The organism is Neisseria leonii, assembly GCF_028776105.2.
In the GTDB taxonomy this organism is placed as follows: Bacteria; Pseudomonadota; Gammaproteobacteria; order Burkholderiales; family Neisseriaceae; genus Neisseria; species Neisseria leonii.
Map to the genome: position 1 here is coordinate 1,602,920 of NZ_CP145606.1, position 56,469 is coordinate 1,659,388.

A 56,469-nucleotide genomic window follows, 5' to 3' on the forward strand; every position below is an offset into this window, starting at 1 on the left:
CGTCAGGTCGGGCCTGCTGCCGCGCTGTTCTGCCTGTTGAGCCTGGGCACCGGTTATTTCGTGCCGAAACTGTTCGGTGTGGGCAAAGCGCAGGCGCGGGCGTGCGCTTTTGAAATCGGTATCCACAACAGCACGCTGGCGATGACGATTGCCATCACGCTGCTGAACAGCCCGCAGATGGCGATTCCGGCAGCCATTTATTCGATTGTGATGTATGTGTTCGGCGTGGCGTTCGGCACGCTGTTAAACCGGTTTGACCCGATTGAACGGCGTGCCTGACGCATCAGGCCTTTTTCAGACGGCCTCCGCCTGCGGCGGCCGTCTTAATTTTTGAACGCACGGTGGCAGGTTTTGCAGCTTTGCCCCACTTGGCCGAACGCGGTCTGCACAGCCGTCCGGCTGCCGCTTTGCGCCGCCCGGTCCAAAGCCGCTGCGGCGGCGTTAAATTCCGCCACGGCAGCCTGAAACGCCTGCGGCCTCTCCCACACGGCCGCAGCCGCATCGGAACCGCGCCCGCTGCCTGCCGGAAAATGCCGCCACGGCGCATCGGCCGTTTGGTTCAGCCGTGCAGCCAAACCCGCAAATTCGGCGGCGGAGAACGCGGCATCGCTGCGTTTGAGCAAGTCGCCCATCTGCCTGCTCAGGCTGCGCCAGTCCTGCATATACTGCCGGCGCACCCGTATATCGTCCGCCGTATCGGCCGCACCGTACGGCGCGGCGGCCAAAATGAATACCCACATCAGTTTTTTCATACTGTCCTCCTCCGCTTCGCCCATGGCATGTTCAGACGGCCTTATATATTACAGGCTCGAAGGAACTTAACAAAACTTCACAGTATCTTTGAGCCACAGTCATCATTACTTGCGTAAGCCTGGTTCGAGTTCCTTTATTTACAATCCGTTAAATTCGAAGAAACCCAACTATGTCTGCTCCCATAGTCCTCTCCTTTACTCCCGCCAAAGGCTGTACCGGTAAAACGACATTAACCGCAAACTTGACCGATCTGCTTTCGGCCAAACCGCTAATGCGCTTCCTCCCAATTGGCACCCACGCCCACTTCTGCCACCAAAGGCACCGACAGCACGCCTCCGCCGACAGCGGCCATGATTTGCGGCAGGATCCGCCGGACGACCGCCAATTCGGCCTGCGGTACTTCCAACACCAATTCGTCATGCACCTGCATCAGCAGTTTGGCCGACAGGCCGTCTGAAACCAGCCGGCCGGATACGGCAATCATGGCCTGCTTGATGAGGTCGGAAGCCGTTCCCTGCATGGGCGCGTTAATGGCGGCACGCTCGGCGGCGGCGCGGCGGGTAGCGTTTTTGTCCCGAATATCGGGCAGGTAGAGACGGCGGCCGAACAGGGTTTCCACATAGCCCTGCGCGGCGGCCTGCTCTTTGGTACGCTGCATATAGTCGGCCACGCCGGGATAACGGGCGAAATAGCGGTCGATAAAATTTTTCGCCGACAGATTGTCGATGCCCAGCGATTTGGCCAGCCCGTATTGCCCCATGCCGTAAATCAGGCCGAAATTGATGGTTTTGGCATAACGCCGCTGCTCGCTGCCCACATTTTCGGGCGGCACGCCGAATACTTCTGCGGCGGTGCGCCGGTGAATGTCTTCGCCGTTTTGAAATGCGTCGAGCAGGGTTTGGTCGCCGGACAGATGCGCCATGATACGCAATTCGATTTGCGAATAGTCGGCCGACACCATCACGCTGCCTTCCGGCGCGATAAAGGCGCGGCGCACGCGGCGGCCTTCTTCCGTACGGATCGGAATGTTCTGCAAATTGGGATTGCTGCTGGCCAAACGGCCGGTTACCGCGACGGCCTGCGCGTAGGTGGTGTGCACGCGGCCGGTTTGCGGATCAATCATTTCGGGCAGTTTGTCGGTGTAGGTCGATTTCAATTTGGCCAAACTGCGGTTTTGCAGAATGATTTTGGGCAGGGGGTAATCGGGTGCGAGGGCTTCGAGTACCGCCTCGTTGGTGGACACGCCGCCGGAAGCGGTTTTTTTCAGCCCTTTGGTGGGAATGCCCATTTTGCCGAACAGGATTTCCTGCAATTGTTTGGGCGAATTCAGATTAAACGGCTGTCCTGCGGTTTCGTAGGCCGCCTGCTCCAACTGCAGCAGACTGCCGCCCAACTCATGACTCTGGCGCGCCAGTTCGGCTTTGTCGATCAACACGCCGTTGCGCTCCATTTCAAACAAGACTTGGGCAACGGGCAGTTCCATATTCCGGTACATGGCCAGCTGCCTGCCGTCCATCTGCCCGCGCAGATGCGCTTCGATGCGCAAAGCGAAATCGGCATCTTGGGCGGCGTATTCGGCTGCCTGTGCCAGTGCCACATCGGCAAAGCCGATTTGTTTCGCGCCTTTGCCGCACAGCGATTCGTAAGTAATCGTGGGCAGACCCAGCCAGCGCTCGGCCAATTCGTCCAGACCGTGCCCCAAATGGCTTTCGACAATATACGAGGCCAGCATGGCATCACCCGCAATGCCTTTGAGGGCGATACCGTAGTTGGCGAAAATATGCTGGTCGTATTTGAGGTTCTGGCCGACTTTGTTCAGCGCGCCGTTTTCCAGATGCGGTTTCAGACGGCCCAACACATCATGCAAATCCAGCTGCTCGGGCGCGGCAGTGGGCGTATGGCCGAGCGGAATGTACACGGCATCGCCTGCGGCAAAGGCGAAGCTGATGCCTACCAGCCGTGCTTCCATCGCATTGAGGGCAGTAGTTTCCGTGTCGATGCCGACCGTATCCGCCTGCACCAGCCTGGCCAGCACGGCAGCAAATGCCGCTTCGTCGGTAATCGCTTGATAGGACAGGGTTTCGGGCTTGGGTGCTTGGGGGCGTATGCCGTCCGCAGGGGCGTTTTCAGACGGCATTTCTGCCGCCAAGGCCGCCTGTTCGCCGATATGCGCCGCACCGGACAAATCCTGGCTGCCCCCGTGCATCTGCTCCTGCGCTTCTTTGAGCCATGTACGGAAATTCAGCCGTTTGAATTCGGCCGCCAGTTGCGCCCACTGCGGCGTGCGGCGGCGCAGGCTGTCCGTTCCCTCCGGCAGTTCGGCGTGCAGATCCACATCGGTTTTAATCGTTACCAGCTGATAAGAAAGCGGCAGTTGCGCCAGCGCGGCGTGCAGGTTTTCGCCCACTTTGCCTTTGACCGATCCGACATTGGCCATCACGTTTTCCAGCGTACCGTATTGTTCCAGCCATTTGACGGCGGTTTTGGGGCCGCATTTTTCCACACCCGGCACATTGTCCACCTTGTCGCCCATCAGCGCGAGATAGTCGCGGATTTGCGCAGGCAACACGCCGAATTTGGCCTTCACGCCCGCTTCGTCCAAGGTTTCGCCGCTCATCGTATTCACCAGCGTCACGCGTTCGGAAACCAGCTGCGCCATATCTTTATCGCCGGTGGACACCACCACATTCCAGCCTGCCGCTTCGCCCTGTTTGGCCAGCGTGCCGATGACATCGTCGGCCTCCACATCAGGTACCACCAGAACCGGCCAGCCCATCAGGCGCACCAAATCCGGCAGCATCTCGGCCTGCGGACGCAATTCGTCGGGCATGGGCGGGCGGGTGGCTTTGTAGTCGGGGTACATTTGATGGCGGAAATTTTTGCCCTTGGCATCAAATACCACCGCGCAATAGTCGTGTTCATAATCGGCACGCAGGCGGCGCAGCATATTGAGTACGCCGTAGAGCGCGCCGGTGGGCGTACCGTCGGGCGCGGTCAGCGGCGCCATCGCGTGAAAAGCACGGTAGAGATAGGAAGAACCGTCGACAAGTAAAAGTGTGGAAGACATGATATAGGCCGTCTGAAAATCGAGTGCCCATTATAAAGGCTGGCGGGCGATACGCCTATTTTCAGACGGCCTGCGCCCCACGGCTGCCGCCCGGAATCCAAACCGGTGCAGTGCGCCGTCCGAAAACTGCCGGTCAATCGGCCGTACCGCCCGCAAAGCCGTCTGAAAATGCTAACATACCCGAGTTTTAAGGTCGGGTATCCCGGCCGCCACTTCACACAAGAAAGGCCGCATCATGAAACCGAACACCGCCGCACTGCTCGATGCCGTCGCCCTGCCGGGCAGCAGCCGCACATTGGGCAGCGAAAAAGCCGTCCGCCGACTGAACGAAACCGCCGACCACATCGAAATCGCCCTGCAATTCGATTTTCCCGCCAACCATCTGTCTGCCGACATCGAGCGCAATATCCGCGCCGCTCTAGCTGCGGCGGGCGAGCAGCGGCCGCTTGTGCTGACGCAGGAGAGCCGTATCGCCGTCCACAAAGTCCGCCCCGGCGTGAAAACGCTTTCCGGCGTGAAAAATATGATTGCCGTGGCTTCGGGCAAAGGCGGTGTCGGCAAATCGACCACAACGGCCAATCTGGCCGCCGCCATGAACGCCCTCGGCGCGCGCGTGGGCGTACTCGATGCCGACCTTTACGGCCCCAGCCAGCCCGCCATGCTCGGCGTGGCCGGTGCCAAACCCGAACAGCGCAACGGCCGGTTTATACCTGTGCGCACCGCCGAAGGCATTCAAGTGATGTCGATGGGGTTTTTGGTAGAACACAATCAGGCCGTGGTATGGCGCGGACCGATGATCAGTCAGGCATTGCAGCAATTGCTGTTTCAAACCGATTGGGACGACATCGACTATCTGTTTATCGACCTGCCGCCCGGCACGGGCGATATTCAGCTCACGCTGGCGCAGAAAATTCCGGTAACCGGCGCGGTGGTAGTAACGACACCGCAGGATATTGCGCTGATTGACGCGCGCAAAGCAGTGGATATGTTTGCCAAAGTGCAGATTCCGATTTTCGGCATACTGGAAAATATGTCGCTGCACATCTGCACCCGCTGCGGGCACCGCGAAGCCGTTTTCGGCAGCGGCGGCGGTACGGAAATGGCTCAACAGCTGGGCGTGCCGCTGCTGGGGCAGCTGCCGCTCTCCCTGCCCGTGCGCGAGGCCATGGATCGGGGCGAAGCGGCAAAACTGCAACAAAACTATCCCGACATTGCCGCCGTTTACCGCGATGCCGCATTCCAAACCGCCTTGGCCGCCGCCGACAAAGGCCGCGATTACAGCAGCGCATTTCCCAACATCGTGGTGGAATAAACGCACCTTCCCGCAACCATAGGTCGGATTCCCGAATCCGACGGCATCAATGCAATCCGACACGGCGCACAGCCGATTCTGTTTTCCGCCTGTCGGATTCCAAAATCCGACCTACCCGATTCGCGCATACCATCAAGCCACATCGCCGCCCTCAAACAGTATGCCCGAATCGGGTAATCAGCATTAAAAGGCCGCCTGAAAAACACGCTTAACGCCGTTTCACCAGCCCGCAAGCCGGTTTCCCGAATCCGACCTGCCGAATTGCCGCAGCATCCACCCAAGTTTTCCCCCTCACCAAACAGCTTCGGAGAACTGGACACAAAAAGACCGAATCACGGATTCGGAATTTCCGCCGGGCAGCAGCCCGACCACCCCGTTTACCGCCTGATGACTGAACAGGCAATACTCGGACAGACCGGACAGTACACCGGCATCGATTATCAGGACACGCAAACCTGAACCGGCCGGCCAACCGGCCAAGTTTGCGGTTAACGTCGTTTTGCCGGTACAGCCTTTGGCGGAAGTCAAGGCGAAAACGATGGGCGTAGACAGAATCGGGTTCCGTTGAATTTAACAGATTGTAAGCAAAGGAACCCGAAACGGGCTGACGCCGGTAATCATAATTGCGGCATCAACGGTGCTGTGAAATTTTGTTAAACTCCCTAGGGCCTGTAATATATAAGGCCGTCTGAAAAACACGCTTAACGCCGTTTTAACAGCCGTAGATCGGATTCTTGAATCCAGCATCAGCCGCAATCCGACACGGCACCCTGTCCGATTCTGTTTCCGCAAGTCGGATTCAAGAATCCGACCTACCGATTAGCATCAATCCGATTTTTTCCATCACCAAACAGCATTTCCCATTCGGCAAACCGGGCACAAAAAGGCCGTCTGAAAACGCGGCAACTCCGGTTTCAGACGGCCTCAAAGGCTGTTTTGATTAAACTTTTTACTCAATCCGCAAACGGCACATCACGCACTTCAATCTGCCGGGTCTGCCGCCATGCGGCTTCGGCTGCCTCGGCCTGCGCCAGCGGCACGCGCACGGTCAGGCGGCAGTCGAGCTGCAAATCCTGTGCCGCCACTTCGGCCTGATGCCGCTGCGCGATACGGATGGCATCGTTCAAATGCGGATAGCCGCAACGCAGATACAGCGTTTTCTCGATATTTTTTTCCACAATCTGCGCCTGCTGCAGGGCGGCGGCGGTGCTGCCTTTATAGGCCTGAATCAGCCCCGGCACGCCCAAAAGTGTGCCGCCGAAGTAGCGCACCACCACCACCAGCGTATCGGTCAGGCCGAACGAATCGATCTGGCCCAGAATCGGCCGCCCCGCACTGCCCGAAGGCTCGCCGTCGTCGTTGGCGCGGAATTGGTTGCCGTCGGTACCCAAGCGGTAGGCATAACACCAATGGCGTGCTTTGTGGTGCGCCTCGCGCTGCGTATCCACATAACGTTTCACTTCTTCCGTACTGCGCACGGGGTAGGCATAGGCGATAAAGCGGCTGCCTTTTTCCTTGATTTCCGCCTCGGCCGCCGCCGCCAAAGTCAGATAGGCAGCCGCGCTCACGGCAATGCCCGCCGAAGAGCCTGCAACAGGGCTTCGACATGGTGCGCACGGGTATCGAAACTGCACACAAAGCGCACCGTGCCGCTTTCGTCCCAATCATAAAAATGGGTATGCGCACGCACTTTGTCTGCCACGCCCGGCGGCAGTTTGGCAAAAACCGCATTGGCCTCGACCGGATAACACAATGCCACGCCGTCCAACTGCGCCAAACCGTCGGCCAAAAGGGCGGCTGCACGGTTGGCCTGCCCGGCCGCACGCTGCCACAGGCCGTCTTCCAGCAACGCAATAAACTGCGCCGAAATAAAGCGCATTTTGGAAGCCAGTTGCAGATTCATTTTTCGCAGATATTTCAGGCCGTCTGAAACCTTTTCGGGTTGGGGCACCACCACGCATTCGCCCAGCAGCAGGCCGTTTTTCGTACCGCCGAACGATAAAATGTCCACCCCCGCATCGGCAGTGATTTCACGCAGGGAAACATTCAAAGCTGCCGCCGCGTTGGCCAGCCGCGCCCCGTCCATATGCAGCACCATACCGCGTTCGCGGCAAAATGTACTGATGGCGCGGATTTCAGACGGCGTATAGACCGTGCCGCATTCCGTGCTCTGCGTGATGCTCACCGCCAATGGCTGCGCGCGGTGTTCAAAACCGAAACCGTGCGCCTCGCGCGCAATCAAGTCGGGCGTGAGCTTGCCGTCCGTCGTCGGCAGCGGCCACAGCTTAAACCCGCCCACGGCCTGCGGCGCAGTACTTTCATCGGCATGAATATGCGCCGTTTGCGCACAAATCACCGCACCCCAGCGCGGCAGACAGGCCTGCAAGGCCAACACATTCGCCCCTGTGCCGTTGAATACGGGAAAGGCTTCGGCCGTTTCACCGAAATGTTCTTTTACCAAATCCTGCAAACGCGCGGTATAGGGATCCTGACCATACGCGCCCGTATGGCCGCCGTTGGCCGCTGCAATGGCAGCCATAATCTCGGGCAGCACACCGGAATAATTGTCGGAAGCGAAAGAATGGGAATCGGGGGAATGCAAAGGAATCATATCGGCCTTTCTCTCAAATAAAAGGCCGTCTGAAAGCGGTATCGCCCGTTTTCAGACGGCCTTTTCAGGCGGATTGTAGCACAAGGCTGATGCCCTGCCGCCCGATAATCCGCCCGCGCCACCGCCGTATTCCAAAGCCCCACCCGCTCCTTATGACGGTTCAACCCTGTATATTCTAGGCTTGGGCTTGCATCTTCGTAGCATTTGAGTGACCAATAAAAATCATCTCAAACCCCAATAAACGGCTCCTTTGTACGGCAATTTAATATTAGGCAACCAAAATGCCGTTCCTTGCCAACCGCGCTTTGCATCACCTGTTACTTGATACAACGTCAGCAACAAATCATCGGAGTATTTTTCGCCTAATTTACGATCGGGTTCTGATAACATGGTACCCGTTCCCTTGCTCAATTCGCGGTTTCGTTTTATCAGAATACGGCTTTAAAACTCAGACGCTGATATTGCAGGCTTGGATATTGGCAATAATTTTGTCCTTATCCCAATCATCTTTTTGATAACTCCCCAAATTTTTTAGAATTTGCAACAGCCTTTCGGTATCAATTTCATGCAGACCATCTGCCATGCCATTAATTAAGCAGTCAATTTCAGTCAAATTATATTCATTGGGATAGCCGGGAAAATAATTCACTCCGCCCACTAAACTGTTCAGACTGTCTGAAACTAATACATTCTGGCGTGTCGGATTGATATTTTTCGGATAAATCATCTGAATATTTTGGCAGTCCGAACTAATCTGCTCAATCACTAAATCATTGGCCTGATTGAGTATAACGAAAAAACGGTATACATCAAACGGTAAAAACAGCCGCAATAAAGATTTATCGCGGTCATAACCAAAAATACGCGAATGTTGCCAAAATGTATCAGCATCGGGTTTTTTAGCGGTACGGCTGTAATAAACCGTTTGCAGTTTGGGAATCGTCAAACCGCGTCCAATCACATTACCGCCCACGATAATATTAAAACCTTTATCCAGTTGAAAATCTGTTTCGGTTTGCGAATTTAGCACCAAAACATTAAATTTTTTCTGCTCCAATAATTCACATAGTTGAGCATAAATATCTTCAAAATGATGAATATCAGGCTTGGTTTTCTGCAAATCCTGGTAGACCGTCTGAAAAATATCTTTCAAATCATCGTCATCACCATGATTCAAAGACTGCACCAAATCATTCAAATGTGCTTTGATTTTATCGACAAATGCCCGGTGATCGGCAATTTTCACACTGGGATGCAGCGCAAAATTACAATTTTTTCTGCCACACAGCATAAACTCTGCACAAGTTAGTAAATATGTTTGTAAAGCCCGCAATACACATTGCGGAAATTTCCGCACTGTCATCTTTCATTTCCGCCAACTCATTGTCTACAAACCACACAACATAGCTGGGTGGGTCGCAGAACACAAATTTACCGCCGATATAATTTTCCCCAGCCTGAAAATAATGCACAAATTCAGGTTGCCAGTTTGATTGTTCGTTTTGTAATAAAAGTGTCTGTGGCGTAGCCGTTAATTGAATAAACAGGCTTTGACAGCAAACACTTTTAATGTCGTCTAAATGGCGATTGACCGCACTGCGTTCTATGGCTTTATCTGCATTGGTATTCAAACTGGCAGCATCGGCTTCATCATCAATGATAATCAGGGTATAATCTTTCAAGTGTGCTTTACTTTGAAACACATCCCGCCAACGATGTAAAATCGCGAATTTTTCTTGATTACCACCATTATCGGCAAATCTTGTTTCAGCATTTCATCAAGCAAATTATCATGAGTCTCATCTAAAACAATAAATTTATCCAAAAATTTATCCAAATTATTTTTAGCGCGGTTAAGCGTTTGCATTTGCAAATGCACTGGCAATACCCAACACTTGTGCAGTTTTGCCACTTTGTACATTGCCCACCAATAAAACATTGTGTGCTTTTTTCATCGTAGGCGTGATTTTATCGAATGTGGTCTTATCTAATTTTGTCAAAAATTCTGTTACCGTATTTTTTACAGATATTGCCAATTCAGAAGGGTTGAGTTGATTCAAATATGTTTGCAGCATTTTTTACAACTCCTTCCCTTTGAATGATAACAACCCAATATTGGGATCATCGGTTGACCGCAGTTCAAACTGATTATTACCGTATTCGCGCAAAACCTCATCGGTAACCATTTGTCCTGTTTTCAGGCAGCCCGAAACTTCCAAACGCCCTTTTATCCACTTTCCCAATGTTTTCAAATCATTCTCGGAACGGAGATTTTTGGCAAAATCCCCCGATGTTTTACAAGAAAATTGCCAACCATCGTCGGTAATCACAGTAAATGTTTGCTCACGCGGATAGCCATCTTGTCTGGTAATCTCGTTAGACACAATCAATTCCACTTCATACCAAGAACGGGGTTTCACAAAACCGCGTTTATCACGCCGGCCTTTGCCAAAAAAGCAATTTAAATTGCTTTTTTCTTCGGTTTTGGCTTGAATGGCAAATTGATATTGTGCTGGCTGTCTGAAAAGTTCAGCGACTTTACTTTCCTCGATTTTTTAACTCCGAGACAGTTTTCCAAATGCACATTGTGCAGTTTAAAAATGGTCGGTTCATTGGCTTGATGAATGGCATGCCTAAATCTTCAATGACAGCTTGAATATTGCTCCGAAAATGTAAAGCACTTTGGCGTTCATCAATATGAAACATGGTTTCATAAGTTCGTTCGGTTTTGTCCCAAAAGCAGGTTAAGTTTGCCGACCCAATCAAACCGTCCAACTTATCCTGATTTTTGAACGAATACATTTTTCCATGAAATTTGACACGGGGAGACACACGAACGGACCCCCGCTTTTCAGTTTGCAAAAATGTATCCAGCTCACACAAACTGCGGTATTGAGGCTGTGAAAATCCTTCCAAATAATGCATACCTACCAATAGCTCGATTTTTTGAATTTGATGATTTAATTCTAAGATTTTATGCAATTCTTTTACGGCATCGTTGGAAACATAGCCCGTTGCCATCAAAACCTCATCTGCTGATTTAAACAAATCAAACCAAACCGTATTGAGCGATTTATCGGTAATTTTCGCAGGATACAAATTAGAAAATACCGTATTCATCGCTTGCCTCCACGAATTTTGCTTAATCTGTCATGAAATAAGATCGCTTTTTCTTGTGCTAATTTTTCGTGCAAATCTACCTTTGTATAATTTCCCGAAAAAATCGGTAATATGGCTTTGGCAAGCTCTACTACGCCCAATGGCGGTACAGCATTACCAATTTGCCGGCGGACTTCGGTGGCAGAACCGACAAATTCAAAATCATCAGGGAAACTTTGCAGGCGGGTGCGTTCACGGTTGGTAAAGGGACGAGGTTCGGGGTAGTGATAGCCCCATGTTCCACCACCACCCGCCGCAATAATGGTTTTAGACGGTTCATCGCGATGCATACGGCGATAAACATGGCTGATCATGCCTTTAGATGGCCTTTGGGAATATCGGTAAAATTACCGCCCTCAGGAATGAGATCAAGCATTTGGCGCGTTTTATCGCTAATATTGAGCAATTCCTGATTTGTTGCGGATTTAGGAATATCCCGCATGGCTTTACCAGCTGTAACATAAGGTTTTAGGCCGTCTGAAATACCATGCGTAGAATGTGGATGTTGAAAATCAAAGCCCGTATCCAAGCGTATGCCCACAATGAGGACACGTTCACGAAACTGGGACACGCCAAATTCAGCAAAGTTATAAAGTTTAGCTTGGACGTAGTAACCGCAACTTTCAAAATCAGTAATAATCTGCTGAATAGCTTTTTTCTTATTGGCAGTTAATAGACCTTTGACATTTTCTGCCACAAACACTTTGGGCTTTTTCGCATTCACAAAACGCAGAAAGCTTTTGTACAAATTTCCGCGCTCGCCATCCAAACCAGGTTGTTTCCAAATCATGGAAAAATCCTGACAAGGAAAGCCGCCTAAAATAATGTCGCAATCAGGGATACTTGGATCATTTGGGTTAATCTGCTCAATATCCCCCTCAATAATCACATTACCGATATTTTTACGGAAACTCTCACACGCCCAGTATGAAAAATCATTTGCCCATACAGTTTTATATCCTGCCAGATGAAAGCCAAGATCCAAACCACCACACCCTGAAAATAAGGAAATAATTTTAGGCTTGTTTGTTGTTGAACTAGAATTAACCTGCATGGACGACCCCCATGCAGCTAAAAAAGAGTCGGCTCAGAAAAGCCTTTTGAATTTGAATACTTTTATGCGTTAGGCAGGCAGGCAGGCAGGCAGGCATTATGCCGTCTCTCATTACTCCTGCAAGTTTATTTATCATTTTTTTCTTTCCTAATATAGAACAGTTTTCAATTCCCTGAAAGATATTAACCATTTTTTGAAACAAAATCTAGAACCGGAATTCAAGAATCCACCCCACATTCATCAGGCCGTCTGAAAAAGGATTTCCCCGTTTTCAGACGGCCTGTTTCACGTGAAACATTTGTTTGTACACTCGCTTATGATTTTTGCAGCGCAGCCGTCAGCTTCGGCACGATTTCAAACAAATCGCCGACGATACCGTAATCCGCCACATTGAAAATCGGCGCATCGGGGTCTTTGTTGATAGCAACAATCACTTTGCTGTCCTGCATACCGGCCAGATGCTGAATCGCACCGGAAATACCGACGGCGATATACAGTTCGGGCGCAACGACTTTTCCGGTTTGTCCCACTTGGTAATCATTCGGCGCATATTCGGCATCGACAGCGGCACGGCTGGCTCCGATGGCGGCATTCAGAGCATCGGCCAAGGGGGTCAGCAGGGCGTTAAACTGTTCGGCGCTGCCCAAAGCGCGCCCGCCGGAAACAACCACGCGGGCTTGGGTCAATTCCGGCCGGTCGGATTGGGTCAGCTCCCGGGAAACGAAACGGCTCAGATTTTGTGCCGGCAACGCCGCCACCGTTTCGATTACGGCATTACCGCCCTCGGCCGCTGCGGCATCAAATGCAGTCGGTCGGAAAGTGAGTACCAATTTTTCTTCATCGCTGCGCACGGTAACAAAAGCATTGCCGGCATAAATCGGGCGCACAAATGTGCTGCCGTCTACAATTTCGGTTAAATCGGATATTTGCGGGCAATCCAGCAGGGCGGCGATACGCGGCATCAGGTTTTTGCCGGCAGCAGTAGCGGCAGCAGTCAAATAACGGTAGCCTGCCGCCAGCGAAGCGGCCAGCGGTGCGGTTTCTTCAGCCAAACTTTCGGCATAATGCGGTGCATCGGCCAGTAAAACTTTGGCCACGCCCTGAACGGATTTGGCCTGTTCGGCAACCGCCTGCGCACTGCTGCCGGCCACTAGGATATGCACTTCGCCCAGCTTGGCCGCTGCCGTTACGGCATGAAAGGTGGCGGGATTTAAGGTTTGGTTGTTATGTTCGGCAATCACTAATACGGTCATCATCGTTCTCCTTAAATCACTTTGGCCGCTTGCAGCTTGGCAACCAGCTCTTCTACACTGTTTACCCGGATACCTGCCTGCCGTGCTTTGGGTTCGGCATACGACAGTGTTTTCAGACGGCCTGCAACATCGACACCCCATTCGGCAGGCGTGGTTTTTTCCAGCGGTTTTTTCTTGGCAGCCATCAAATTGGGCAGTTTGACAAAGCGCGGCTCATTCAGACGCAAATCGGTACTGATGACGGCAGGCAGCTTTAAGGCGACTGTTTCCAAACCGCCGTCGATTTCGCGCGTTACCAGCACTTCGCCGTCCTCCAACACCACTTTTCCGGCAAACGTACCTTGCGGCGCATTCAGCAGCGCGGCCAGCATCTGCGCGGTTTGGTTGGCATCGTCATCAATCGCCTGCTTGCCCAGCAACAGCAATTGCGGCTGCTCTTTTTCCGCCACCGCTTTAATCAGTTTGGCCACCGCCAGCGGCTCAACGGCAGATTCGGTTTCAATATGCACGGCACGGTCGGCACCCATGGCCAGCGCAGTACGCAAGGTGTCTTCACATTTCTTCCCGCCGATGCTGACCGCCACGATTTCGCTCACTTTGCCTGCTTCTTTCAGGCGCACCGCTTCTTCTACGGCAATTTCGTCAAACGGGTTCATCGACATTTTGACATTATCGATGTCCACGTCCGATCCGTCGGATTTAATGCGCACCTTCACATTGAAATCCACCACGCGCTTGACTGCAACCAATGCTTTCATTATGCCTCCTCGATTAAGCCCGCCTGCGGCGGATAGATTGACGGAAACTCTACCTGTACCGGGACAGATAAAGGAATTATAGCCGAGATTAAAACGTCCCCAAGCCCCATATTCGAGCATTTATACCAAGATGCGTCCGTCTTTCAGACGGCCTCGACCACATCGGCAGCGGCCATATGGCGCAACAAGGCCCGATAAACTGCTTCCGGCTCCGGCATCTGTCCGACACCGCCGACATTACCCGCCAAAACCGACTGTTGCACACCGGTTTTCTGCGGATCGGTATCGGTATAAATCCCCACCAAAGGCACATTCAGCGCATTGGCCAAATGCAGCAGGCCGGTATCCACACCCGCCACGCCGCGCGCACTCTGCAACAGCGCCGCCGCCTCCATCAGACTCAGACGCGGACAGAGATGGGCAAACGGCAAGCCGTGCGCAATCGCTTCGGCACGCTGCCGCTCGCCTTCGCTGCCCCAAGGAAGATAAACCGCCGCACCGTCGCGCGCATTCAAACGCACCAGCAGTTCCCGCCAATAGTCTTGCCGCCATAGTTTGCTGTCCCGGCTGCTGGCATGCAGAGCCACATAATAAGGACGATGACGGGCAGGATTCTCCACAACCGGCGGCACTTCCGCACCGAACGCCAAACGCGGCGGCAGGGCATAATCGAACACTTGCGCAAAAAGCAGCCGGTTGCGCAATACGGCATCTTGGCCTTTGCGGACAAAAAAAGTTCTGTTATACGCCGCCGAAACCCAAGATTCACGCGCGCTTTGACGGTCCAACCCCATCAACGGCGCATTGGCAAGTTTGGCAAACAGCGCACTTTTAAACAAACCCTGACTGTCCAACACAAAATCGTAACGCTCCCGCATCAAAGTCTCTTTCAAATGCCACAGCGCACGCCAAGTTTCCATACTGCCTAAATTTTTACGCCACGCCCGCCAGCGCAAAGTATGCACGTTCCTCACAAACGGATGCAGCCGCGCGATATCGGCAAACGACTCCTCACACAGCCAATGAAGCTCAATATCCGGCTCCGCCTGCGCCAAATCCGTTACCGCAGGCAGCGTATGGATTAAATCCCCCATACTGGACAAGCGCACCAGCAATACTTTCATTCGATACCCCGCAACTGCCGCTCTATTTTCAGACGGCCTGTCTGTATGTTTCACGTGAAACATGCTAAACAGGCTCTGCACGGCAAGCGATGCCGTCTGAAAGGCCTAAATAAATCAACTGATTGATTTTAAATAATCTTTAATTGCTTCGGCGTTTTCCAGCACGACCGCACCGGCTTCGATCATTTCCGTCCAAGCAGCTTCAATCGTGTCGGGCGCGATACCGCGACAGGCCGAAGCATTGACAATCACCAGCCATTTTCCCGCACGCAGCAGCTGCAAAACCGTATGTTTCACGCAATAATCGGTTGCCAGACCACCCACCAGTAAAATATCGGCCTCTTTACTGCGCAACCACTCTACCAGTCCCGTACTCAGCCGCTCTTCAATATCGTGAAAACACGCACCGTAAGGGTGGAGCTGCGGATCCACCCCTTTCCACACACAATAATCATAACCGTCCAAATCCGGCAAACCATCCAGCAGTTCATAGCCGACCGAACCGACCATCGCATGCGACACCCATGTCAAATCGGCATTCGGCAGGCCTGTGCTTTTCAACATATCCACAGGATTATCCACAAGCCATGCCGCACTGGTATGGTGCGCGTCTTTCGTCATCACCCGCCAGTCGGCTAACGCCGCCTGGGCATTCAGTTCGGTCGCAATGGTGTCGCCTTCGGGAACGGGCAGTTCCGTCGGACAAAGCGGTGTGAACGTTTTTTGCGCATCTACATCAATCGAAACAATTTTCATAGCCAATGCCGCAGGTGAACAAAAGCACCCATTATAACAAAAGCCGTCCATGCCTATGCTACAATCGGTACTGCTTTTCCGCCAAGTTATCCACAATGGAATACACCATTCAAACCATAGGCAGCGTGCATTCTCCCTACCGGCAAAAATTCGGTGTGGCGCGCCAGCCCGGGCTGGTACCCGCAGCCGCCGTCTGCATTGAGCTGAACCCCGATTTTCATGCCGACAGCGTGCGCGGTTTGGCCGATTTCGACTACATCTGGCTGCATTTTATTTTTCACGGCGTACTTGATGAGGGTTGGGCACCGATGGTGCGGCCGCCGCGCTTGGGCGGCAAACGCAAAATGGGCGTTTTCGCCACCCGCAGCCCCCACCGTCCCAATCATCTGGGTTTATCCCTGCTCAAACTCGAACGCATCGAAAGCAGCAAACCGGTGCGGATTTGGTGCAGCGGAGCCGATTTAATCGACGGCACGCCGGTTATCGACATCAAACCGTATATCCCGTTTATCGAAGCCAAACCGCAGGCAAAAGCGGGATTTGTCAGCGGCGCGCCGCAAACTTTAAACATACGCTGGCAGAATCCGGCCTGCCGCGATGCTTTGCCGTCTGAATTGGTTGCGCTGATTGAACAGAGCATCGCCCAAGACCCGCGCCCGGCTTATCAGGATATTCCCGAACGCCGCTACGGCATGGCTCTGGCCGGTTATCAGATACACTTCCATATCGTCGGCAAAGAAGCCCTGATTGTGTCGGCCTGTGCCGGCGAAACAGATCAGCAGGCCGTCTGAAAACCATTTACCCCCCTTCAGGCGGCCTTTATCCACAAAAGAAAAACCATATCAATCATTTTAAATTCAATCTGATAAATAGATTATCCGAAAAATGTCCACATATTTTTGTGGATAATCTTCCATCACCGGCCGACCATACCACCATACTTTCAAAAGTACTTGAAAACGCGTAAAATACAGCCGATTATTTATTGTTCAGGCAGTTTACGACTGCCTGTTTTTTATCAGGTATTCCGAGATGAACGAACAGCATACTCCGCAAACCGACGATATCCAGTTGGACGAAAACCAAATCATCGCAACCCGCCGCGAAAAACTCGGCGAAATCCGCAAACAGGGCATCGCCTTTCCCAATCAATACCGGCGCAATGCCTTTGCGGGCGATTTGCAGGCACAATACGGCGCAATCGAAAAAACCGAATTGGACCCGCAGGAAATTCCCGTCAAAATCGCCGGCCGCATGATGCTGCAACGCGCAATGGGCAAAGCCAGCTTCGCCACCGTTCAAGATACAAGCGGCCAAATCCAAGTGTATGTGAACAATCAGGGCGTGGGAGAAGAAGCGCACCACGCGTTCAAACACTGGGATTTGGGCGACATCATCGGCGTGGAAGGCACACTGTTTAAAACCAACCACGGCGAATTGACCGTACGCGCGGCCAAACTGCACCTGCTCACCAAATCGCTGCGCCCGCTGCCCGACAAACATAAAGGTCTGACGGATCAGGAAACCAAATACCGCCAACGTTATGTCGATCTGATTGCCAATCCCGACAGCCGCGACATTTTCATCAAACGCAGCCAAATTGTGCAGGCAATCCGCAGCTATATGGTGGCCGAGAACTATCTCGAAGTCGAAACCCCGATGATGCACCCGATTCCCGGCGGTGCTGCGGCCAAGCCTTTCGTTACCCACCACAACGCGCTCGATATGCCGCTCTATCTGCGCATCGCGCCCGAGCTGTATCTGAAACGTCTCGTGGTCGGCGGCTTGGAGCGCGTGTTTGAAATCAACCGCAACTTCCGCAACGAAGGTATGTCGGTACGCCACAACCCCGAATTCACCATGATGGAATTCTACGAGGCGTTTTGCGGTTACGAACGCATGATGGAAATGACCGAAGGCATTATCCGCGCCGCCGCGCAAACCGCCTGCGGCCGTCTGAATATCGAATACAGCGGCAAAGCAGTCGATTTGGCCGCGCCGTTCGAGCGTTTGACCATTTTGCAGGCCATCAAAAAATACAATCCGCACTACACGGACGAACAGCTCAACGATGCCGAATGGCTGAAACAGGAAATCGTCAAGCACGGCGAAAGTCTGCCGCCCGCCCCCGGTATCGGCAGCCTGCAACTGGCATTGTTCGAAGGCTGCGCCGAAAGCCGGTTGTGGAATCCGACTTTCATCATCGATTATCCTGTGGAAGTTTCCCCGCTGGCGCGCGCTTCCGATACCCGCCCCGGCCTGACCGAACGTTTCGAACTGTTCGTCGTCGGCCGCGAACTGGCCAACGGCTATTCGGAATTGAACGACCCCGAAGACCAAGCCGCCCGCTTCAAAGCACAGGTGGCACAAAAAGACGCGGGCGACGACGAAGCCATGCATTATGATGCCGACTATATCCGCGCCATGGAATACGGCCTGCCGCCCACCGGCGGCTGCGGTATCGGTATCGACCGCCTCGTGATGCTGCTGACCGATGCGCAAACCATCCGCGATGTGGTGCTGTTCCCGCAGATGCGCCCCGAATAAAAGCCCGTATCAGAATACAGAAGGCCGTCTGAAAACCAAAATCCGGTTTTCAGACGGCCTTAATCTATTACAGGCTGAAAAGAACTTAAACAGTATCCTTTTATGAAAACATCATGAAAATCAGGCCTTAAAATCAAAACCCAAACAGGCAGAACGGTCAGCAGCCCGACCGTTTTACTGCTTACTGCCCCTTGGCCGCCTGCCAGGCACGGTTCAAACGCTCGCCCGCCTGTTTCAACGCCTCATCATTAGCCGCTTTCTGCTGTTTTGCCGCTTCCAGTTCGGCATTCAGACGGCCGATATCCGCTTCTGCATCGGCCTTGCGTTTTTGCGCCGCCGCCAAATCCGTTTGCAGTTTTACCATCCGTGCATCATCCGTATTCTGCACAGCCAATGCTTGACGGAATGCCGCCTGAGCGCTGATCAAATCACCCTCTGCTGCCGCGCCCGGAGGCAAAACAGCCAACAAAACCGTCCATACTGCTTTTTTCATCTTCCCGCTCCTGATCCGGCACATACCGTCTGCCACTGTTTCTCGTTAATCGACCCCTTCTGCACCGGCATCGGACGCAAATCCACCGCACTGTAACGCTGCTCGGCAACCACCTGTCCGTTAGCGGCCAGCAATGTCAACGCAGTCAGGCGGTAAGTACGGTTGGTACAGTGGATTTCCCACTCACCCAGAGCCGTCTTATAAGACGGCGTATTGACATAACGCATTTCCGCCGGTTTCACCACAACTTTGCGGTCGCGGAATATTACCGACTGGCCGTTGCGCTTGATACTGGCCTTATCCACAGCCACACGGATATTACCGTCGGCCGTCTCGCCGAGCGGCTGCCATTGCCCTTCAACCTGCGGGCCGGCCGCACACGCGGCCAGCATCAGCATACAGACCGCCGATACCGTTCCCAACAACTGTTTCTTCTGCATTTTGCTTCCCGGTTCATGCGCGCACCGCCATGACGCACGCAACGATAAAGTTTACAATACCGCCTCATTATAACGGAAATTGCCGCATGACCCACCCGAACGCGTTGCAGATTTTGAACGATACTTTCGGCTATCCCGAATTCCGGGGCAATCAGGCCGAAGTAGTACAAACTCTGGCTGAAGGCAGCAGCCTTCTGGTGTTGATGCCCACGGGTGGCGGCAAATCGCTGTGCTATCAGATTCCCGCGCTGATGCGCGAAGGCGTGGCCATCATAGTATCGCCGCTGATTGCACTGATGAACGACCAGGTTGCCAACTTACAGGCCGCAGGCGTGCATTGTGCCGCACTGCACAGCGGCACGCCCGCCGACGATATCCGCCAAATTGCCGACGACATCGCCACAGGCCGTCTGAAACTACTCTATGTTGCACCCGAACGCTTGGTCGGCGAACGTTTTCTGCGCTTTCTCGACCACACCCGCATCAGCCTGTTCGCCATCGATGAAGCCCACTGTGTCAGTCAGTGGGGGCACGACTTCCGCCCCGAATACCAACAGTTGGGCCTGCTGGCCGAACGCTATCCCGCCGTGCCGCGCATCGCACTGACTGCCACCGCCGACGCACAGACCCGCGCCGACATCAAACATTATCTGCATCTGGACAACGCCCCCGAATTTGTCGCCAGTTTCGACCGCCCGAATCTCTATTATCAAGTCATCGAAAAAAACAGCGGCAAAAAACAGCTTTTAGCGTTTATCAAAGGCCAAATGGCCGGACAAAGCGGGATTGTGTACTGTTTGAGCCGCAAAAAAGTCGATGACACCGCCGCATTTCTGCGCGAAAACGGCTTGGGAGCGGTGGCTTACCATGCCGGCATGAGTATGCAGGAACGCGAAGCCGCCCAACTGCGCTTTACACGCGAAGACAATATCATTGTTGTGGCCACCGTGGCTTTCGGCATGGGCATCGACAAACCGGACGTGCGTTTTGTCGCCCACCTCGATATGCCGCAGAGCATCGAACATTTTTATCAGGAATCCGGCCGTGCGGGACGCGACGGTCTGCCGGCCGTCAGCTGGCTGTGCTACGGTTTGAACGACTGGACCATCTTGCGCGAGCGCATTTTCGCCGGACAAAGCAGTGAAATGCAGAAAAGCATTGAGTTGCAAAAACTCGACGGTATGCTTTCCGTATGCGAAACCGCAGGCTGCCGCCGCGTGCTGCTACTGCGACATTTCGGCGAAGCTGCCGAAGCCTGCGGCCATTGCGACAACTGCCTGCACCCGCCCGACCGCTTCGACGGTACCGAATTGGTACAGAAACTGCTCAGCTGTGTTTACCGTGTCGGCCAGCGTTTTGCCGCAGGTTATGTGATTAATGTTTTGCGCGGCAAAGACGACGACTGGATCCGCCGCAACGGCCACCATCAATTATCCACATTCGGCATCGGTGGAAAATTGAGCGACAAAGAATGGCGCAGCGTCATCCGCCAAAGTATCGGCTTGGGTTTTTTGGGTGCCGACCCGCTCAATTATCACGCACTTTTCCTGCAAGAGCCCGCCCGCCGGATATTGTCCGGCGAAATGCCGGTTTTACTGCGCCCGTTCAAACGCGAAAAACACAGTATGCAGAAACCGCAGGGCGAACGGCTGCGTACCGAGCGCGAAGAACGCATCTGGCAGGATTTGCGCCAATGGCGTGCCGCACGCGCCAAAAGCGAAAACGTACCGGCCTATGTCATTTTCCATGACCGCACACTGCAAAGCATTGTTGAAACCCTGCCTCAGACACCTGCCGACCTGAACCGCATTTTCGGCTTGGGTCAGGCCAAAATCGATAAATACGGTAACGATATTTTGGCTGTCTGTGTCAAATGGCTGGAAACTTAAAATAAAAATTTGACCACCGGTGTAGGAGATGAAAAATGGACAATGATAATGATCGGGGTGCTGGCTCAAAAACCATTGAACAAGTTATCCGGGAACTAAAAACTTTTGGTAATCAGCATCTGATTGTCATGGTCTCTGATGACGGTGGTGAAACTTTAAAGCCGGTAAAATTGATTGGTAAAGAGTTTCAAGGTGAAGAACCTTACTGCACATTTTTTATTGAAAAATAAAAACCATACGATGAACGGCATATGTCTAATTTTGTAATCGTACCAAATACAGAAAGGCCGTCTGAAAACCGTAAAACCGGTTTTCAGACGGCCTTTTCTCCATAAAATCAAACTTTGATACAGGCAGCAGACTTAAACATCGTAAGTAGTGGAAGCAGTATTGCCGCCCGTTCCCGTCCAATTGGTATGGAAAAATTCGCCGCGGGGCCGGTCTGTGCGCTCATAAGTATGAGCACCGAAATAATCGCGTTGTGCCTGTAACAGATTGGCGGGCAGGCGGGCTGTGGTGTAGCCGTCCAAGAACGTCAGTGCAGACGTCATACAGGGCATGGGCAGGCCGCTTTCCAACGCTTTGGCGGCAATTTTACGCCAAGCGGGCAGGGCAGTTTGCAGGATATTTTTGAAATAAGGGTCATTGCCGAGGAATACCAAATCCGGATCGGCATCATAAGCATCGCGGATATTGCCTAAAAACGCACTGCGGATAATACAGCCTTCGCGCCAAAGTAGAGCGGTTTTACCGTAATCCAACTGCCATTGATGGGTTTCGCCCGCTTCGCGGATCAGCATAAAGCCTTGTGCGTAAGAAATGATTTTTGAGGCCAGCAGAGCCAGACGCAGATTTTCCAACCATTGTGCGCGGTCGCCCCCGACAGGTTCGATTTTTTTATCGAACAGCGCGGCAGCCTGTTCGCGCTGTGCTTTGAATGCCGATACACAACGCGCAAACACCGCTTCGGAAATCAGCGTCAACGGAATGCCCAAATCCAGAGCATTGATGCCCGTCCATTTTCCGGTGCCTTTCTGGCCTGCGGTATCAAGGATTTTTTCAACCAACGGCGTGCCGTCCTCATCTTGATAGGCAAAAATATCGGCAGTAATTTCAATCAAGTAGCTGTTTAACTCGGTTTGATTCCATGCCGAAAATACTTGGTGCATTTCATCGGCATCCATGCCCAGCCCGTCTTTCATAAACTGGTAGGCTTCGCAAATCAGCTGCATATCGCCGTATTCGATACCGTTATGCACCATTTTGACGAAATGCCCGGCACCGTCGCGGCCGACCCAGTCGCAGCAGGGTTCGCCTTCCGGCGTTTTTGCGGCAATGGCCTGAAAAATCGGCTTGATTTCCGGCCATGCGCTTTCATCGCCGCCCGGCATAATCGACGGACCGTTACGCGCACCTTCTTCTCCGCCGGAAACACCCGCACCGATAAAGCGGATACCGTGTGCCGCCAATTCGCGTGTCCGGCGGGTGGAATCGGGAAAATTGGCATTGCCGCCGTCGATAATGATGTCGCCTTGATCGAGCAGTGGCAGCAATTGGGCGATAAAATCGTCCACCACACTGCCTGCCCGCACCATCAACATGATTTTTCTCGGTTTTTCCAGTTTTTCTACCAATTCCTGCAGACTGTAGGCACCGGTGATTTGCGTATTTTTGGCGGCACCGTTGAGAAATTCGTCTACTTTGGATGTAGTGCGGTTATAAGCTACTACTTTGAAACCTTTATCGTTCATGTTCAGAATCAGGTTCTGACCCATCACGGCCAAACCAATGACGCCGATGTCGCCTTTCATGCGGATTCCTTTAATTTAGTGCGGTGATCAAATCGGTATTTTACGGTATATCGTTTTCTGCCGATACATTCCGAAATATTAATTAATGATTTTCATCATTATTTTTTCTGTCTAAACCGTTGTTTGCAAAGAAACGGGGATATCGTCAAAACAATTAATCAAAAATAAATTTTATTTTTTGATGAAAAAGATGAAACAGACAGCTTTATCGGGATAAACCTGATTTTACTTTTTTATTCAAATGGTTGATAAAAGAAAAAGCCTGTGGAAAAAAACAGATAGGCCGTCTGAATTTTACTTGGATAATTTGCGGCATTTGATCCGTTGAAGTGGATAAAATACCGTTGCAAACGTTTTTTCAGACGGCCTGACGGGAAAACAGATTACCGCAGATACGTTTTCAAGCGGCATATTCTTCCATTTCGAAAAATGCACCGGGCAGGTCGGCATTCTCATCGAAAGAAACCCATTCAAATGCGTTTTCATCGGCCAAAACTGCCCGCAGCAGTGCATTATTGACGGCATGGCCCGATTTATAACCTTCAAAAGCACCGATAATCGGATGACCGACGATATAAAGGTCGCCGATGGCATCTAAAATTTTGTGGCGGACGAATTCATCGGGATAACGCAGCCCTTCGGGATTGAGCACATCTGTGTCATCGATCACAATCGCATTGGTCAGGTTACCGCCCAAACCCAGATTGTGCGCCCGCATCATTTCCACTTCCTGCATAAAACCGAACGTACGCGCGCGCGCGATTTCTTCGATATAAGATTGACCGGAAAAATCGATTTCAAATGTGGGACTGCTGCGGTTGAACACAGGATGATCAAATTCGATGGTCAGTGTAACTTTAAATCCGTCATAAGGCGTAAAGCGTACCCATTTGCCCGTTTCTTTTACTTCCACCGGCTTGATGATTTTCAGAAACCGTTTTTTTGCCGTCTGTCTCACAATGCCCGCATCTTGCAGCAGATAAATAAACGGCAGGCTGGAACCGTCCATAATCGGGATTTCCGGTGCATTCAGTTCGATCAGGACATTATCGATACCGTAGGCAGCCAATGCCGACATCATGTGTTCGATGGTGCCAATGCGTGTCCCGTTTTCGGTAACCACTGTCGAAGACAGACGGGTGTCGTTAATCAGATAAGGGGTCAGTTTGACGGTTTTTCCCGCATCGCCGTCCAAATCACTGCGGCGCAGCAGAATACCGCTGTCAGCCGGTGCCGGATAAAGTGTGAGTGCCACACGTTCTCCCGAATGCAGGCCGACACCGGTAACACTCACTTCGCGTGCCAAGGTCCGTTGCAGCATCATCAAGCCTTTACTGTGTTTCCATAAGGTTTTACCGATGATAAGCCAAAATACCGCTTGTGCGAAGCACGGAAATGGTCTGTATCCCGCAACGATAGCGGCGGACTATCGGTAAAACCGCACTATCAGTGTAAAAAAAGCGGATAAGCCGGTTTTATCCACATCACGGTAAAACCGGTTACCGTTTTCCCGTTTTTCTCCGCAAATTCAGACGGCCTTTTTCCACATATTTACCGTGACGTGAAACCCCCTTCATTCGGGCAGATAAACCGTTTATCCACAAATACGCCGCTGCTTTATCTTTTTCATCAAAAATAAAATACAAAAATGAAAGAAACAAAATTCAGATAAGCGCAGCAAAACGTTTGAAAATGTTAAAAATAAAGTAGCTTTTTGTAATAATCCGATTTTATGCTTCAATAAACCCGGTAAATTACCGATTACATGGAGCCGGATATTATGAGTATTAAAGTTGCAATTAACGGTTTCGGCCGCATCGGCCGTTTGGCACTGCGCCAGATGGAACATATCGAAGGTGTGGAAGTGGTTGCCGTCAATGATCTCACGCCTGCCGATATGCTGCTGCATCTGTTCAAGTACGATACGACCCAAGGCCGTTTCCAAGGTTCTGCCGAACTGAAAGATGATGTGATGGTCATCAACGGCAAAACCATCAAAGTTTTTGCCGATGCCGATCCCGAAACACTGCCTTGGCGCGAATTGGGCATTGATGTCGTATTAGAATGTACCGGATTTTTTACCAGTAAAAACAAAGCCGAATCCCATATCCGTGCCGGCGCGAAAAAAGTTGTGATCTCCGCACCCGGCGGCGATGATGTCAAAACCGTGGTGTTCGGTGTCAATGAACATATTCTCGACGGCAGTGAAACCGTGATTTCCGCCGCTTCCTGTACCACCAACTGCCTGGCACCGATGGCAGCCGTACTGCACCGCGAATTCGGCATTGTCCAAGGCCTGATGACCACCATTCATGCCTATACGGGCGATCAAAACACGCTGGATGCGCCGCACCGCAAAGGCGATTTCCGCCGGGCGCGTGCCGCTGCGGAAAATATTGTGCCCAACAGCACGGGCGCGGCCAAGGCCATCGGTTTGGTGATTCCCGAATTGAACGGCAAACTCGACGGTGCCGCCCAACGTGTGCCCGTGGCTACGGGTTCTCTGACCGAACTGGTTTGCGTATTGGAAAAAAACGTCAGTGTGCAGGCAGTGAATGCAGCGATGAAGGCGGCCGCCAATCCGTCATTCGGCTACACTGAAGAACAACTGGTTTCTTCCGACATCATCGGCATGACGGAAGGTTCGCTGTTCGATGCCACCCAAACACGTATCTTGGATGTCGGCGGCAGACAGTTGGTCAAAACCGTGGCCTGGTACGACAACGAAATGTCCTATACCTGCCAATTGGTGCGTACGCTGGCTTATTTTGCCGGTTTGATTAAATAGCCGCATCTGCTTAAACATTTGAAAAAACGGTATAAAGGCCGTCTGAAAAGCACCATGCCCGATTTCAGACGGCCTTATATATTATAGGCTCGAAGGGATTTAACAAAACTTCACAGTATCTTTTGCCGTACAAAAAACTGAAAACAGGCGGACAGCTTACCATGCCGGTGCAGACGGCAATTTTTGCCGTAAAACACAGTAAAAAACAGAACCGGCAGAAAAACCGTGTTATCATCGCAAGTTGGCAAAAGCAGCGGCAGCAAACCGGCTGCCTTAATCAACCCGCAGGAATTTCAGAAGAAAGACCGAAAATGGCAAAATTGACCGAGCAGGACATTATCAATTGGAACGGCTCCGAAGACGATTACATGAACGCCGACCACTTGGCATTTTTCCGCGAATTGCTGGTTAAACTGCAAGACGAATTAATCGATAATGCTTCGGCCACTACCGATAATCTGCAAAAACACGAATCCGCTCCCGACCCGGCCGACCGCGCGACCCAAGAAGAAGAATATGCTCTGGAATTGCGTACCCGCGACCGCGAGCGCAAACTGTTGAGCAAAGTCCAAGCCTCTATCCGTTCGATTGACGAGGGCGATTACGGCTATTGCCGCGATACCGGCGAACCTATCGGCCTCAAACGCCTGCTGGCACGCCCGACGGCCACTTTGTCGGTGGAAGCACAGGAACGCCGCGAACAGATGAAAAAACAGTTTGCCGATTGAGCACGGATTTTTATTCCTCTAAAACACAAAAAACAGCGCATCCGCGCTGTTTTTTCATGGCTGAAACCGAATGGGAATTTAAGTTGTCGGATTTTCAGACGGCCTCAGACGGCGTTTTTTCAAACTCAGCAGCGATTTCTTCCGAACGGCGCACACAGGCGGCAACGCCTTGGACAATCGATCCGGCAATATTCCGCGCTTCAAAAACTTTAATGGCTTCGGCCGTGGTGCCGCCTTTTGATGTAACCTGCTGCTGCAACACGGCAAAATCTTCCGTCTGCGCTTCGGCCAAAGCCACCGCGCCTTTGAAAGTGGCCAAACTCAAACTGCGTGCGTCTTGGGCGGAAAATCCCTGTTCCCGGGCGGCAGCGGCCAGTGCGTCGAGCAGGTAAAACACATAGGCCGAGCCGCTGCCGCTGATGCCGGTAATGCGGTGCATCCGGTTTTCATCGTCCAGCCAAATCGTCATGCCCGCAGGCCGCATCAGCATTTCGGCGGTATCGCGGTCGGTTTGGCCGATGTATTCCGGCGCAAACAGGCCGGAAACGCCCAAACCGATTTTCGACGGCGTATTGGGCATCACGCGGATAATGCGTGTATGGCCGTTCAGATAGCGCGACAAAGTGGCGGTGCTCAAACCGGCTGCCACCGACAGCACCAGTGCGCCGCCGGTTTCCACGCCCGCACAGGCCGTCTGCATATCCTGCGGCTTGACCGCCAGCACCAATACATCATCTGATGTTAGCACGGGCAGTTTTTCCGAAACGGCAACGCGGTATTGCTGCGCCAGTCTGCAGCGTTTTTCTTCCCCGCGGTCGGCAACGTGAACCGGCAGATCCGGCCGGGCGCGGCGCAGACCGGCGATGATGGCTTCGGCCATATTGCCGCCGCCCAGAAAATAGACCGTCATTTTTTTTTCCTTTCTTGCGCAAGTTTGGATCATGATTGAATAAAACATCGGAAAACGTTTTTCGGGTTGTGCAGATGATGGGATTAGCGGCGGACGGTTGGGCAGGTTGCGGATAAACGATGAAGCGCACAGTCTGTTCCGTTGTTTGCGGTCTTTGTTTTTTCCCGATTCAGCGGATATTCACAGCATGGCGCTAACCGGCACAGCCCGTGATTTTAATATTCGGCGGGTTCAGACGGCCGGTGCAGGCCGGCCGCCGAATATCGCGCTGCCGATGCGCACATGGGTGGCCCCGCAGGCCACGGCTTCGGCCAAATCGGCCGACATACCCATAGATAAAACGTCGGCGGGCAGTCCGGCCGTCTGAAAATCGGCCAGCAGCGTCTGCATATGCGAAAACTGCTGCAATAATGCTTCGTGTGTGCTGCCGGTTTTCGCCACGCACATCAGACCGCGCACTTCGATTTGCGGCAGTTTTTGTGCGGCCAAAGCCAGCGGCAGGGCTTCCTCGGGCGGCACGCCGTGTTTGGCCGTTTCGCCGCCGATATTGACTTCGATACACACATTCAGCGGCGGCAGATGCGGCGGCCGTTGCGCGCTCAAACGTTCGGCGGTTTTCAGACGGCTCAAAGTATGCAGCCAATGCGCTTTTTCGGCCACGAACCGGGTTTTATTCGACTGAACATCGCCGATGATGTGCCATACCATATCCGGCAAATCGGCCAGTTCTTCGGCTTTGGCCGCCCATTCCTGAATATAATTCTCGCCGAAATCGCGCTGGCCGGCGGCGTACAGCGTGCGGATGTCGGCGGCGGGGAAGGTTTTGCCCACGGCAATCAGTGTCGTGCCGCTGCGGCCGCAGGCGGTTTCGGCCGCGCGGATTTGCGCCAAAACGGTTTCGCGGTTGCGTACCAAATCGTTCATGTCTGCTCCTGTATCAGCAGTGCCATTGACGCAGGCCGCGCTTTGGCACAAACTGCTTTGAATTGTAACCGAAAAGCGGGGGTGCGGCATGGCGGACTTGGTCGGTTTTCTATTGGAAGCGGCGCAAAAAGGTGCATCCGATGTCCATCTGGCGGCGGGCGAACCGGCCGTTTTGCGTATCGACGGCAGCCTGACGCGCACGGAACAGGCGGCATGGACGGCAGAGCAGATCGAAAATGCCGTTTTGCCGCTGATGAACGAGGCACAGCGTACCGTCTGGCGCGATGGCGGCGAAGTCGATTTTGCGTTTGTGCTGCCCGACAACAAACGCTGCCGTGCCAATGTTTTTCAGACGGCCTCCGGTGCGGCCGCCGCGTTGCGCCTGATTGCGGACAATATTCCGACATTGGCCGATTTGGGCGTACCGCCGGTGGTGCACAAGCTGGCTGAATTGCCGCGCGGTTTGGTGTTGGTCACCGGCCCCACCGGTTCGGGCAAGTCCACCACGCTGGCAGCCATGATTGACGCGCTCAACCGCAGCCGGCCGCTGCATATTCTGACGATTGAAGACCCGATCGAATTTGTCCATACCAACCGTACGGCATTAATCCGCCAGCGCGCGCTGCACGAGCACACCAAAAGTTTTGCTGCCGCGCTCAAATCCGCGCTGCGCGAAGATCCCGATGTGATTCTGGTGGGCGAATTGCGTGACCGCGAAACCGTCCGGCTGGCTTTAACGGCAGCCGAAACCGGACATTTGGTGCTGGCCACGCTGCATACCACCGGCGCGGCGAAAACGATAGACCGCATTATCGATGTGTTTGAAGCGGGCGAAAAAGACAGCGTACGCGCCATGCTGTCCGAAAGCCTGCGCGCCGTGGTGTCGCAGCTTTTGCTGCCCGCGCTCGGCGGCGGGCGCGTGGCGGCGCACGAAATTCTGATGGCGACACCGGCGGTGCGCCATTTAATCCGCGAGAACAAAACGGCGCAAATCGCCAATGCCATTCAAACCGGACAGGCCGCCGGTATGCAGACTTTGGCACAGTCATTGCAGCAGCTGCTGCACAGCGGCCGTATCGATGCGCAAACCGCCGCCCGTTTCGGCGGCAGCGAAAGCGGCTTGATATAATGGTGCCGCTAACGGCGGCTGCCTGCTTGCTGCCGGATACCTTTAATCCGATCTGCCGGTGCAACCGGCATAAACCGCCGTTTTCAGACGGCCCGAAATATATAGAGGCCGTCTGAAAACGCGTGAATCAGAGAAAAAAATCATGTCTTTTCCCCTTTTGGCCGTCAGCAGCGGCGAACCGGCCGGTATCGGCCCCGATATTTGTCTGGATCTGCCCCAAGCCGGACTGAATGCTCATTGCGTGGTATTCGGCGATAAAAACCTGTTGACCGAACGGGCGCGGCTGTTGGGCAAAGCGGTACGGCTGCGCGACTATTGCGCCGGTATGCCGTCTGAACCGGGCGTGCTGGATGTCTGCCATATCCCGTTGCGCGCACCGGTGCGAGCAGGCGTATTGAATACGGCCAACGCCGCTTATGTGCTGGACATTCTCGATGCGGTTTATCGGGGTGTGGCAGACGGCCGTTTTGCCGCGATGCTGACCGCGCCGCTGCACAAGGGCGTGATTAACGATGCGGGCGGTGCATTTTTCAGCGGCCACACCGAATATCTGGCGGAAAAAAGCGGTACGCGGCAAGTGGTGATGATGCTGGCAGGCGGCGGATTGCGCGTGGCATTGGCGACAACACACCTGCCGCTGCACGCCGTTCCCGGAGCCATCGACAAACCGCTGCTGTTATCGGTATTGCGCATATTGGACGGGGACTTGCGCCGCAAATTCGGCATTGCCGCGCCGAAGATTTTGGTGGCAGGATTGAACCCGCACGCGGGAGAAGGCGGCCATTTGGGGCGCGAAGAAATCGACATCATCACGCCCGCCCTGTCGGCCGCCCGCGCCGAAGGTTTGGACGTACACGGCCCGTTTCCTGCCGATACGCTGTTTCAGCCCTTTATGCTGAAAGATGCCGATGCCGTATTGGCGATGTATCACGACCAAGGCCTGCCGGTATTGAAATTCGCCTCGTTCGGTCAGGGCGTCAATATCACACTGGGACTGCCGTTTATCCGCACTTCGGTCGATCACGGCACCGCGCTCGATTTGGCCGGCAGCGGCCGTGCCGATTCGGGCAGTCTGATGGCGGCGGCGCGGCTGGCCGCCGAAATGGCCGCTTGCACAAACGGCGGCAGACGGGCATAGTGGCCGTTCCTGCCATTTTTGACGGAGTACAGTGATGAACAGTATCGATCTGAGCAAAATCCGGCCGCAGCCGTATGAAAGTTTTGAAGAGGCCGAAGCACGCCGCGAAGCCGAGTTGGACGAGGTGTATGCACCGCTGACCGATGCGCAGCGCGAGACCGTGCGCGGGCAGAGCGGCATCAATCCGGTCAGCCAGACTGTGAGCGATCTGGTGGAAGACGTTGCACACCCGAACAGCCATACCGGAGATACGGACAAACAACCGTAAAGCCGGGCACAGGCCGTCTGAAAACGCCGCAGGCCTCTTTCGATGCTGCAAATCACGCGGTTTCCGTTTTTCAGACGGCCTGTGCGGCCGCAGGCCGGTGAAGCCTGATCCGGTGTTGCATTTTACTACACGGTGAAATAAAAGAATTTCAATAATTTACATACAATAATGTATCTTTCATCTCCACGGCGACTGCCGACAATTGTATTTAAATATCCAAGTGATTAAAATACAAGGCTTTCAGAAACCGACCCGCCGCATGAGCACACCGTTTATCGAAATGAAGAATGTCGCCTTTTCCTATGGCGGCCGCCCGATTTTGCACGACATCAATTTTCAGATCGGGCAGGGCAACTTCGCGGCTGTGATGGGCGGTTCGGGCAGCGGTAAAACCACATTGATGCGGCTGATTACCGGCCAAATCCGCCCGCAGAGCGGCCGGGTGCTGATCGAGGGGCGCGATTTGGCCGCATTTTCCGCCGCACAGCTTTACGAGCACCGCCGCCGTATGGGCGTGCTGTTCCAGCACGGCGCGCTGTTTACCGATTTGTCGGTATTCGACAATATTGCCTTTCCCATGCGCGAGCTGACCGGCCTGCCCGAAGCTGTGATTCGTGATTTGGTGCTGCTGAAATTGAATGCGGTCGGCTTGCGCGGTACGGAAAACCTGATGCCGTCTGAATTGTCCGGCGGTATGGCACGCCGTGTCGCACTGGCACGGACCATCGCGCTGGATCCCGAAATCATGCTGTACGACGAACCGTTTACCGGTCTGGATCCCATCTCTCTCGGCGTGATTGCCCATCTGATCAGCCGCGTAAACCGTGCACTGCGCTCGACCAGCGTGATGGTCACGCACGATATTGAGCGTTCTCTGGCGATTGTCGATCAAGTGATTTTTTTGGCCGAAGGCCGCATTGTGTTCAGCGGCAGCCCGGCGCAGATGCGTGCGATCGATTCGCCGTGGGTCAAACAGTTTGTCGGCGGCTCGGCCGAAGGACCGGTGGCCTACCGTTATCCGGCAGGCGGCAGTTTGCGGCAGGATTTGCTCGGTACGGCGGACAGCAGTGCGGAACAGGCGGATTGAGTGATGGAAATGATTCGGAGCGTGGGCGCGAAAACTTTGGGCTTCTTGCAGCAGCTGGGAAGCACCTGCCTGTTTTTAATGAATATTCTGGCACATTCGGGCAGTGCGTTTCTGCGGCCGCGCCTGACGGTGCGCCAAGTGTATTTTGCCGGTGTACTGTCGGTATTGATTATTGCCGTTTCCGGCCTGTTTGTCGGTATGGTGCTGGGTTTGCAGGGCTATACCCAATTGGCGAAATTCAAATCGGCCGACATTCTGGGCTATATGGTGGCCGCCGGCCTGCTGCGCGAACTGGGGCCCGTACTGGCTGCGATACTGTTTGCCAGCAGCGCGGGCGGCGCGATGACCAGCGAAATCGGCCTGATGAAAACCACCGAGCAGCTGGAAGCCATGAATGTGATGGCGGTCAATCCCGTTGCCCGCGTGGTGGCTCCGCGCTTTTGGGCGGGTGTGGTTTCGATGCCGCTGCTGACGGCGGTTTTCAATGTAACCGGCATTTACGGCGCATATCTGGTGGGTGTTCAGTGGCTGGGTTTGGACGGCGGCATTTTCTGGTCGCAGATGCAGAACAATATTTCCTTCGGCTACGATGTACTCAACAGCCTGATTAAATCGGCCTGTTTCGGCGTGGCCGTTACCCTGATTGCCGTTCATCAGGGCTTTCACGCCGTGCCGACTTCCGAAGGTATTTTGCGTGCCAGTACACGTACAGTGGTGTCTTCCGCCTTGGCGGTGCTGGCGGTCGATTTTATTTTAACTGCCTTTATGTTTACCGGATAATCCTCATGAAACGAAGCAATTTAGAACTTCTGGTCGGTCTGTTTGTCATGGTCGGGATTGCTGCGCTGGGCTTTTTGTCTTTCCGTGTGGCCGGCGGCAGTTTGGCGGGCAGCGGGAAATTTTATACGGTTTACGCCGATTTTTCCGACATCGGCGGCTTAAAGCCGAAAGCGCCGGTCAAAGCCGCCGGCGTATTGGTCGGCCGGGTAAGTGCCATTCGGCTTGACCCGCAGAGTTATCAGGCCAAAGTGGCCATCGAGCTGGATCCGCAATACCGTTTCAGTGCCGATACGAGCGCCCAGATTCTTACCTCCGGTCTGCTGGGCGAACAATACATCGGTTTGCAGCAGGGCGGCGATACCGAAAACTTGGCGGCAGGCGACACCATTACGCTGACCAGCTCCGCTTTAGTACTGGAAAACCTGATCGGCCGGGTGATGACCGCATTTACCGAAAACAGTGCCAAAGCACAGGCTTCCGGTAACGGTACCACCGGAGAACCGGAAGCCGACACCAACCCATGACACAGCAGGCCGTCTGAAAAAGGCCGCGAACAGTGCCGCATCCGGCGGCCGTCAAGCAAGAAAGGACAAGCATATGAAAACCCGAATTTTAACTGCCTTGGGCATAGGCGTGATGAGCATCGGTCTGGCTGTGGCTTCGCCGCAGCAGGCCGTCAGCCAAGTCCGCGAAAACGCATCGCAGGTTTTGAGCATTCTCAATAAGGCCAACGGCAGCAACGATGCGGCTGTGCGCAAACAGGCCGAAGATTACGCCATGCCGTATTTCGACTTCCAGCGCATGACTGCTCTGGCCGTCGGCAATCCGTGGCGCAATGCCAGCGCGGTGCAAAAACAGGCACTGACCAACGAATTCCGCACCCTGCTGATCCGTACCTATTCCGGCACCATGCTGAAATTCAAAAATTCCAAAGTTACTGTGCGCGACAACCCTGTGGTTAACCGCGGCGGCAAGGAAGTCATTGTACGTGCGGAAGTCAGCCAAGGCGGCAAGCCGGTCAATATGGATTTCACCGCATATCAGAGCGGCAGCCGCTACCGCGTGTATAACGTGGCGGTTGAAGGTGCCAGCCTGGTCACGGTTTACCGCAACCAATTCGGCCAAACCATTCAGCAAAAAGGCATCGACGGCCTGATTGCCGAACTGAAATCGAAAAACGGCAGCCGCTGATGCAGATCCGTTGGGATAACGGCGTGCTTTGGGTCGGCGGAGAGGTAACGGTCAAAACCCTGACTCCCGCCGCCTGCCGCGCGTTCGAAGAGGCCTGCCGCAGAAACCCCGCCGTCATCGACTGGTCGGCGGTCGGCCGGGTCGATTCGGCCTGCGTATCGCTGCTGCTGACTGCCCTGCGCACGACAACTGTGCGGCCGCAGTGGCGCGCCCTGCCTGCCGCATTGGAAGATTTGGCCGGACTTTACGAAATCCGGCATTGGATACTGTCATGAAACCATCTGTCCGCATACTCGCCTGTACACTGGCTCTGGCCGCCGCCACTGTTTCCGCGCAAGAGCATTCTGCGCCGCCTGCTTCCATTGCCGTCCCGCAGGCCGTTTCCGGCAACGACCCTTACGAGCCGTATAACCGCGTCATGTTTCAAGTGAACGATACGGCCGACCGCTACGTTCTTTCGCCGCTGGCGCGCGGTTACCGCAAAGTAACGCCGCGTCCCGTGCGCATGAGCGTCAGCAACTTCTTCAACAACCTGCGCGATGCCGTGAGCTTTGGCAGTAATGTGCTGCGTTTGGACATTAAACGCGCCAGCGAAGATTTTATGCGGGTGGCCGTCAATACCACTTTCGGCTTGGGCGGACTCATCAACATCGCCGATGCCGGCGGTATGCCCGACAACAAAAACAGCCTGGGCGATACATTCGCTTCATGGGGTTGGCAGAACAGCCATTATTTCGTTTATCCGCTGACCGGTCCCTCAACCGTACGCGACAGCGTAGGTTCCACCCTGCTGTTGGCCTATCCGCCGCAAAGTGCTGTTTTTAAAACCACATCGGGGCGTGTGGCGGCTGCGGCGGCCAATGCCGTCAGCACCCGCGAAAACCTGTTGGATCTGACCGACAGTCTGGACGAGGCCGCGCTCGACAAATATGCCTATACCCGAGATATGTACCTGCGCCTGCGCGCGCAGCAGCTCGGCCAGGCAGTGCCGGCCGGTGCGGATGAAGAAATCGATATTGATGATTTGGTCGGCGGCGACGGTGCAGATATGGCGGATGAGGCGGCAAGGCCGTCTGAATCTGCTGCGTCTGCGGCGGCAGATGGTTTGACTGCCGAATCGTCGGTCAGGCCGTCTGAATGATTTGCGGGCGGACTGGCCTGATGACGCCCATTAAAACGGTTTGACGACTTCCACAAATATCCCGCGTGATTTCCTGTCCGCCCAGTCATGTGTACTGTTGGTTATATTGCGTTCATAAACCAGTTGCGGCATTAAGCCTGCAAAACGGATGTTGCGGTGCGCTAATGTCAAGCGCAAATCATATTCGCGGTTTTCGCGCTGTCTGTGTATAAAATCGGTATCCAATGCAGTGCCGCGGTAACGCCGCCAAGTATAAGAGCCGCGCACACTGCTTTCCAGACCGCCCAATTGCGGCCAACGGGCATTCCAACCTGCCGAAACGGTATGGCGCACATAAGCCTGATTATTGTGCGCCCCGTTCACGATTTGGTGTCTCGGGCGGAATACGCTGCCCCCCCAACTGCCATAAACCGTATGATTATTTGTCGGCGCATAAGTCAGTGCCGCATTTAAAGCGTAGTGCCGGCCGTCATAAGGGCGGCGGCGTTCCTGTGGTACATAACGCTGAACCGATATTTCTGCACCCAATCTGCTTTGCAAGCGCGGATGCAGCAGTCTGCTCCAAGCCGTCTGAATTCCCCGGCCGCGCGCGAATAAATCGGGTAATCCGCGTTCGCGTGTCGTTTTGTCTGCAAATTCATTCGAACCGGCAAATTGTAACTGGTAAAACGGCAGCACACTGACGGTATCTTTTGCAGACTGATACTGCCACCCCGAATATATCCGGCCAAACGCCCTGTCATATTGACTTTTTCGGTCAAAGTAATAACTGGTTCCCCCGATATGGGTGCGGATCAGCACATTATGATGACCCTTAATCGGCGTATTTTTGGCTGCCTCCACAGAATAATCCAATCCCCAGGCATCTACGGGTCTGCTCTGAGTGCACCCCAACGGCGTACAGTAAGAGGGTGCTTCGTCATTAATATTCTGATGACGCGCAAAACCCAGATTACCCGAAAACTGCCATTGGTTATGCCGTCTGATGCCCTGACGGAATACATCGACATTGCCGGCCACATTTTCAGGCAGCCCGGGTTCATTGAGTGTTGAAGCAAACAAAGCATCCGCTTCGCGCCACTGCCTGTCTTGAACCAAAGCGGCAGCTGCATCCAAACGGATGCGCACATCATCGGGATAGTTCTGCTGCAAATCCTCATAACGTTTAACGGCGGCACCCGTATCTCCGCGCAGGCGCAGTAACTCTGCCTCTGCATGTGCCAGCAGTAAAGCGTCCGGTTCGGGCAGCCGGCGGTACGCCGCAAGCAGCGATGCCAGCAGATGCGCATCACCCCTGTTTAAGGCCTGCTGCATCACACGGTGGAACATCGGCGGATCGGCCAGCAATTTATCGTTGTCCCACATTTCAACGCGCACAGATTGAACAGGTTCTCTGCCCGTCTCAGAAGCCGTCTGAAACCGCGCGGCCGCATCCAAATTCTCCTGCCGTACAAAAGATTCTGCCAATTTGCTGTTACTTGATGCGTAAACCGGTGCAGAGCCGCAATAAACAGACACGGCCAAAAAGCACGCCCGGATGTAAAAAACATTGACCACTTTGTCAAAAAACCGCTTAAAAAGTTAATAATGATTGCCATTATACCCTGCTTCCTTTAAACTACGTAAATGCATAAACAAGAATTATTTTTATTATCAGACGACATGCTGTCGGGCAGCCGTTTTCCTGTGCTGACATCGGCCGTGTCGTGATGAGACCTTTTGACTTGGAGAAACGGAAAATATGGCAAATCCATCAATGTATGCAAAAGGCTTGACTGCCTGCCTGTCCTTACTGCTTGCCGCCTGTGCGGGCGGCGGCGGAGTCGAACCGCCCAAAACCATTTCCACGGCGCAATTGCTGGCTGCCCCCCAATTTAAAGTCGGCGGCAAAATTGTAGACAGTTACGGGAACGAAGGTACGATTACCGAGCTGAATGAAAAGCCCGATTTGCCGATAACCATGTCGCCGGACAGCCAAGGCCGTCTGAAAGCTTATAGCGTCGTCAGACGCTATTGGCGCGAAGTTTCATGGGATCCCAGCCGCAGCGGATATGTTACCGAACCCATGTGGGGGAGTGTATTTGCCTATACAACGCCGGAAGGCAAAATATACCGTCTGGAAGCATTGTCCAATCCGCAGATCAATACCGGCTTCGGCATTACCAAAACCCAAAGCCCGACCCGCCATGAAATGCTGCCCTTGGAAGATAACGGCGGCAAGTTGATTGCCTGCTGCGAAAACGGCAGCAGCAGGTTTGCACCCGGTTATTTAACCGATTCCCGTTTCGGTGCGTGGATGGCTCCGAACGGGCAAGTCCAATTCTTCAACGGCGGCGTTTTGGCCGATGCGTCCCGATTGCCGGGTGCGGAACAAAACGGCGGTGTACCCAAAGGCAAAGTAACTTATGAAGTGATCGGTATCCGCATCAAAAACGGCATGGCCATGACTTCCGCCCACGATACAGCCAAAAAGGACAATTCTTTGCTGACCGTGAATTTCAACACCGGAAAATTGGGCGGCAGAATCTTGGGCAACAGTGATTTTGGCGGCGACATCGATTTTAATGATGTCAGCGTCAGCGGCAATGCGTTCAGCGGTACCGCCGTCTCCGAGGGGAAAACCGGCCAAGTCAGCGGCCATTTCTTCGGCAAACCGGGTTACCGCAAACCGGCCGGCTCCGAAATCGGCGGCCAAGTCGATTTCGGTAACGGTAATCTGAACGCCGTATTTGGCGGCTCTTCCGTCAGACACAATGCGGCTGACACGTCCAGGGATTTAAACCATTTAAACCGCTGAACTTTATCCGGGCCGGCCGCAGCCGTTCAGACGGCCTGAAACGCTTATCCGCTTTGCAGCCGGCCTGTAAAACAATAATACCAATTTCATAGTCATCTTAGGAGAATCTTCAAAATGAGCCGACAACCCGTTTATTGCAAACCGCGTTTGCTCTGCACATTGTTGTGTGCCGCATTTCCGTTGAGTGCATTGGCCGGCACCGCCGAGCCGGAACCGGCCGATAAGCAAAACAGTATCGAGGTAGAGTTGCAGCAAATCAATGTCAGCGGCCGGCGCGCCGTTCAAGATTTGGGTAAGGAAAAAGTGCGCCGTACCAAATTGGATAAAGAATTGGTACACGATATTCACGATTTGGTGCGTTACGAGCCGGGTATTTCCGTCAGCGAAGGCGACCGCGGCAATTCCAACGGTTTTGCCATCCGGGGTGTGGACAAAGACCGTGTTGCCATAACCGTAGACGGTTTGGCGCAGGCAGAAAGCCGCTCTTCCGAAGGTTTCCAAGAATTATTCGGCGCATACGGCAATTACAATATCGGCCGCAATGCGGCAGAAATTGAAACCATTAAAGAAGTGACCCTGCAAAAAGGTGCCGATTCACTGTCTGCCGGCAGCGGTGCGCTGGGCGGTGCCGTTATGTACCAAACCAAGTCGCCGCGCGATTATGTCGATGAAGACAAACCTTTTTATGCCGGTATAAAAGGCGGCTACATCAGCAAATCACGCCAAAAATTCAGCAGCATGGCTTTGGGCGGTTATTTAAAGGGCTTTGACGCACTGCTTGTCTACACACACCGCAAAGGCCACGAAACCAAAAACCACAGTGGCGGCGCCGATTATAATACGACATATCAAAGCACCAACGGAACCACTGCTTTAAACGGCACACTCCGCGCGGTTCCGGACGAACAAAACGTTAAAAGCAAAAGCACACTGCTGCGTTTGGGCTATCACTTCAATCCGTCTAATTATCTCGGCTGGATTTATGAAGACTACCGTCAAGACCGCGTGACAGACGAACGTTCAAACCTTTTGTCCGCTTACGGAAACGGTGTACGGTACCGTTTTGATGTCAGCTACCGCAAACGTACCGGCCTGGAATACGAAAACCGTTTGGAAAACGGTCCGTGGGACAAGCTGAAAATCAATTATGACCGTCAGCGTGTCGACATGACCACATTGACTTGGGATATGGATCGCGTGATTACACGGCGCAATGCCGAAGCATTCTTCCGAAACCGCGGCCTGTTCCAAAAATCAGACCACATGTCCCTGACGGCGGACAAAAATTTTGAATTCGACAAAATGCCGAATTTCTCATGGGATATGAAATATGGTGTAGGGCACAGCAAAACCAAAAATACCAACGACAACAATGAACATTTTGTGTATGTGTTTGAACCGTCCGAACCAAACGGCAACCCGAACCGCACGGAGTTTTTAGTCAGCGGCCAGCGTAAAAACACCTATGGTTACTGGAACAACCTGTTCCGTTTCGGTACGCAGTGGAAGTTGGGCTTAGGTGCCCGCTACGACAAAATTACAACCGGCACTTTAGAATCTGACAGTTTGGATCCCAAGGTGGCAGGCCAGCTCAAAGCCAAAGGTTTATGGAACCAGAAAGCCGAATTTAAAGCCCCTTCTTATGCCGCCACATTGGACTGGTCGCCGCTTGATGCGTTAACTTTGCAGGCAAAATACAGTACCGGTTTCCGCGCGCCGACTACCGATGAAATGTGGTTTTTCTATGAAGCACCCGATGTGGTATTGATTGAACCCAATCCCAAGCTGAAACAGGAAAAAGCGCAAAATATCGATCTGGGCTTCAATGTCAAAGGCAGCTGGGGCAATGTCAAAGTATCCGGTTTCCGAACCAAATACAAAGATTTTATTTATTTAAGCTCATACAATGCCGCGCAAAAATATTATGACCCCAAGACCGGTACTTACATTCCTTATCCGGCCGGCAGCCGGCCTGCCGGTTTGATGTATAAAAACATCAATGTCGACAATGCTTTTGTGAAAGGTGTGGAAATACAGGGGCGGTGGAAATTGGACAGCATCGGTATGCCCAAAGGTTTGTATGCCAATTGGGCGGGCAGCTACCAAAAAGGGTATTTTACGACCGACGGCAACAAATATCCGCTTAATGCACTGCAGCCGTTCAGCGGCCTCATCGGTTTAGGATATGAGCACCCTGAAAGCCGTTGGGGACTTGCACTGAACAACACTTATTTTGCCCGTAAAAATCCCAAAGACACTACGGCTGCGTACGACAGGCGCGACGAAGTATTTCCGTTTGCCAAACACAGCCGGAATATCTGGGTAACAGACTTAATCGGTCATTATAAAATCGGCAAAAATGTTACTGTCCGGGGCGGCCTGTTTAATCTGTTCAACAAAAAATACCTGACTTGGGATTCGTTGCGCGCCATTCGTGAATTCGGTGCCGTAGGCCGCGTGGGTAACTGCGGTGGTGCCCATGCCACTTGCTCCCACCCCGGCATCCAACGCTTTACCGCTCCCGGCCGCAACTACACACTCAGCATTGAAGCAACGTTCTAATGCCGGGTGCGGTGACACGAAGCCGTCTGAAAACGCAAAATGCCCGTTTTGCCGTTTTCAGACGGCCTTTTATCCGTCCTTGTCCTTTGTACGACGGCGCGCCAACATTCTGCACTCGGCTGCCAATGCCAATAAATTCGGATCATGTTCGCGGTTTTTCGGTAAAACCAACCCGACTTGTTGGGCGAGCTGAAAAGGCGGTGCCAGCGGCAGCAGGCAGATGGAGTTGGCATGAACCGACGATATCCGCTGCGGCAGCAGCGCGTAGCCGATACCGGCATTGACCATGCCGATTAAAGTAAAAATATCATTGGCTTCATAAACGGTTTGCGGGACAAAGCCTGCCCGGGCAAATAGTGTGGTACTGCTGTTTCGTGTGGCAAAACCGTTGTTCAGACCGATAAATTTTTTCTGTATGAGCCGGTTCAAACCGACTTTTTCTTTTTGGCGCACCAGCGGGTCATTCTGGGGAACGGCAAGACGGATTTCATCTTGAAACAGAGGCAGGGTTTCAAAGTTCCGGCTGATACCGTCCTCCAAAACGATTAAGGCGGCATCCAGTTCGTTCCGTTCGAGTTTGGCCAACAGATGCTCGTTGGAATTGAGCGTCAATTGTATGTTCAGGCTGCTGCGGCGCATTTTCAATCCGCTGATGATTTGCGGAATGGTATCGACAGTAAGCGAATAGAGTGCGCCCAAGCGCAGTTCGTCGGCAGCAAACCCCGCACTGAAGCGGGTTTCCTTAACGGCCTGATGGACGGATGCGACAATTTTTTTGCAGTGCTCCGCCCATACAAAAGCACTGCTCAACGGAATCAGCCTGCGGCCTTCGTGCTTGAAGAGCGGGCAGCGCAGTGCCTCTTCCAATCCATGCAGTGCTTTATGCACGCTCACTTTGCTGATGCCCAGCTTATCGGCCGCTTTGCCTAAGCTGCCTTCTTCGATAAAGCACAGAAAAATTTCGATTTTTCTCAGTGTAATTTCATTCTCCGGCATGATGCTTCTCCTCATGCTGTTTCTACGTCTGGCGCAGTTCCCCGTCATCTGATTTTGGCACGTAATGCGTGCGGGACGTTGGCTGTCCGCCCCGCTAATCGTTCATTTTAAGTTAATCAGTTTAGCTAAAAGTTGATTGATTAGGAAAGAGAGACAGCATTAAATCATGACTCGTCCGCCGGAATGATTCAGGAGAGACACTTCAATGAAAAATAATGATATGGCTGAAAAAAACCGCTGGCAGAAACGGCGGGCGGCAAAGCGCGCCAAATTGGCGGCAGCCGGTATGGCGGACGGCATTGTCGTGCCGTCTGAAAAAACCGTTTCTTTTTTGGAAACGGTTATTGCAAGCGGCGACCGTGTGGTTTTGGAAGGCAATAACCAAAAACAGGCCGATTTTTTGTCCCGTTCGCTGGCGCAGGCCGATCCCGGGCGTTTGAATAACCTGCATATGGTCATTCCGAGCATCAGCCGGCCGGAACATTTGGATCTGTTTGAAAAAGGCATTGCCCGCAAAGTCGATTTTTCCTATTGCGGTACGCAGAGTCTGCGCATGAGTCAATTGCTGGAAGACGGCCTGCTGGAAGTGGGGGCGATACACACGTATATCGAACTGTATGCGCGGCTTTTTATCGACTTGATTCCGAATGTGGTGCTGTGTGCCGGTTTTGCTGCCGACCGGCACGGCAATATTTATACCGGGCCGAGTACGGAAGATTCGCCCGCCCTGATTGAAGCGGCAGCTTTCAGCGACGGTATTGTGATTGTTCAGGTCAATGAATTGGTGGAAGAAACGGCCGACCTGCCGCGTGTGGACATTCCGGCTTCATGGGTGGATTTTGTTGTGGTTGCAGACCGGCCGTTTTACATCGAACCGCTGTTTACCCGGGATCCCAAACATATCAAACCGGTTCATGTCCTGATGGGCATGATGGCGATTAAGGGCATTTACCAACGCCATCAGGTTCAATCACTGAATCACGGCATCGGCTTTAATACGGCAGCCATTGAGCTGCTGCTGCCGACGTACGGCGAATCGTTGGGCCTGAAAGGCAAAATCTGCCGTCATTGGGCTTTGAATCCGCATCCGACACTGATTCCTGCGGTTGAAAGCGGTTGGGTGGAGAGTGTGCACTGTTTCGGTGCGGAATTGGGCATGGAGGATTATGTGGCCGCCCGGCCGGATATTTTCTTTACCGGCAAAGACGGTTCGCTGCGTTCAAACCGGCTGTTGTGCCAGCTGGCCGGGCAGTATGCCGTTGATCTGTTTATCGGTTCGACTTTGCAGATGGACGGCAGCGGGCATTCTTCCACCGTTACCAAAGGGCGGTTGTCCGGTTTCGGCGGTGCACCGAATATGGGACACGACCCCGGAGGACGCCGCCACAGCAGCCGTGCATGGCTGGAAATGCGCAGGCCGTCTGAAAATGAGGCGGAGACGTATCTGTCGCGCGGCAAAAAACTGGTCGTGCAGATGGTGGAAACGTTCCAAGAGGGCGGCAGGCCTACATTTGTTCCTGAATTGGATGCGGTGGATGTGGCCAGGCACGCCGGTATGCCGCTGGCACCGGTGATGGTGTACGGGGAAGACGTTACCCATCTACTGACCGAAGAAGGCATCGCTTACCTCTACCGTGCAGACGGCTTGCGCGAGCGGCAGAATATGATTGCGGCGGTAGCAGGTGTAACCGATACGGGGCTGGCGCAAGATCCTGCAGAGACGCGCCGTCTGCGCAGCAAAGGTCTGGTCGCTTTTCCCGAAGATTTGGGCATCAGCCGTACGGAGGCAACGCGCAGCCTGCTGGCGGCCAAGAATATTGCCGATTTGGCCGAATGGTCGGGCGGGCTGTACCGGCCGCCGGTGAAATTCAGGAGCTGGTAATGGGCGCGGCGGATAGGCCTGCTTTCCTGAACCCGCACATCTTGGCCGCTCTTGCGGTGCAGGCTCTGATTGCTGAGGTCAGGGTAACGCCGAAGCCGGCACTGGTCGATCAGCGCGGCAGTGGTGCGCATGATGATTTGACCCTGGATTTGATGGAGGCATCGGCACACAGTTTGCACGACACGTTCGCCCGAATGGGTGAAGCGGCGGTCAAGCACGGAACCGTCGGGCAGGCTTTGCGCGAAGAAATCGGGGCGATCGGCCGAGAGGGTGAGGCGCAGATGTTGCGTGTCACGCGCGGAGTCAATACACACAAAGGAGCGGTTTGGACGCTGGGGCTGCTGGTAACGGCGGCTGCGCTGGGCCGGGCCGGCGGCGTGCCGGAAGTGTGCCTGCGGGCAGGCCGGTTGGCTGGCATTGAAGACCGTTTTGTTCCGTTTCAGGCCAGCCACGGTCAGACAGTCCGGCAGCGTTATGGCGTCGGCGGGGCGAAGGCACAGGCGCAGGCCGGGTTCCCTGCCATCTGGCGCGCGGGTTATCCGCAGCTGTTCAGGAGCCGGTGCCGGGTGGATGAAAATACTGCCCGGGTCGATGCGCTGCTGGCCATTATGGCCGGGTTGGAAGACACCTGTGTACTGTACCGCGCCGGCAGAGCGGGGTTGAGACGGGTGCAGCAGGGGGCATCTGCGGTTCTGGCTGCCGGCGGTATGGGTTGTGAGGCCGGCAGAAAACGGTTTGATACATGGGAGCGCGGGCTGTTGGCCTTGCGGGCTTCGGCCGGCGGGGCAGCCGATTTGCTGGCAGGCGTATTGTTTGTGGACAGTTTGCTGCACCGGGAAGCTGGAGAATTTGTGTCGCCGGTATGCGGGTTGTCGGGGGAGGCCGTCTGAAAGGGGAAGATGGATTTTCAGACGGCCTGGATAAAGCAATGAAAGTGTGATCGGGAAATGTGATATGGAGCGTTTTTCATTCAGTATACCTGCGGCAGGTACGGCACGGCGTCATGCGGCGGCAGGCTGTGTGGCTTCGGGGGATTTGGAAATCCTGCTTGAACCGGCGGCAGGCGGTTGCCTGCATATTACGGTTATGTCGTCGGTAAACGGCGGCAGGGCGCGCTGGCGTGCGTTGTTTGAGCGTGCATTGTCGGATCGGGCAGTACCTGCCGGCCGGGTAGAAATCCACGATTTCGGCGCCACCCCAGGTGTCGTACGGTTGCGGTTGGCGCAGATTTTTACGGAGGCGGGTGTGTGATGAGCCGTATTCGGAATTTATTGGCCAGACAGAGTTTTGTCGAATTGTCTGCCAGAGAGCGGGCATCGGTTTTGTTGGACGGAGGGAGCGGACGCGAACTGGCGGGCCGTTTCGACCGCATGGTTTCGCCGTGGCTGGTACGGCAGGAGATTGTGCCGCAATCCGATGACGGTGTCGTGATTATGAAAGGTACGGTCGACGGGAAGCCTGTCGTGGTGTCGGCCTTGGACGGCGGCTTTCAGGGCGGCAGTTTGGGTGAGGCGGGCGGCGCGAAGATGGCTGCGGCATTGGAGATGGCCGTGCGGGACAATCAAAACGGTGTTCGGACGGCGGCCGTATTGCTGTTGGAAACAGGAGGGGTGCGCTTACAGGAAGCCAATCTCGGTCTGGCGGCGATTGCCGAAATTCAGGCGGCCATTGTGGCGTTGCGCCAATATGTTCCGGTTGTGGCGGTGATTGCGGGCAGTGTCGGCTGCTTCGGCGGTATGTCGATTGCAGCAGGCTTGTGCAGCCACATTGTGATGACGCCGGAAGGGCGGCTGGGTTTGAACGGTCCCCAAGTGATTGAGCAGGAAGCCGGTGTGGAAGAATACGATGCCAAGGACAGGGTGCTGATTTGGGGGCTGTGCGGCGGACGACAGCGTTATGACAGCGGTTTGGCTGATGTCTGTGTGGCAGATGATGTGTTTCAGATCCGGCAAAGTGTGGCCGCATGTGTGCAGGGCAGAGTGGCGGGACAAGGGCGGTATGCAGCCGGTCATTTTTATTTATCTTGTTTGAACGGGGTCGATACGGAACAGCAGGCAGAACCGGAAGATGTATTGGCGGCCTATGGGAGAAGCGGACATGAAAGCAGGGAAACAGACAGGCAGGCGGGGCAGAATCTGGTTTGATGCGGTGGCTGACGGCATGGTACCGGTGGCTGCGGCCGTTCCGTCGGTGCTGGTGGCATCAGGCCGTCTGGGCGGGCACGGGGCGGCAGTGGTTGCCGTTGTGCCCGATGAAGCCAACCGTTTTGCACGCGCCCGAAACGGCGAGGTCGGCCTACTGGAAGGATGGGCATTGGCCGATGCGGTCGGAAGCGTGGTCGCAGAAGACCGCAGCCGGACGGAAAAGCGTATGGTGGTCTGTATCGTTGATGTGCCGAGCCAGGCATATGGCAGGCGTGAAGAGGCTTTCGGCATTCATCAGGCATTGGCCGCGGCAGTAGACGCATATGCCCGGGCACGTTTGGCGGGCCACCCCGTCATTGCGTTGTTGGTCGGCAAGGCGATGTCCGGTGCATTTTTGGCACACGGTTATCAGGCCAACCGGATAATTGCATTAGATGACCCGAAAGTCATGGTACATGCCATGGGCAAGGAGGCCGCCGCGCGTATTACGATGCGCAGTGTGGAGCAGCTGGAAGCATGGGCGGCGGAAATTGCGCCGATGGCTTATGACATGGACAGTTATGCCTCTTTGGGTTTGCTGTATGCGCGGCTGAAGGTATCTGATCCCGACTGTCCGAGCCGCAGTGATGTGCAGAGTGTGATCGAAGCGGTATCGGCGGCCTGCGGTGATGTGCTCATGAAGGCAAATACCGGATTGTCCGGCCGTCTGAACGGCCGTAACCGGGAGATGACGCGCAAAGTGCGGCAGGCGGTGGCCGAGCAATGGTAGGGCTGCTGCGGCCCCATGATTTATTGTGGGGAATGCGGCCGGAAATGCTGATGCCCGACGCGCCGGATTGGGCTGTGGCGGTATTGTCGGCACAATGGCCGGTTGTGGTACGGCGTGCACGGGTCGGGAAAGGACAGGTTGCGGTCGGCATACGGGGCCGGCGGCGCAGTGAGCGTTATGCTGCGCAGATGCCGCATTCTGCCATCTGCCGGATTGTCAGGCCGGAGGATTTGGCCGCATCGGTTCCTGAGGATTTTCCCGAGCATACGCAGAGGCTGTTGGCGGTCGGACGGCTGATGCGGCGTTGGCCTTGGGTTTGGGGATACGGCGGCAGTATAGGCTTTGAGCTGGCCTGTGGAGAGAAGGTTTCGCGGGCGGACAGTGATACGGATTTGATTGTCCGCACGCCCGTATATGTCGGCCGCGGGCCGGCCCGACGGTTTTTGGCAGAATTGGCAGGTTTGCCGCATCGGGCGGATGTCCAATTTCAGACGGCCTGTGGTGCTTTTGCTTTGCGTGAATGGGCAGGCGGAGGGGCGGTGATGCTGAAAACGGCAGCCGGTGTTTTGCTGACAGACAACCCGTGGGCGGTACTGCCGGCAGATGCGGTGTCAGATTAGGGAATCGACTATGGCAACGGTTTGGGTGTTTCCCGGTCAGGGCGCGCAGCGTGCCGGTATGTTGCACGAGCTGCAACCATACCCGCTGGGGCGTACGTATCTGGCGCAGGCCTCCGATGTTTTGCAGCGGGATGTGATGCAGCTGGACAATGATCGGGCTTTTGCATCTTCCGAGGCCGTACAGATTTGTCTGTTTGCTGCGGGCTATATCGGTGCGGCGGTCATGCGGCAGATTGGCGGCCTGCCGGATTATGTGGCCGGTTTGTCGGCCGGAGCATGGACGGCGGCAGCGGTTGCGGGGGTATTGGATTTTTCAGACGGCCTGCGTCTGATGGCTTTGCGCGGCAGACTGATGCAGGAGGCCTACCCCGGGGGGTATGGTATGACGGCAGTCATCGGAGCAGACCGCCGGCGTGTCGGCGCATGGGTTGCCCAAGTGCACAGTCTGGAAAATCCTGTTTATACGGCGAATTTTAATGCACCGGATCAGACGGTGATTGCCGGTAAGCAGCAGGCGATGCGGCAAGTGGCCGGATTGGCCAAAGCAGGCGGTGCGGCCGTCAGGCAGTTGGCCGTTACGGTGCCGTCGCACTGCGAATTGCTGGCGCAGCAGGCAGCACAATTGCAGCAGGCTGTACGGCAGGTAGTGTGGCACGCACCGAAAATCCGCTATTTAAGCGGCAGCCATGCCCGTATGCTGGTTTCGGCAGACAAAATTGCCGATGACCTGGTGTTCAATATGTGCCGGCCGGTTGATTGGGAACACACGCTTCAAGCTGCCCGGGAACGCGGCATCCGGCTGCAAATCGAGATGCCGCCCGGCTCTACGCTGAGTGCGCTGGCGCGCAGGGCTTGGCCGGAGGGAACAGTTGCCGCCATGCAGGATACTCGGCTGGATACATTGGCCGCTTTGATGAGGAGGGAAAGAGAAACAATATAAATGGCACATTGATACTGAAATCATATATTGACAACAACATAACAGAGCAACCAAAACAGAGGAGCAAGCAAATGATTATCTATGGAACGGCCATTCTGGCCGCCTGCCATCTGCTGGGTGAATACTTCGGCAACACGCTGGGTCAGTTTTTGGGCGTGAAGGCCAATGTCGGCGGCGTAGCCATCGCCATGGTTTTGTTGATTGCCGCCAAAGAATATCTGGCACGGAAAGGTCTGATGCCGCAACCGACCCGCTTCGGCATTTTATATTGGTCGGGTCTGTATATACCGATAGTGGTCGCCATGTCGGCCGGGCAGAATGTGGTATCCGCCTTGTCGGGCGGTACGGCGGGCATACTGGTGGCAGTAGCTTCATTGGCCGGTACGGTATATTTGATCCGCGTTATGAATAAAAGCGGACATGACAGTGCATATAAATGGCCGTCTGAATCGGAAACACAATAAAAAACCGCCGTGTCGGCGGATAAGGAGAGAAGAGATGGAAACGCTAATGAGCATTTTGAGTAAAAATACCTTGGTAACGGCATTGGCTGTAACCGGCCTGATGATGTTTGTTTCCCACTTGCTGTCGAAATATTTGACACGCGGCAAACTGCAAAGCTCGGCTATCGCCATCATGCTGGGTCTGATTCTGGCCTATATCGCAGGTACGTTTACCGGCGGCAGCAAAGGTGTCGCGGATGTGTCCGTTCTGGCCGGGTTTGCATTATTGGGCGGCGCGAGCATTCGGGATCTGGCCATCGCCTCCACGGCATTTGAAGTTGATGTGAAAGAAGTCAGGCGGGCGGGCAGAATCGGCATTTTCGCCTTACTGCTTGGCTGTATCGTTCCGTTTGCCATCGGAGCGGCAGTGGCGTGGCTGATGGGATACCGGGACGCGGCATCGATGGCTACGATCGGTGCCGGTGCCATGACCTATATTGTCGGCCCGATTACCGGAACGGCCGTCGGTGCGCCGTCGGAGATTATTGCACTCTCAATCGCCATCGGGCTGATTAAAGCCGTATTTTTTATGGTGTGTACCCCGCTGCTGGCCAAATTTATGTATTTGCACAGCCCCCGTGCAGCCATGATTTTCGGCGGCCTGGCAGGCACGACCAGCGGCGTGGCCGCCGGTTTGGCGGCAACCGATGTCAGACTGGTTCCGTACGGCGCACTGGTAGCCACATTCTATACGGGTCTGGGCTGCCTGCTGGCACCGTCCGTGTTCTTTCTGGCACTGACACCGTTTTTCTAGGCCGTCTGAACGGGAGCGGGCGGCACAGACAATAAAGTATGCGGTATCGGTAAGAAATACGGATAGCGGTTTTGCTGCAAATCTGTAAAACAGATGACGTAAAAAGCGTTTAAGATTATGATTCAACTGTCCGAGGGGCTGTCAGATAAGGAGCAGATGATGTATGAAGTGAACCGCAGCGTATTTTTACTGGTGCCGCTGGAACCGTTTTGGTTTTGGCTGCAATCTGTCGGTGTCGATTTGGACAACATCGGCTTGGAAGATTTGCAGGCCGATGCCAATGCGTACCTGGTGAATCCGTGCGACAGTGCCGATGAGGTGTGGGAAGAAATCGAATCGCGGGTGGAAGAGATTTTTGCCGCCGAACTGGCCGACTGGTGTGAAGACGAAAGTCTGTGGCCGGATCTGCATCCCGATATTTTTACCGAATGGTTCGATATCCAGTTGTCTACCGTCGTTACCGATCTGACAGCCGAGCCGTTGGTGCGTGAAGCATTTCAGCCGATTGCGCTGAATTGAAGCAAATGGAAGCAAGCAAAAAAGGAAGCTGCCGCATGAGCATTATTCAAATTCCCGTACGCGGTTATCATCTTGACGGCTACCGTCACGTCAATAACGCGCGTTATCTCGAATTTCTCGAAGAAGCCCGCTGGGCTTATTTTGAAGAACACAATCTGTTGCCGCTGTTGGGCGATATGCAGATTGTGGTTACCCGTGTCGATATCCGCTACCGCCGCAGCGCGACATTCGGCGACGTACTGCACTTGCGTACCGGAATTGCCGCTATCGAACCGCGTCAGGTGGTTGTACGCCAAATCATCGATTTCAACGATGACGGCAAACCGGCCGCAGAAGCAGAAGTCACTTTGGTGCCGGTAGCGGGCGGGCGCGGGGCAGATTTGCCCGATGCGCTGTACCGGAAACTGCAACAGATGGCGGCCGAATGAAGAAAATCCTGATAATTGCCGCAGTTGCGCTGATCGGCGGCCTGCTGGCTTATGTCCTGATGCCGAAATATCGGCCGGCCCCCGCGTTTTCCCTGCAAAGCCTGCAAGGGAAAACCGTCAGTAACGCCGATTTGCAGGGCAAGGTAACCTTTATCAATTTTTGGTTTCCGTCCTGTCCCGGCTGCGTCAGCGAAATGCCGAAAATCATCAAAATGGCAGGGGATTACCGCAATAATCCGCAATTCCAGATTTTGGGCATCGCCCAGCCTGTCGATCCGATTGAAAGCGTACACCGCTATGTTGCCGAATACGGCCTGCCGTTTACCGTGATGTACGACCCCGAAGCGAAGGCTGGGAAAGCATTTGAAACCTATGTTTATCCCACCTCGTTTTTGGTCAATAAAAAAGGCGAAATCTTAAAAACCTATGTCGGCGAACCGGATTTCAATCTGGTTTATCGGGAAATCGATGCTGCATTGGCCAAATAAGCCCGTTGAATTACCGAAGGCCGTCTGAAAACCGCCCGTGTGTTTCAGGCGGCCTTCGGCATAAAATATCAAAAAAAAGAGAAATTCGAAAAATAAAATAATCAAAAAACAGAATAAACAGAATCAAAGCAATTTTATATTAAGAAAATCGGGATTCAGCTTGCCAAAAAAATTCTGCTCGGTTATGCTCAACACATTAAAACATAAATAAAATACAGAAAGCCGACATGAACCGCCTGCAAAAAACCGATGATGTGCGCATCAATGCCATTGACGAACTCCTGCCGCCGCTGGCGCACCTTTATGAACTGCCGATTACCGATCAGGCAGCCGAACTGGTTGTCAAAACCCGTCGGGAAATTGCCGATTTAGTGAGCGGGAAAGACAATCGTTTATTGGTCATCATCGGCCCCTGCTCCATTCACGACCCCCAAGCCGCCGTCGAATACGCCCAACGCCTGCTGCCCCTGCGCGAAAAATACCGAGACCGCCTGCTCATCGTCATGCGTGTTTATTTTGAAAAACCGCGCACCACTGTGGGCTGGAAAGGGCTCATCAATGATCCGCACATCGACGGCTCATACGACATCAATTTCGGCCTGCGCCAGGCACGCCGGCTTTTGTTGGCACTGAATAATCTGGGAATGCCTGCTTCTACCGAATTTCTCGATATGATTACGCCCCAGTACTATGCCGACCTGATTGCCTGGGGCGCAATCGGCGCGCGCACCACGGAAAGCCAGGTACACCGTGAACTGGCCAGCGGCCTGTCCTGCCCCGTCGGATTCAAAAACGGAACTGACGGCAATTTGAAAATCGCCATTGATGCCATTGGTGCCGCATCACACCCGCACCACTTTTTATCCGTTACCAAAGCCGGCCATTCCGCCATCGTCCATACCGCAGGCAACCCCGATTGCCACGTTATCCTGCGTGGCGGCAAAGAGCCGAATTACGACAGCGCAAGCGTCAAAGCCGCTGCCGAACAACTAAGCAAGGCCGGTGTCACCCCCAAATTAATGGTCGATTTCAGCCATGCCAACAGCCGCAAAGACTATAAACGCCAGATGGAAGTTGCTGCAGATATTGCCGGACAAATCCGTAACGGCGAGCAAAATATCATGGGTGTCATGATCGAAAGCCATCTGGTCGAAGGCCGCCAAGACAGACCCGAAATTTACGGCCAAAGCATAACCGATGCCTGCATCGGCTGGGACGACACCGAAGCCGTTTTGGCTCTATTGGCCGATGCCAAGCAGGCCGTCTGAATGTCATTAAGCATTTGCCCAGGCCGTCTGAATCGGTAATACAGACGGCCTATGTGCTATCTGACTGGATGCCGGACAAGTATCCGGCATTACCTAAGAATCGGGCAAAAAAGCCCTATCAGCCATAGATACTTAATGTTAAGCACGCCTCTGTTCTTGGGCGTCATGGATGTTTTTTTAAGGAGTAGGTCGGATACTGGTATCCGACATTTACCTTCTTGCCTTATTTCCCTATTTCCCCTTTTTATCCGGCAGCCATAGCAGACTAACCTGCACAGAGACTGGCGGAAGGGAGATTTTTCGGAGGGAGGTTTTTCTAAAAAGCTGCCAAAAAAGCCGGGGATTCGTGAAGCCGCAAGCCGGCGGTACCGAACGGTTACCCGTTATTACGGATGCGCCCGTCCCGAGCCCCTGGGCTTCCGCCTTATGCGTCGGGAGAAGCCCCATCAAAGCGTGCACAGAAGCCGCGACCATAGAAGCCCGATAAAGGGTGCATATAAAATCCATATAAAATAGAGATTTGAAAGATTGACTGTCACGTTTTGGTAAAAAACCGGTTGGAGTGCTTGCATTTTTGTTTATGTGGGGGTATAGTGTTGTTCTTCGCTGCTTCTGCGGCGGGTTATTTTGGTTTGATTGAAAAAAGATTTTGACTTTTTTAAATTGCGTGCTAAAATAATCGTCTTTGCTCTTTAACAAACAGATTACCGATAAGTGTGAGTGCGCGAGCCTCACACTGCGACAAAAACAGACAGGATAGATTTATTTATCCTTGTCGGTTTCTTTGAAGCAGACCAGAAGTTAAAAAGTTAGAGATTGAACATAAGAGTTTGATCCTGGCTCAGATTGAACGCTGGCGGCATGCTTTACACATGCAAGTCGGACGGCAGCACAGAGAAGCTTGCTTCTTGGGTGGCGAGTGGCGAACGGGTGAGTAACATATTGGAACGTACCGGGTAATGGGGGATAACTAATCGAAAGATTAGCTAATACCGCATACGTCCTGAGGGAGAAAGCGGGGGCTCTTCGGACCTCGCGTTATTCGAGCGGCCAATATCTGATTAGCTGGTTGGTGGGGTAAAGGCCTACCAAGGCGACGATCAGTAGCGGGTCTGAGAGGATGATCCGCCACACTGGGACTGAGACACGGCCCAGACTCCTACGGGAGGCAGCAGTGGGGAATTTTGGACAATGGGGGCAACCCTGATCCAGCCATGCCGCGTGTCTGAAGAAGGCCTTCGGGTTGTAAAGGACTTTTGTCAGGGAAGAAAAGGGCGATGTTAATACCGTTGCCTCATGACGGTACCTGAAGAATAAGCACCGGCTAACTACGTGCCAGCAGCCGCGGTAATACGTAGGGTGCGAGCGTTAATCGGAATTACTGGGCGTAAAGCGGGCGCAGACGGTTTGTTAAGCAGGATGTGAAATCCCCGGGCTCAACCTGGGAACTGCGTTCTGAACTGGCAGGCTAGAGTGTGTCAGAGGGGGGTAGAATTCCACGTGTAGCAGTGAAATGCGTAGAGATGTGGAGGAATACCGATGGCGAAGGCAGCCCCCTGGGATAACACTGACGTTCATGCCCGAAAGCGTGGGTAGCAAACAGGATTAGATACCCTGGTAGTCCACGCCCTAAACGATGTCGATTAGCTGTTGGGGTGCTTGACACCTTAGTAGCGTAGCTAACGCGTGAAATCGACCGCCTGGGGAGTACGGTCGCAAGATTAAAACTCAAAGGAATTGACGGGGACCCGCACAAGCGGTGGATGATGTGGATTAATTCGATGCAACGCGAAGAACCTTACCTGGTCTTGACATGTACGGAAGAACTCAGAGACGAGTTTGTGCCTTCGGGAGCCGTAACACAGGTGCTGCATGGCTGTCGTCAGCTCGTGTCGTGAGATGTTGGGTTAAGTCCCGCAACGAGCGCAACCCTTGTCATTAGTTGCCATCATTTGGTTGGGCACTCTAATGAGACTGCCGGTGACAAACCGGAGGAAGGTGGGGATGACGTCAAGTCCTCATGGCCCTTATGACCAGGGCTTCACACGTCATACAATGGTCGGTACAGAGGGTAGCCAAGCCGCGAGGCGGAGCCAATCCCACAAAACCGATCGTAGTCCGGATTGCACTCTGCAACTCGAGTGCATGAAGTCGGAATCGCTAGTAATCGCAGGTCAGCATACTGCGGTGAATACGTTCCCGGGTCTTGTACACACCGCCCGTCACACCATGGGAGTGGGGGATACCAGAAGCAGATAGGGTAACCGCAAGGGGCCCGTTTGCCACGGTATGTTTCATGACTGGGGTGAAGTCGTAACAAGGTAGCCGTAGGGGAACCTGCGGCTGGATCACCTCCTTTCTAGAGAAAAGAAGAGGCTCGGGCACCCACACTTATCGGTAATCAGAGAATGCGGAAGAAGCAGGCCGTCTGAAAGAGTATCATTGATGATGACCGGTTTCTTTACAGGACATGGGTTTGTAGCTCAGGTGGTTAGAGCACACGCTTGATAAGCGTGGGGTCGTAGGTTCAAGTCCTACCAGACCCACCATCATACAGCAAGACACTGGGGGCATAGCTCAGTTGGTAGAGCACCTGCTTTGCAAGCAGGGGGTCATCGGTTCGATCCCGTTTGCCTCCACCACAAGCCTGCCGGATACAGACTTTACAAATCAAAGAAAGCTGCTAGAATGCGCAGCTTGCTTTTATTTGCGAAGTTGAAAAAACACCGCATCGATCTTTAACAAATTGGAAAGCCGAAATCAACAAACAAAGACACTGTCTGATTTGGTTTGAAATACTGATGCAACAGTATTTCAGGCGTAAAACAAATCGGAACAGAATTTGGGTGATGATTGTATCAAGTAGTTTGTGGAAGACAAAAGGCACAAACTACTCACAACAAAGCAGTAAGCTTTATCAGAGTAGAGAATTTAAGTTTTACCGGGTAGTCAACGCCGGGTAAGGCGAAGTCGAAAGGTTCTTCAAATGATAGAGTCAAGTGAATAAGTGCATCAGGTGGATGCCTTGGCGATGATAGGCGACGAAGGACGTGTAAGCCTGCGAAAAGCATCGGGGAGCTGGCAATAGAGCTATGATCCGGTGATATCCGAATGGGGAAACCCACACAGCAATGTGTATCCTGGTCTGAATCCATAGGACTAGCGAAGCGAACCCGGAGAACTGAACCATCTAAGTACCCGGAGGAAAAGAAATCAACCGAGATTCCGCAAGTAGTGGCGAGCGAAAGCGGAGGAGCCTGTATACGATAGCGCTTGAAATAGAAGAACGAGTTGGAAAGCTCGGCCATAGTGGGTGACAGCCCCGTATTCGAAATTTCAAGCGTGGTACTGAGTATACGAGAAGTAGGGCGGGACACGAGAAATCCTGTCTGAAGATGGGGGGACCATCCTCCAAGGCTAAATACTCATCATCGACCGATAGTGAACCAGTACCGTGAGGGAAAGGCGAAAAGAACCCCGGGAGGGGAGTGAAACAGAACCTGAAACCTGATGCATACAAACAGTGGGAGCGGACTTGTTCCGTGACTGCGTACCTTTTGTATAATGGGTCAACGACTTACATTCAGTAGCGAGCTTAACCGGATAGGGGAGGCGTAGGGAAACCGAGTCTTAATAGGGCGGATAGTTGCTGGGTGTAGACCCGAAACCGAGTGATCTATCCATGGCCAGGATGAAGGTGCGGTAACACGCACTGGAGGTCCGAACCCACGCATGTTGCAAAATGCGGGGATGAGCTGTGGATAGGGGTGAAAGGCTAAACAAACTCGGAGATAGCTGGTTCTCCCCGAAAACTATTTAGGTAGTGCCTCGAGTAAGAGACTGATGGGGGTAAAGCACTGTTATGGCTAGGGGGTCATTGCGACTTACCAACCCATGGCAAACTAAGAATACCATCAAGTTGTTCCTCGGGAGACAGACATCGGGTGCTAACGTCCGGTGTCGAGAGGGAAACAACCCAGACCGCCAGCTAAGGTCCCAAATGACAGATTAAGTGGTAAACGAAGTGGGAAGGCCCAGACAGCCAGGATGTTGGCTTAGAAGCAGCCATCATTTAAAGAAAGCGTAATAGCTCACTGGTCGAGTCGTCCTGCGCGGAAGATGTAACGGGGCTCAAATCTGTAACCGAAGCTGCGGATACCGTAAGGTATGGTAGGGGAGCGTTCTGTAGGCCGTAGAAGGTGCATTGAGAAGTGTGCTGGAGGTATCAGAAGTGCGAATGTTGACATGAGTAGCGATAAAGCGGGTGAAAAGCCCGCTCGCCGAAAGCCCAAGGTTTCCTACGCAACGTTCATCGGCGTAGGGTGAGTCGGCCCCTAAGGCGAGGCAGAAATGCGTAGTCGATGGGAAACGGGTTAATATTCCCGTACTTTGATTCAATGCGATGTGGGGACGGAGAAGGTTAGGTTGGCAGACTGTTGGAATAGTCTGTTTAAGCCGGTAGGTGGAAGACTTAGGCAAATCCGGGTCTTCATAACACCGAGAAGTGACGACGAGTGTCCACGGACACGAAGCAACCGATACCACGCTTCCAGGAAAAGCCGCTAAGCTTCAGTTGAATCAGAACCGTACCGCAAACCGACACAGGTGGGCAGGATGAGAATTCTAAGGCGCTTGAGAGAACTCGGGAGAAGGAACTCGGCAAATTGATACCGTAACTTCGGGAGAAG

At 53.6% G+C, this 56,469-nt stretch carries 57 protein-coding genes, 2 tRNA genes and 2 rRNA genes (2 of these 61 only partly in view); 36 read left to right on the forward strand and 25 right to left on the reverse strand.

Annotated features, from left to right (window positions below; all coding sequences use genetic code 11):
* Nucleotides 1-279, forward strand: partial view of a bile acid:sodium symporter family protein gene (locus ORY85_RS07650; RefSeq protein WP_274572481.1) — the end only. The gene continues 591 nt to the left of window position 1, outside the view; the window shows 279 of its 870 coding nt (coding positions 592-870); its start codon lies beyond the left edge, outside the window; its stop codon occupies nt 277-279.
* Nucleotides 280-323: 44 nt separating this feature from the next.
* Here ORY85_RS07650 and ORY85_RS07655 read toward each other — a convergent pair whose 3' ends face one another.
* Complete coding sequence (locus ORY85_RS07655; RefSeq protein ID WP_274572482.1) at nt 324-752, reverse strand: cytochrome c; 429 nt, start codon at nt 750-752, stop codon at nt 324-326.
* A 269-nt stretch (nt 753-1,021) separates the two neighbouring features.
* Nucleotides 1,022-3,820 carry a DNA polymerase I gene (gene polA, locus ORY85_RS07660; protein WP_274572483.1) on the reverse strand — a complete coding sequence of 933 codons (2,799 nt, stop codon included), beginning with the start codon at nt 3,818-3,820 and terminating at the stop codon, nt 1,022-1,024.
* 232 nt (nt 3,821-4,052) lie between these two features.
* Here polA and apbC point away from each other — a divergent pair, with 232 nt between their 5' ends.
* Nucleotides 4,053-5,132 (forward strand): iron-sulfur cluster carrier protein ApbC, encoded by a 1,080-nt coding sequence (apbC, locus tag ORY85_RS07665; RefSeq protein WP_274572533.1) that lies wholly within the window; start codon nt 4,053-4,055, stop codon nt 5,130-5,132.
* Nucleotides 5,133-5,423: 291 nt separating this feature from the next.
* Here the strand turns inward: apbC and ORY85_RS10595 are convergent, their stop codons facing one another.
* From ORY85_RS10595 to ORY85_RS07735, 15 genes are all read right to left on the reverse strand, one after another.
* Nucleotides 5,424-5,660, reverse strand: a complete 237-nt coding sequence (locus tag ORY85_RS10595) for a hypothetical protein (protein WP_367575884.1) — start codon at nt 5,658-5,660, stop codon at nt 5,424-5,426.
* Between the two features lie 425 nt (nt 5,661-6,085).
* A complete protein-coding gene (locus ORY85_RS07670) occupies nt 6,086-6,700 on the reverse strand; it encodes a YigZ family protein (protein WP_274572484.1) in 615 nt (204 codons plus the stop codon).
* Nucleotides 6,697-7,743, reverse strand: coding sequence for a low specificity L-threonine aldolase (locus ORY85_RS07675; RefSeq protein WP_274572485.1), 1,047 nt, complete (start codon nt 7,741-7,743; stop codon nt 6,697-6,699). Before ORY85_RS07675 ends, ORY85_RS07670 begins: the two co-directional genes overlap by 4 nt.
* Before the next feature lie 222 nt (nt 7,744-7,965).
* Nucleotides 7,966-8,133, reverse strand: a complete 168-nt coding sequence (locus ORY85_RS07680; RefSeq protein WP_274572486.1) for a hypothetical protein — start codon at nt 8,131-8,133, stop codon at nt 7,966-7,968.
* Between the two features lie 58 nt (nt 8,134-8,191).
* Complete coding sequence (locus ORY85_RS07685) at nt 8,192-9,106, reverse strand: Z1 domain-containing protein (protein ID WP_338577922.1); 915 nt, start codon at nt 9,104-9,106, stop codon at nt 8,192-8,194.
* On the reverse strand, nt 9,009-9,425 hold the full coding sequence (locus ORY85_RS07690) for a hypothetical protein (RefSeq protein WP_274572488.1): 417 nt from the start codon (nt 9,423-9,425) through the stop codon (nt 9,009-9,011). The genes ORY85_RS07685 and ORY85_RS07690 overlap by 98 nt, the downstream gene beginning before the upstream one ends.
* Nucleotides 9,426-9,596: 171 nt before the next feature.
* Nucleotides 9,597-9,818 carry a hypothetical protein gene (locus ORY85_RS07695; protein ID WP_274572489.1) on the reverse strand — a complete coding sequence of 74 codons (222 nt, stop codon included), beginning with the start codon at nt 9,816-9,818 and terminating at the stop codon, nt 9,597-9,599.
* 3 nt (nt 9,819-9,821) lie between these two features.
* On the reverse strand, nt 9,822-10,295 hold the full coding sequence (locus ORY85_RS07700; protein WP_338578478.1) for a hypothetical protein: 474 nt from the start codon (nt 10,293-10,295) through the stop codon (nt 9,822-9,824).
* Nucleotides 10,282-10,863, reverse strand: a complete 582-nt coding sequence (locus ORY85_RS07705) for a restriction endonuclease PLD domain-containing protein (protein ID WP_274572490.1) — start codon at nt 10,861-10,863, stop codon at nt 10,282-10,284. The genes ORY85_RS07700 and ORY85_RS07705 overlap by 14 nt, the downstream gene beginning before the upstream one ends.
* On the reverse strand, nt 10,860-11,216 hold the full coding sequence (locus ORY85_RS07710; RefSeq protein ID WP_274572491.1) for a DNA cytosine methyltransferase: 357 nt from the start codon (nt 11,214-11,216) through the stop codon (nt 10,860-10,862). The genes ORY85_RS07705 and ORY85_RS07710 overlap by 4 nt, the downstream gene beginning before the upstream one ends.
* Nucleotides 11,213-11,956, reverse strand: coding sequence for a DNA cytosine methyltransferase (locus ORY85_RS07715; protein WP_274572492.1), 744 nt, complete (start codon nt 11,954-11,956; stop codon nt 11,213-11,215). Before ORY85_RS07715 ends, ORY85_RS07710 begins: the two co-directional genes overlap by 4 nt.
* Before the next feature lie 314 nt (nt 11,957-12,270).
* Entirely contained in the window at nt 12,271-13,209 is a 939-nt protein-coding gene (locus ORY85_RS07720; protein ID WP_274572535.1) for an electron transfer flavoprotein subunit alpha/FixB family protein, read from the reverse strand.
* Between the two features lie 11 nt (nt 13,210-13,220).
* On the reverse strand, nt 13,221-13,967 hold the full coding sequence (locus ORY85_RS07725) for an electron transfer flavoprotein subunit beta/FixA family protein (protein WP_274572493.1): 747 nt from the start codon (nt 13,965-13,967) through the stop codon (nt 13,221-13,223).
* Between the two features lie 143 nt (nt 13,968-14,110).
* Nucleotides 14,111-15,091, reverse strand: coding sequence for a lipopolysaccharide heptosyltransferase I (waaC, locus tag ORY85_RS07730; protein ID WP_274572494.1), 981 nt, complete (start codon nt 15,089-15,091; stop codon nt 14,111-14,113).
* A 114-nt stretch (nt 15,092-15,205) separates the two neighbouring features.
* Nucleotides 15,206-15,847, reverse strand: coding sequence for a nicotinamidase (locus ORY85_RS07735; protein ID WP_274572495.1), 642 nt, complete (start codon nt 15,845-15,847; stop codon nt 15,206-15,208).
* Between the two features lie 95 nt (nt 15,848-15,942).
* On the opposite strand from ORY85_RS07735, the gene tsaA reads away from it, so the two are divergent.
* Together tsaA and lysS are read left to right on the forward strand one after the other, a co-directional pair.
* Entirely contained in the window at nt 15,943-16,638 is a 696-nt protein-coding gene (gene tsaA, locus ORY85_RS07740; protein WP_274572496.1) for a tRNA (N6-threonylcarbamoyladenosine(37)-N6)-methyltransferase TrmO, read from the forward strand.
* Between the two features lie 241 nt (nt 16,639-16,879).
* A complete protein-coding gene (gene lysS / locus ORY85_RS07745) occupies nt 16,880-18,394 on the forward strand; it encodes a lysine--tRNA ligase (protein WP_274572497.1) in 1,515 nt (504 codons plus the stop codon).
* A gap of 181 nt (nt 18,395-18,575) precedes the next feature.
* Here the strand turns inward: lysS and ORY85_RS07750 are convergent, their stop codons facing one another.
* Together ORY85_RS07750 and ORY85_RS07755 are read right to left on the reverse strand one after the other, a co-directional pair.
* Complete coding sequence (locus tag ORY85_RS07750) at nt 18,576-18,887, reverse strand: hypothetical protein (protein WP_274572498.1); 312 nt, start codon at nt 18,885-18,887, stop codon at nt 18,576-18,578.
* Nucleotides 18,884-19,327: a surface-adhesin E family protein gene (locus ORY85_RS07755; protein ID WP_274572499.1), complete on the reverse strand. Its 444-nt coding sequence runs from the start codon at nt 19,325-19,327 to the stop codon at nt 18,884-18,886. The genes ORY85_RS07750 and ORY85_RS07755 overlap by 4 nt, the downstream gene beginning before the upstream one ends.
* An 86-nt stretch (nt 19,328-19,413) precedes the next feature.
* On the opposite strand from ORY85_RS07755, the gene recQ reads away from it, so the two are divergent.
* Together recQ and ORY85_RS07765 are read left to right on the forward strand one after the other, a co-directional pair.
* Complete coding sequence (recQ, locus tag ORY85_RS07760) at nt 19,414-21,216, forward strand: DNA helicase RecQ (protein ID WP_274572500.1); 1,803 nt, start codon at nt 19,414-19,416, stop codon at nt 21,214-21,216.
* Nucleotides 21,217-21,251: 35 nt separating this feature from the next.
* Complete coding sequence (locus ORY85_RS07765; RefSeq protein ID WP_274572501.1) at nt 21,252-21,446, forward strand: hypothetical protein; 195 nt, start codon at nt 21,252-21,254, stop codon at nt 21,444-21,446.
* 132 nt (nt 21,447-21,578) lie between these two features.
* On the opposite strand, the gene gnd is transcribed toward ORY85_RS07765, so the two are convergent.
* Entirely contained in the window at nt 21,579-23,027 is a 1,449-nt protein-coding gene (gnd, locus tag ORY85_RS07770; RefSeq protein ID WP_274572502.1) for a decarboxylating NADP(+)-dependent phosphogluconate dehydrogenase, read from the reverse strand.
* Between the two features lie 400 nt (nt 23,028-23,427).
* Nucleotides 23,428-24,348, reverse strand: a complete 921-nt coding sequence (gene lpxC, locus ORY85_RS07775) for a UDP-3-O-acyl-N-acetylglucosamine deacetylase (protein ID WP_274572536.1) — start codon at nt 24,346-24,348, stop codon at nt 23,428-23,430.
* A 459-nt stretch (nt 24,349-24,807) separates the two neighbouring features.
* Here lpxC and gap point away from each other — a divergent pair, with 459 nt between their 5' ends.
* Together gap and dksA are read left to right on the forward strand one after the other, a co-directional pair.
* Nucleotides 24,808-25,815 (forward strand): type I glyceraldehyde-3-phosphate dehydrogenase, encoded by a 1,008-nt coding sequence (gene gap, locus ORY85_RS07780; RefSeq protein ID WP_274572503.1) that lies wholly within the window; start codon nt 24,808-24,810, stop codon nt 25,813-25,815.
* 311 nt (nt 25,816-26,126) lie between these two features.
* The gene (gene dksA, locus ORY85_RS07785; protein ID WP_274572504.1) at nt 26,127-26,543 is read left to right on the forward strand and encodes an RNA polymerase-binding protein DksA; all 417 of its coding nucleotides are present in this window, start codon (nt 26,127-26,129) and stop codon (nt 26,541-26,543) included.
* Between the two features lie 94 nt (nt 26,544-26,637).
* Here dksA and proC read toward each other — a convergent pair whose 3' ends face one another.
* Nucleotides 26,638-27,453: a pyrroline-5-carboxylate reductase gene (proC, locus tag ORY85_RS07790; protein WP_274572505.1), complete on the reverse strand. Its 816-nt coding sequence runs from the start codon at nt 27,451-27,453 to the stop codon at nt 26,638-26,640.
* A gap of 231 nt (nt 27,454-27,684) precedes the next feature.
* Nucleotides 27,685-28,377: a YggS family pyridoxal phosphate-dependent enzyme gene (locus ORY85_RS07795; protein WP_274572506.1), complete on the reverse strand. Its 693-nt coding sequence runs from the start codon at nt 28,375-28,377 to the stop codon at nt 27,685-27,687.
* An 88-nt stretch (nt 28,378-28,465) separates the two neighbouring features.
* Here ORY85_RS07795 and ORY85_RS07800 point away from each other — a divergent pair, with 88 nt between their 5' ends.
* From ORY85_RS07800 to ORY85_RS07840, 9 genes are all read left to right on the forward strand, one after another.
* Complete coding sequence (locus ORY85_RS07800; RefSeq protein ID WP_274572507.1) at nt 28,466-29,506, forward strand: type IV pilus twitching motility protein PilT; 1,041 nt, start codon at nt 28,466-28,468, stop codon at nt 29,504-29,506.
* 142 nt (nt 29,507-29,648) lie between these two features.
* On the forward strand, nt 29,649-30,644 hold the full coding sequence (gene pdxA / locus ORY85_RS07805) for a 4-hydroxythreonine-4-phosphate dehydrogenase PdxA (RefSeq protein WP_274572508.1): 996 nt from the start codon (nt 29,649-29,651) through the stop codon (nt 30,642-30,644).
* A 34-nt stretch (nt 30,645-30,678) separates the two neighbouring features.
* On the forward strand, nt 30,679-30,912 hold the full coding sequence (locus tag ORY85_RS07810; RefSeq protein ID WP_274572509.1) for a cytochrome-c oxidase: 234 nt from the start codon (nt 30,679-30,681) through the stop codon (nt 30,910-30,912).
* Nucleotides 30,913-31,171: 259 nt separating this feature from the next.
* Nucleotides 31,172-31,999 carry an ABC transporter ATP-binding protein gene (locus ORY85_RS07815; RefSeq protein WP_274572510.1) on the forward strand — a complete coding sequence of 276 codons (828 nt, stop codon included), beginning with the start codon at nt 31,172-31,174 and terminating at the stop codon, nt 31,997-31,999.
* A gap of 3 nt (nt 32,000-32,002) precedes the next feature.
* On the forward strand, nt 32,003-32,779 hold the full coding sequence (gene mlaE / locus ORY85_RS07820) for a lipid asymmetry maintenance ABC transporter permease subunit MlaE (protein ID WP_274572511.1): 777 nt from the start codon (nt 32,003-32,005) through the stop codon (nt 32,777-32,779).
* Between the two features lie 5 nt (nt 32,780-32,784).
* Entirely contained in the window at nt 32,785-33,303 is a 519-nt protein-coding gene (gene mlaD, locus ORY85_RS07825; protein WP_274572512.1) for an outer membrane lipid asymmetry maintenance protein MlaD, read from the forward strand.
* Nucleotides 33,304-33,376: 73 nt separating this feature from the next.
* Entirely contained in the window at nt 33,377-33,970 is a 594-nt protein-coding gene (locus ORY85_RS07830; protein ID WP_274572513.1) for a phospholipid-binding protein MlaC, read from the forward strand.
* Entirely contained in the window at nt 33,970-34,245 is a 276-nt protein-coding gene (locus tag ORY85_RS07835) for a lipid asymmetry maintenance protein MlaB (protein WP_274572514.1), read from the forward strand. Before ORY85_RS07830 ends, ORY85_RS07835 begins: the two co-directional genes overlap by 1 nt.
* The gene (locus ORY85_RS07840) at nt 34,242-35,111 is read left to right on the forward strand and encodes a VacJ family lipoprotein (protein ID WP_274572515.1); all 870 of its coding nucleotides are present in this window, start codon (nt 34,242-34,244) and stop codon (nt 35,109-35,111) included. Before ORY85_RS07835 ends, ORY85_RS07840 begins: the two co-directional genes overlap by 4 nt.
* A 30-nt stretch (nt 35,112-35,141) precedes the next feature.
* Here the strand turns inward: ORY85_RS07840 and ORY85_RS07845 are convergent, their stop codons facing one another.
* Nucleotides 35,142-36,476, reverse strand: coding sequence for a surface lipoprotein assembly modifier (locus ORY85_RS07845; RefSeq protein ID WP_338577936.1), 1,335 nt, complete (start codon nt 36,474-36,476; stop codon nt 35,142-35,144).
* Between the two features lie 376 nt (nt 36,477-36,852).
* Here ORY85_RS07845 and ORY85_RS07850 point away from each other — a divergent pair, with 376 nt between their 5' ends.
* Nucleotides 36,853-37,908, forward strand: a complete 1,056-nt coding sequence (locus ORY85_RS07850; RefSeq protein ID WP_274572517.1) for a transferrin-binding protein-like solute binding protein — start codon at nt 36,853-36,855, stop codon at nt 37,906-37,908.
* A gap of 114 nt (nt 37,909-38,022) precedes the next feature.
* Complete coding sequence (locus ORY85_RS07855) at nt 38,023-40,470, forward strand: TonB-dependent hemoglobin/transferrin/lactoferrin family receptor (RefSeq protein ID WP_274572518.1); 2,448 nt, start codon at nt 38,023-38,025, stop codon at nt 40,468-40,470.
* A gap of 69 nt (nt 40,471-40,539) precedes the next feature.
* Here ORY85_RS07855 and ORY85_RS07860 read toward each other — a convergent pair whose 3' ends face one another.
* The gene (locus tag ORY85_RS07860; RefSeq protein ID WP_274572519.1) at nt 40,540-41,466 is read right to left on the reverse strand and encodes a LysR family transcriptional regulator; all 927 of its coding nucleotides are present in this window, start codon (nt 41,464-41,466) and stop codon (nt 40,540-40,542) included.
* Nucleotides 41,467-41,671: 205 nt separating this feature from the next.
* Here ORY85_RS07860 and mdcA point away from each other — a divergent pair, with 205 nt between their 5' ends.
* The 17 genes from mdcA to ORY85_RS07945 form a co-directional block, all read left to right on the forward strand.
* Entirely contained in the window at nt 41,672-43,348 is a 1,677-nt protein-coding gene (gene mdcA / locus ORY85_RS07865) for a malonate decarboxylase subunit alpha (protein ID WP_274572520.1), read from the forward strand.
* On the forward strand, nt 43,348-44,238 hold the full coding sequence (locus ORY85_RS07870; RefSeq protein WP_274572521.1) for a triphosphoribosyl-dephospho-CoA synthase: 891 nt from the start codon (nt 43,348-43,350) through the stop codon (nt 44,236-44,238). The genes mdcA and ORY85_RS07870 overlap by 1 nt, the downstream gene beginning before the upstream one ends.
* A 64-nt stretch (nt 44,239-44,302) precedes the next feature.
* Nucleotides 44,303-44,599, forward strand: coding sequence for a malonate decarboxylase subunit delta (locus ORY85_RS07875; protein ID WP_274572522.1), 297 nt, complete (start codon nt 44,303-44,305; stop codon nt 44,597-44,599).
* Nucleotides 44,599-45,492, forward strand: coding sequence for a biotin-independent malonate decarboxylase subunit beta (locus ORY85_RS07880; RefSeq protein WP_274572523.1), 894 nt, complete (start codon nt 44,599-44,601; stop codon nt 45,490-45,492). The genes ORY85_RS07875 and ORY85_RS07880 overlap by 1 nt, the downstream gene beginning before the upstream one ends.
* On the forward strand, nt 45,446-46,261 hold the full coding sequence (gene mdcE, locus ORY85_RS07885; protein WP_274572524.1) for a biotin-independent malonate decarboxylase subunit gamma: 816 nt from the start codon (nt 45,446-45,448) through the stop codon (nt 46,259-46,261). The genes ORY85_RS07880 and mdcE overlap by 47 nt, the downstream gene beginning before the upstream one ends.
* Nucleotides 46,255-46,881, forward strand: a complete 627-nt coding sequence (locus ORY85_RS07890) for a malonate decarboxylase holo-ACP synthase (RefSeq protein ID WP_274572525.1) — start codon at nt 46,255-46,257, stop codon at nt 46,879-46,881. The genes mdcE and ORY85_RS07890 overlap by 7 nt, the downstream gene beginning before the upstream one ends.
* Before the next feature lie 10 nt (nt 46,882-46,891).
* Nucleotides 46,892-47,821, forward strand: coding sequence for a malonate decarboxylase subunit epsilon (gene mdcH, locus ORY85_RS07895; RefSeq protein WP_274572526.1), 930 nt, complete (start codon nt 46,892-46,894; stop codon nt 47,819-47,821).
* Between the two features lie 71 nt (nt 47,822-47,892).
* Complete coding sequence (gene madL / locus ORY85_RS07900) at nt 47,893-48,285, forward strand: malonate transporter subunit MadL (protein WP_274572527.1); 393 nt, start codon at nt 47,893-47,895, stop codon at nt 48,283-48,285.
* A gap of 34 nt (nt 48,286-48,319) precedes the next feature.
* Nucleotides 48,320-49,078: a malonate transporter subunit MadM gene (gene madM, locus ORY85_RS07905; protein WP_274572528.1), complete on the forward strand. Its 759-nt coding sequence runs from the start codon at nt 48,320-48,322 to the stop codon at nt 49,076-49,078.
* A gap of 159 nt (nt 49,079-49,237) precedes the next feature.
* Complete coding sequence (locus ORY85_RS07910) at nt 49,238-49,597, forward strand: VacJ (RefSeq protein ID WP_274572537.1); 360 nt, start codon at nt 49,238-49,240, stop codon at nt 49,595-49,597.
* Between the two features lie 44 nt (nt 49,598-49,641).
* The gene (locus ORY85_RS07915; RefSeq protein WP_405030354.1) at nt 49,642-50,025 is read left to right on the forward strand and encodes an acyl-CoA thioesterase; all 384 of its coding nucleotides are present in this window, start codon (nt 49,642-49,644) and stop codon (nt 50,023-50,025) included.
* Nucleotides 50,022-50,513 (forward strand): peroxiredoxin, encoded by a 492-nt coding sequence (locus ORY85_RS07920; protein WP_274572530.1) that lies wholly within the window; start codon nt 50,022-50,024, stop codon nt 50,511-50,513. Before ORY85_RS07915 ends, ORY85_RS07920 begins: the two co-directional genes overlap by 4 nt.
* A 227-nt stretch (nt 50,514-50,740) precedes the next feature.
* A complete protein-coding gene (aroG, locus tag ORY85_RS07925) occupies nt 50,741-51,781 on the forward strand; it encodes a 3-deoxy-7-phosphoheptulonate synthase AroG (RefSeq protein ID WP_274572531.1) in 1,041 nt (346 codons plus the stop codon).
* A gap of 818 nt (nt 51,782-52,599) precedes the next feature.
* Nucleotides 52,600-54,140: ribosomal RNA gene (locus ORY85_RS07930) — 16S ribosomal RNA — on the forward strand.
* A 113-nt stretch (nt 54,141-54,253) separates the two neighbouring features.
* Nucleotides 54,254-54,330, forward strand: a tRNA-Ile gene (locus ORY85_RS07935).
* A gap of 17 nt (nt 54,331-54,347) precedes the next feature.
* Nucleotides 54,348-54,423, forward strand: a tRNA-Ala gene (locus tag ORY85_RS07940).
* Between the two features lie 351 nt (nt 54,424-54,774).
* Nucleotides 54,775-56,469: ribosomal RNA gene (locus tag ORY85_RS07945) — 23S ribosomal RNA — on the forward strand (it continues 1,190 nt past the right edge of the window).
* The 16S and 23S rRNA genes sit together here with 2 tRNA genes alongside, the layout of an rRNA operon.

Excerpts from the sequence above, each read along its gene's own strand:
- ORY85_RS07655 (WP_274572482.1), bottom strand. The coding sequence starts at position 752 with ATGAAAAAACTGATGTGGGTATTCATTTTGGCCGCCGCGCCGTACGGT.
- polA (WP_274572483.1), bottom strand. The coding sequence starts at position 3,820 with ATGTCTTCCACACTTTTACTTGTCGACGGTTCTTCCTATCTCTACCGT.
- ORY85_RS07675 (WP_274572485.1), bottom strand. The coding sequence starts at position 7,743 with ATGATTCCTTTGCATTCCCCCGATTCCCATTCTTTCGCTTCCGACAAT.
- ORY85_RS07680 (WP_274572486.1), bottom strand. The coding sequence starts at position 8,133 with ATGTTATCAGAACCCGATCGTAAATTAGGCGAAAAATACTCCGATGAT.
- ORY85_RS07685 (WP_338577922.1), bottom strand. The coding sequence starts at position 9,106 with ATGACAGTGCGGAAATTTCCGCAATGTGTATTGCGGGCTTTACAAACA.
- ORY85_RS07695 (WP_274572489.1), bottom strand. The coding sequence starts at position 9,818 with ATGCTGCAAACATATTTGAATCAACTCAACCCTTCTGAATTGGCAATA.
- ORY85_RS07705 (WP_274572490.1), bottom strand. The coding sequence starts at position 10,863 with ATGAATACGGTATTTTCTAATTTGTATCCTGCGAAAATTACCGATAAA.
- ORY85_RS07710 (WP_274572491.1), bottom strand. The coding sequence starts at position 11,216 with ATGATCAGCCATGTTTATCGCCGTATGCATCGCGATGAACCGTCTAAA.
- ORY85_RS07715 (WP_274572492.1), bottom strand. The coding sequence starts at position 11,956 with ATGCAGGTTAATTCTAGTTCAACAACAAACAAGCCTAAAATTATTTCC.
- ORY85_RS07720 (WP_274572535.1), bottom strand. The coding sequence starts at position 13,209 with ATGACCGTATTAGTGATTGCCGAACATAACAACCAAACCTTAAATCCC.
- ORY85_RS07725 (WP_274572493.1), bottom strand. The coding sequence starts at position 13,967 with ATGAAAGCATTGGTTGCAGTCAAGCGCGTGGTGGATTTCAATGTGAAG.
- waaC (WP_274572494.1), bottom strand. The coding sequence starts at position 15,091 with ATGAAAGTATTGCTGGTGCGCTTGTCCAGTATGGGGGATTTAATCCAT.
- ORY85_RS07735 (WP_274572495.1), bottom strand. The coding sequence starts at position 15,847 with ATGAAAATTGTTTCGATTGATGTAGATGCGCAAAAAACGTTCACACCG.
- tsaA (WP_274572496.1), top strand. The coding sequence starts at position 15,943 with ATGGAATACACCATTCAAACCATAGGCAGCGTGCATTCTCCCTACCGG.
- lysS (WP_274572497.1), top strand. The coding sequence starts at position 16,880 with ATGAACGAACAGCATACTCCGCAAACCGACGATATCCAGTTGGACGAA.
- ORY85_RS07750 (WP_274572498.1), bottom strand. The coding sequence starts at position 18,887 with ATGAAAAAAGCAGTATGGACGGTTTTGTTGGCTGTTTTGCCTCCGGGC.
- ORY85_RS07755 (WP_274572499.1), bottom strand. The coding sequence starts at position 19,327 with ATGCAGAAGAAACAGTTGTTGGGAACGGTATCGGCGGTCTGTATGCTG.
- recQ (WP_274572500.1), top strand. The coding sequence starts at position 19,414 with ATGACCCACCCGAACGCGTTGCAGATTTTGAACGATACTTTCGGCTAT.
- ORY85_RS07765 (WP_274572501.1), top strand. The coding sequence starts at position 21,252 with ATGGACAATGATAATGATCGGGGTGCTGGCTCAAAAACCATTGAACAA.
- gnd (WP_274572502.1), bottom strand. The coding sequence starts at position 23,027 with ATGAAAGGCGACATCGGCGTCATTGGTTTGGCCGTGATGGGTCAGAAC.
- lpxC (WP_274572536.1), bottom strand. The coding sequence starts at position 24,348 with ATGCTGCAACGGACCTTGGCACGCGAAGTGAGTGTTACCGGTGTCGGC.
- gap (WP_274572503.1), top strand. The coding sequence starts at position 24,808 with ATGAGTATTAAAGTTGCAATTAACGGTTTCGGCCGCATCGGCCGTTTG.
- dksA (WP_274572504.1), top strand. The coding sequence starts at position 26,127 with ATGGCAAAATTGACCGAGCAGGACATTATCAATTGGAACGGCTCCGAA.
- proC (WP_274572505.1), bottom strand. The coding sequence starts at position 27,453 with ATGACGGTCTATTTTCTGGGCGGCGGCAATATGGCCGAAGCCATCATC.
- ORY85_RS07795 (WP_274572506.1), bottom strand. The coding sequence starts at position 28,377 with ATGAACGATTTGGTACGCAACCGCGAAACCGTTTTGGCGCAAATCCGC.
- ORY85_RS07800 (WP_274572507.1), top strand. The coding sequence starts at position 28,466 with ATGGCGGACTTGGTCGGTTTTCTATTGGAAGCGGCGCAAAAAGGTGCA.
- pdxA (WP_274572508.1), top strand. The coding sequence starts at position 29,649 with ATGTCTTTTCCCCTTTTGGCCGTCAGCAGCGGCGAACCGGCCGGTATC.
- ORY85_RS07810 (WP_274572509.1), top strand. The coding sequence starts at position 30,679 with ATGAACAGTATCGATCTGAGCAAAATCCGGCCGCAGCCGTATGAAAGT.
- ORY85_RS07815 (WP_274572510.1), top strand. The coding sequence starts at position 31,172 with ATGAGCACACCGTTTATCGAAATGAAGAATGTCGCCTTTTCCTATGGC.
- mlaE (WP_274572511.1), top strand. The coding sequence starts at position 32,003 with ATGGAAATGATTCGGAGCGTGGGCGCGAAAACTTTGGGCTTCTTGCAG.
- mlaD (WP_274572512.1), top strand. The coding sequence starts at position 32,785 with ATGAAACGAAGCAATTTAGAACTTCTGGTCGGTCTGTTTGTCATGGTC.
- ORY85_RS07830 (WP_274572513.1), top strand. The coding sequence starts at position 33,377 with ATGAAAACCCGAATTTTAACTGCCTTGGGCATAGGCGTGATGAGCATC.
- ORY85_RS07835 (WP_274572514.1), top strand. The coding sequence starts at position 33,970 with ATGCAGATCCGTTGGGATAACGGCGTGCTTTGGGTCGGCGGAGAGGTA.
- ORY85_RS07840 (WP_274572515.1), top strand. The coding sequence starts at position 34,242 with ATGAAACCATCTGTCCGCATACTCGCCTGTACACTGGCTCTGGCCGCC.
- ORY85_RS07845 (WP_338577936.1), bottom strand. The coding sequence starts at position 36,476 with ATGTGGGACAACGATAAATTGCTGGCCGATCCGCCGATGTTCCACCGT.
- ORY85_RS07850 (WP_274572517.1), top strand. The coding sequence starts at position 36,853 with ATGGCAAATCCATCAATGTATGCAAAAGGCTTGACTGCCTGCCTGTCC.
- ORY85_RS07855 (WP_274572518.1), top strand. The coding sequence starts at position 38,023 with ATGAGCCGACAACCCGTTTATTGCAAACCGCGTTTGCTCTGCACATTG.
- ORY85_RS07860 (WP_274572519.1), bottom strand. The coding sequence starts at position 41,466 with ATGCCGGAGAATGAAATTACACTGAGAAAAATCGAAATTTTTCTGTGC.
- mdcA (WP_274572520.1), top strand. The coding sequence starts at position 41,672 with ATGAAAAATAATGATATGGCTGAAAAAAACCGCTGGCAGAAACGGCGG.
- ORY85_RS07870 (WP_274572521.1), top strand. The coding sequence starts at position 43,348 with ATGGGCGCGGCGGATAGGCCTGCTTTCCTGAACCCGCACATCTTGGCC.
- ORY85_RS07875 (WP_274572522.1), top strand. The coding sequence starts at position 44,303 with ATGGAGCGTTTTTCATTCAGTATACCTGCGGCAGGTACGGCACGGCGT.
- ORY85_RS07880 (WP_274572523.1), top strand. The coding sequence starts at position 44,599 with ATGAGCCGTATTCGGAATTTATTGGCCAGACAGAGTTTTGTCGAATTG.
- mdcE (WP_274572524.1), top strand. The coding sequence starts at position 45,446 with ATGAAAGCAGGGAAACAGACAGGCAGGCGGGGCAGAATCTGGTTTGAT.
- ORY85_RS07890 (WP_274572525.1), top strand. The coding sequence starts at position 46,255 with ATGGTAGGGCTGCTGCGGCCCCATGATTTATTGTGGGGAATGCGGCCG.
- mdcH (WP_274572526.1), top strand. The coding sequence starts at position 46,892 with ATGGCAACGGTTTGGGTGTTTCCCGGTCAGGGCGCGCAGCGTGCCGGT.
- madL (WP_274572527.1), top strand. The coding sequence starts at position 47,893 with ATGATTATCTATGGAACGGCCATTCTGGCCGCCTGCCATCTGCTGGGT.
- madM (WP_274572528.1), top strand. The coding sequence starts at position 48,320 with ATGGAAACGCTAATGAGCATTTTGAGTAAAAATACCTTGGTAACGGCA.
- ORY85_RS07910 (WP_274572537.1), top strand. The coding sequence starts at position 49,238 with ATGTATGAAGTGAACCGCAGCGTATTTTTACTGGTGCCGCTGGAACCG.
- ORY85_RS07920 (WP_274572530.1), top strand. The coding sequence starts at position 50,022 with ATGAAGAAAATCCTGATAATTGCCGCAGTTGCGCTGATCGGCGGCCTG.
- aroG (WP_274572531.1), top strand. The coding sequence starts at position 50,741 with ATGAACCGCCTGCAAAAAACCGATGATGTGCGCATCAATGCCATTGAC.